51 protein-coding genes (2 of these 51 running past the window's edge) are annotated in these 57,671 nt (G+C 35.8%); 28 read left to right on the top strand and 23 right to left on the bottom strand.

Going from position 1 to position 57,671, the window contains the following annotated elements; all coding sequences use genetic code 11:
* On the bottom strand, nt 1–1,231 hold the start of the coding sequence (locus A8143_RS04290; RefSeq protein ID WP_066756780.1) for an amidohydrolase family protein. It extends 1,817 nt beyond the left edge of the window; the window shows 1,231 of its 3,048 coding nt (coding positions 1–1,231); its start codon is at nt 1,229–1,231; its stop codon lies beyond the left edge, outside the window.
* A gap of 97 nt (nt 1,232–1,328) precedes the next feature.
* Between A8143_RS04290 and A8143_RS04285 the strand changes: the two genes are divergently transcribed.
* Together A8143_RS04285 and hflX are read left to right on the top strand one after the other, a co-directional pair.
* Complete coding sequence (locus A8143_RS04285) at nt 1,329–1,781, top strand: cytochrome B (protein ID WP_066756777.1); 453 nt, start codon at nt 1,329–1,331, stop codon at nt 1,779–1,781.
* Between the two features lie 21 nt (nt 1,782–1,802).
* Nucleotides 1,803–3,002 carry a GTPase HflX gene (hflX, locus tag A8143_RS04280; protein WP_066756774.1) on the top strand — a complete coding sequence of 400 codons (1,200 nt, stop codon included), beginning with the start codon at nt 1,803–1,805 and terminating at the stop codon, nt 3,000–3,002.
* Here the strand turns inward: hflX and gldA are convergent.
* The 3 genes from gldA to A8143_RS04265 all read right to left on the bottom strand — a co-directional run bounded on the left by gldA (nt 2,999) and on the right by A8143_RS04265 (nt 5,224).
* On the bottom strand, nt 2,999–3,901 hold the full coding sequence (gene gldA, locus A8143_RS04275; RefSeq protein ID WP_066756771.1) for a gliding motility-associated ABC transporter ATP-binding subunit GldA: 903 nt from the start codon (nt 3,899–3,901) through the stop codon (nt 2,999–3,001). The two genes, hflX and gldA, sit on opposite strands and share 4 nt — an antisense overlap.
* A gap of 177 nt (nt 3,902–4,078) precedes the next feature.
* On the bottom strand, nt 4,079–4,723 hold the full coding sequence (locus tag A8143_RS04270; protein ID WP_066756768.1) for a MarC family protein: 645 nt from the start codon (nt 4,721–4,723) through the stop codon (nt 4,079–4,081).
* A 135-nt stretch (nt 4,724–4,858) separates the two neighbouring features.
* A complete protein-coding gene (locus tag A8143_RS04265) occupies nt 4,859–5,224 on the bottom strand; it encodes a winged helix-turn-helix transcriptional regulator (protein ID WP_066756765.1) in 366 nt (121 codons plus the stop codon).
* Nucleotides 5,225–5,343: 119 nt separating this feature from the next.
* Between A8143_RS04265 and A8143_RS04260 the strand changes: the two genes are divergently transcribed.
* The 6 genes from A8143_RS04260 to A8143_RS04235 all read left to right on the top strand — a co-directional run bounded on the left by A8143_RS04260 (nt 5,344) and on the right by A8143_RS04235 (nt 12,157).
* A complete protein-coding gene (locus A8143_RS04260; protein ID WP_066756762.1) occupies nt 5,344–6,213 on the top strand; it encodes an SDR family oxidoreductase in 870 nt (289 codons plus the stop codon).
* Between the two features lies 1 nt (nt 6,214).
* Complete coding sequence (gene ygiD, locus A8143_RS04255) at nt 6,215–7,108, top strand: 4,5-DOPA-extradiol-dioxygenase (protein ID WP_066756759.1); 894 nt, start codon at nt 6,215–6,217, stop codon at nt 7,106–7,108.
* A 58-nt stretch (nt 7,109–7,166) separates the two neighbouring features.
* The gene (locus tag A8143_RS04250) at nt 7,167–7,568 is read left to right on the top strand and encodes a hypothetical protein (RefSeq protein ID WP_066756756.1); all 402 of its coding nucleotides are present in this window, start codon (nt 7,167–7,169) and stop codon (nt 7,566–7,568) included.
* Between the two features lie 43 nt (nt 7,569–7,611).
* Complete coding sequence (locus A8143_RS04245; RefSeq protein ID WP_066756753.1) at nt 7,612–8,466, top strand: HAEPLYID family protein; 855 nt, start codon at nt 7,612–7,614, stop codon at nt 8,464–8,466.
* 80 nt (nt 8,467–8,546) lie between these two features.
* The gene (locus A8143_RS04240) at nt 8,547–9,593 is read left to right on the top strand and encodes an alpha/beta fold hydrolase (RefSeq protein WP_066756751.1); all 1,047 of its coding nucleotides are present in this window, start codon (nt 8,547–8,549) and stop codon (nt 9,591–9,593) included.
* Nucleotides 9,594–9,712: 119 nt separating this feature from the next.
* A complete protein-coding gene (locus A8143_RS04235) occupies nt 9,713–12,157 on the top strand; it encodes a TonB-dependent receptor (protein ID WP_083261209.1) in 2,445 nt (814 codons plus the stop codon).
* A gap of 172 nt (nt 12,158–12,329) precedes the next feature.
* Here the strand turns inward: A8143_RS04235 and hutI are convergent, their stop codons facing one another.
* Nucleotides 12,330–13,565 carry an imidazolonepropionase gene (hutI, locus tag A8143_RS04230; RefSeq protein ID WP_066756749.1) on the bottom strand — a complete coding sequence of 412 codons (1,236 nt, stop codon included), beginning with the start codon at nt 13,563–13,565 and terminating at the stop codon, nt 12,330–12,332.
* 264 nt (nt 13,566–13,829) lie between these two features.
* Between hutI and A8143_RS04225 the strand changes: the two genes are divergently transcribed.
* The 3 genes from A8143_RS04225 (at nt 13,830) to A8143_RS04215 (ending at nt 16,387) form a co-directional block, all read left to right on the top strand.
* Entirely contained in the window at nt 13,830–14,294 is a 465-nt protein-coding gene (locus A8143_RS04225; protein WP_139134262.1) for a hypothetical protein, read from the top strand.
* Between the two features lie 29 nt (nt 14,295–14,323).
* On the top strand, nt 14,324–14,911 hold the full coding sequence (locus A8143_RS04220) for a penicillin-binding protein activator LpoB (protein ID WP_066756744.1): 588 nt from the start codon (nt 14,324–14,326) through the stop codon (nt 14,909–14,911).
* Nucleotides 14,912–15,052: 141 nt separating this feature from the next.
* Complete coding sequence (locus tag A8143_RS04215; protein ID WP_066756739.1) at nt 15,053–16,387, top strand: COG3014 family protein; 1,335 nt, start codon at nt 15,053–15,055, stop codon at nt 16,385–16,387.
* A 38-nt stretch (nt 16,388–16,425) separates the two neighbouring features.
* Here the strand turns inward: A8143_RS04215 and A8143_RS04210 are convergent, their stop codons facing one another.
* Nucleotides 16,426–17,481 carry an NAD-dependent epimerase/dehydratase family protein gene (locus tag A8143_RS04210; RefSeq protein ID WP_066756736.1) on the bottom strand — a complete coding sequence of 352 codons (1,056 nt, stop codon included), beginning with the start codon at nt 17,479–17,481 and terminating at the stop codon, nt 16,426–16,428.
* 161 nt (nt 17,482–17,642) lie between these two features.
* On the opposite strand from A8143_RS04210, the gene A8143_RS04205 reads away from it, so the two are divergent.
* Nucleotides 17,643–18,902: a T9SS type A sorting domain-containing protein gene (locus A8143_RS04205; RefSeq protein ID WP_066756733.1), complete on the top strand. Its 1,260-nt coding sequence runs from the start codon at nt 17,643–17,645 to the stop codon at nt 18,900–18,902.
* A 47-nt stretch (nt 18,903–18,949) separates the two neighbouring features.
* On the opposite strand, the gene recJ is transcribed toward A8143_RS04205, so the two are convergent.
* Nucleotides 18,950–20,674 (bottom strand): single-stranded-DNA-specific exonuclease RecJ, encoded by a 1,725-nt coding sequence (recJ, locus tag A8143_RS04200; RefSeq protein WP_066756731.1) that lies wholly within the window; start codon nt 20,672–20,674, stop codon nt 18,950–18,952.
* Nucleotides 20,675–20,788: 114 nt separating this feature from the next.
* Between recJ and A8143_RS04195 the strand changes: the two genes are divergently transcribed.
* Entirely contained in the window at nt 20,789–21,478 is a 690-nt protein-coding gene (locus A8143_RS04195; RefSeq protein WP_066756729.1) for a hypothetical protein, read from the top strand.
* Nucleotides 21,479–21,480: 2 nt separating this feature from the next.
* Here the strand turns inward: A8143_RS04195 and A8143_RS04190 are convergent, their stop codons facing one another.
* From A8143_RS04190 to A8143_RS04170, 5 genes are all read right to left on the bottom strand, one after another.
* Nucleotides 21,481–21,861 carry a DUF7793 family protein gene (locus A8143_RS04190; protein ID WP_066756723.1) on the bottom strand — a complete coding sequence of 127 codons (381 nt, stop codon included), beginning with the start codon at nt 21,859–21,861 and terminating at the stop codon, nt 21,481–21,483.
* Between the two features lie 236 nt (nt 21,862–22,097).
* Nucleotides 22,098–22,475: a DUF7793 family protein gene (locus tag A8143_RS04185; protein ID WP_066756720.1), complete on the bottom strand. Its 378-nt coding sequence runs from the start codon at nt 22,473–22,475 to the stop codon at nt 22,098–22,100.
* Nucleotides 22,476–22,587: 112 nt separating this feature from the next.
* Nucleotides 22,588–23,157, bottom strand: coding sequence for a pentapeptide repeat-containing protein (locus A8143_RS04180; protein WP_066756717.1), 570 nt, complete (start codon nt 23,155–23,157; stop codon nt 22,588–22,590).
* Nucleotides 23,154–24,338 carry a BaiN/RdsA family NAD(P)/FAD-dependent oxidoreductase gene (locus A8143_RS04175; protein WP_066756714.1) on the bottom strand — a complete coding sequence of 395 codons (1,185 nt, stop codon included), beginning with the start codon at nt 24,336–24,338 and terminating at the stop codon, nt 23,154–23,156. Before A8143_RS04175 ends, A8143_RS04180 begins: the two co-directional genes overlap by 4 nt.
* Nucleotides 24,335–24,724 (bottom strand): hypothetical protein, encoded by a 390-nt coding sequence (locus A8143_RS04170; RefSeq protein WP_066756712.1) that lies wholly within the window; start codon nt 24,722–24,724, stop codon nt 24,335–24,337. Before A8143_RS04170 ends, A8143_RS04175 begins: the two co-directional genes overlap by 4 nt.
* Nucleotides 24,725–24,815: 91 nt before the next feature.
* On the opposite strand from A8143_RS04170, the gene A8143_RS04165 reads away from it, so the two are divergent.
* From A8143_RS04165 to A8143_RS04130, 8 genes are all read left to right on the top strand, one after another.
* Nucleotides 24,816–25,610, top strand: coding sequence for a head GIN domain-containing protein (locus tag A8143_RS04165; RefSeq protein ID WP_066756710.1), 795 nt, complete (start codon nt 24,816–24,818; stop codon nt 25,608–25,610).
* A 14-nt stretch (nt 25,611–25,624) separates the two neighbouring features.
* Nucleotides 25,625–26,230, top strand: a complete 606-nt coding sequence (locus tag A8143_RS04160; RefSeq protein ID WP_175437480.1) for an RNA polymerase sigma-70 factor — start codon at nt 25,625–25,627, stop codon at nt 26,228–26,230.
* 23 nt (nt 26,231–26,253) lie between these two features.
* Nucleotides 26,254–27,255 carry a FecR family protein gene (locus tag A8143_RS04155; protein WP_175437479.1) on the top strand — a complete coding sequence of 334 codons (1,002 nt, stop codon included), beginning with the start codon at nt 26,254–26,256 and terminating at the stop codon, nt 27,253–27,255.
* Nucleotides 27,252–29,198, top strand: coding sequence for a carboxypeptidase-like regulatory domain-containing protein (locus A8143_RS04150; RefSeq protein WP_066756704.1), 1,947 nt, complete (start codon nt 27,252–27,254; stop codon nt 29,196–29,198). Before A8143_RS04155 ends, A8143_RS04150 begins: the two co-directional genes overlap by 4 nt.
* Before the next feature lie 77 nt (nt 29,199–29,275).
* Nucleotides 29,276–31,624, top strand: a complete 2,349-nt coding sequence (locus tag A8143_RS04145) for a TonB-dependent receptor (RefSeq protein WP_066756701.1) — start codon at nt 29,276–29,278, stop codon at nt 31,622–31,624.
* A gap of 3 nt (nt 31,625–31,627) precedes the next feature.
* Nucleotides 31,628–32,788 (top strand): hypothetical protein, encoded by a 1,161-nt coding sequence (locus tag A8143_RS04140; protein ID WP_066756698.1) that lies wholly within the window; start codon nt 31,628–31,630, stop codon nt 32,786–32,788.
* A 59-nt stretch (nt 32,789–32,847) separates the two neighbouring features.
* Complete coding sequence (locus tag A8143_RS04135) at nt 32,848–33,405, top strand: hypothetical protein (protein WP_139134260.1); 558 nt, start codon at nt 32,848–32,850, stop codon at nt 33,403–33,405.
* The gene (locus A8143_RS04130; protein ID WP_066756693.1) at nt 33,402–34,247 is read left to right on the top strand and encodes an alpha/beta hydrolase family protein; all 846 of its coding nucleotides are present in this window, start codon (nt 33,402–33,404) and stop codon (nt 34,245–34,247) included. Before A8143_RS04135 ends, A8143_RS04130 begins: the two co-directional genes overlap by 4 nt.
* A 154-nt stretch (nt 34,248–34,401) precedes the next feature.
* Here A8143_RS04130 and A8143_RS04125 read toward each other — a convergent pair whose 3' ends face one another.
* From A8143_RS04125 to A8143_RS04105, 5 genes are all read right to left on the bottom strand, one after another.
* On the bottom strand, nt 34,402–36,894 hold the full coding sequence (locus A8143_RS04125) for a zinc-dependent metalloprotease (RefSeq protein WP_066756690.1): 2,493 nt from the start codon (nt 36,892–36,894) through the stop codon (nt 34,402–34,404).
* Nucleotides 36,895–37,020: 126 nt separating this feature from the next.
* Nucleotides 37,021–37,635, bottom strand: a complete 615-nt coding sequence (locus A8143_RS04120; RefSeq protein ID WP_066756687.1) for a hypothetical protein — start codon at nt 37,633–37,635, stop codon at nt 37,021–37,023.
* Nucleotides 37,628–38,092 carry a nuclear transport factor 2 family protein gene (locus A8143_RS04115; RefSeq protein ID WP_066756685.1) on the bottom strand — a complete coding sequence of 155 codons (465 nt, stop codon included), beginning with the start codon at nt 38,090–38,092 and terminating at the stop codon, nt 37,628–37,630. Before A8143_RS04115 ends, A8143_RS04120 begins: the two co-directional genes overlap by 8 nt.
* A gap of 48 nt (nt 38,093–38,140) precedes the next feature.
* A complete protein-coding gene (locus tag A8143_RS04110) occupies nt 38,141–39,367 on the bottom strand; it encodes a metallophosphoesterase (RefSeq protein ID WP_066756682.1) in 1,227 nt (408 codons plus the stop codon).
* The gene (locus A8143_RS04105; RefSeq protein WP_066756680.1) at nt 39,360–40,604 is read right to left on the bottom strand and encodes a metallophosphoesterase; all 1,245 of its coding nucleotides are present in this window, start codon (nt 40,602–40,604) and stop codon (nt 39,360–39,362) included. The genes A8143_RS04110 and A8143_RS04105 overlap by 8 nt, the downstream gene beginning before the upstream one ends.
* Nucleotides 40,605–40,784: 180 nt before the next feature.
* Here A8143_RS04105 and A8143_RS04100 point away from each other — a divergent pair, with 180 nt between their 5' ends.
* Nucleotides 40,785–41,426, top strand: coding sequence for a hypothetical protein (locus A8143_RS04100; protein ID WP_066756677.1), 642 nt, complete (start codon nt 40,785–40,787; stop codon nt 41,424–41,426).
* Between the two features lie 17 nt (nt 41,427–41,443).
* Here A8143_RS04100 and polA read toward each other — a convergent pair whose 3' ends face one another.
* The 4 genes from polA to dnaG form a co-directional block, all read right to left on the bottom strand.
* Nucleotides 41,444–44,245 carry a DNA polymerase I gene (gene polA / locus A8143_RS04095; RefSeq protein ID WP_066756675.1) on the bottom strand — a complete coding sequence of 934 codons (2,802 nt, stop codon included), beginning with the start codon at nt 44,243–44,245 and terminating at the stop codon, nt 41,444–41,446.
* Nucleotides 44,246–44,262: 17 nt separating this feature from the next.
* Entirely contained in the window at nt 44,263–45,816 is a 1,554-nt protein-coding gene (locus tag A8143_RS04090) for an FMN-binding glutamate synthase family protein (protein WP_066756672.1), read from the bottom strand.
* A gap of 103 nt (nt 45,817–45,919) precedes the next feature.
* A complete protein-coding gene (locus tag A8143_RS04085) occupies nt 45,920–47,104 on the bottom strand; it encodes a mechanosensitive ion channel family protein (protein ID WP_066756669.1) in 1,185 nt (394 codons plus the stop codon).
* 3 nt (nt 47,105–47,107) lie between these two features.
* Complete coding sequence (gene dnaG, locus A8143_RS04080) at nt 47,108–49,186, bottom strand: DNA primase (RefSeq protein ID WP_066756666.1); 2,079 nt, start codon at nt 49,184–49,186, stop codon at nt 47,108–47,110.
* A gap of 126 nt (nt 49,187–49,312) precedes the next feature.
* Here dnaG and A8143_RS04075 point away from each other — a divergent pair, with 126 nt between their 5' ends.
* The gene (locus tag A8143_RS04075; protein ID WP_175437478.1) at nt 49,313–49,936 is read left to right on the top strand and encodes a SprT-like domain-containing protein; all 624 of its coding nucleotides are present in this window, start codon (nt 49,313–49,315) and stop codon (nt 49,934–49,936) included.
* A 4-nt stretch (nt 49,937–49,940) separates the two neighbouring features.
* The gene (locus tag A8143_RS04070) at nt 49,941–51,029 is read left to right on the top strand and encodes a mannose-1-phosphate guanylyltransferase (RefSeq protein WP_066756664.1); all 1,089 of its coding nucleotides are present in this window, start codon (nt 49,941–49,943) and stop codon (nt 51,027–51,029) included.
* 31 nt (nt 51,030–51,060) lie between these two features.
* Here A8143_RS04070 and sppA read toward each other — a convergent pair whose 3' ends face one another.
* A complete protein-coding gene (sppA, locus tag A8143_RS04065; RefSeq protein WP_083261206.1) occupies nt 51,061–52,857 on the bottom strand; it encodes a signal peptide peptidase SppA in 1,797 nt (598 codons plus the stop codon).
* A 160-nt stretch (nt 52,858–53,017) separates the two neighbouring features.
* Here sppA and A8143_RS04060 point away from each other — a divergent pair, with 160 nt between their 5' ends.
* Both A8143_RS04060 and A8143_RS04055 read left to right on the top strand, forming a co-directional pair.
* On the top strand, nt 53,018–54,133 hold the full coding sequence (locus A8143_RS04060) for a glycosyltransferase (RefSeq protein WP_066756661.1): 1,116 nt from the start codon (nt 53,018–53,020) through the stop codon (nt 54,131–54,133).
* Nucleotides 54,094–55,269, top strand: a complete 1,176-nt coding sequence (locus A8143_RS04055; RefSeq protein ID WP_066756658.1) for a glycosyltransferase — start codon at nt 54,094–54,096, stop codon at nt 55,267–55,269. Before A8143_RS04060 ends, A8143_RS04055 begins: the two co-directional genes overlap by 40 nt.
* Nucleotides 55,270–55,318: 49 nt before the next feature.
* On the opposite strand, the gene A8143_RS04050 is transcribed toward A8143_RS04055, so the two are convergent.
* Complete coding sequence (locus tag A8143_RS04050) at nt 55,319–56,761, bottom strand: aldehyde dehydrogenase (RefSeq protein WP_066756655.1); 1,443 nt, start codon at nt 56,759–56,761, stop codon at nt 55,319–55,321.
* Nucleotides 56,762–56,970: 209 nt separating this feature from the next.
* On the opposite strand from A8143_RS04050, the gene A8143_RS04045 reads away from it, so the two are divergent.
* Both A8143_RS04045 and gatA read left to right on the top strand, forming a co-directional pair.
* Nucleotides 56,971–57,159, top strand: coding sequence for a Sec-independent protein translocase subunit TatA/TatB (locus A8143_RS04045; RefSeq protein WP_066756652.1), 189 nt, complete (start codon nt 56,971–56,973; stop codon nt 57,157–57,159).
* Nucleotides 57,160–57,167: 8 nt separating this feature from the next.
* On the top strand, nt 57,168–57,671 hold the beginning of the coding sequence (gene gatA / locus A8143_RS04040) for an Asp-tRNA(Asn)/Glu-tRNA(Gln) amidotransferase subunit GatA (protein WP_066756649.1). Its footprint extends 915 nt past the window's final position; the window shows 504 of its 1,419 coding nt (coding positions 1–504); the start codon lies at nt 57,168–57,170; its stop codon lies beyond the right edge, outside the window.

Genomic DNA, 57,671 nt, shown 5'->3' with positions numbered 1-57,671 from the left:
TTTCTCCATCTAAAAACAAGTCTCCTTTAACAATTAAAAAATTTGCCAACTTGCCTTCCTCTAACGTTCCAACCTCTTTTTGAATTCCTAAAAAACTTGCGGGATTTATGGTTAACGCCTCTAAAGCGGCTTTTTTAGAAAGACCTTTTTTAATGGATAACCGTATATTTTTCAAAAAATCCTCTTTCTTTTTTAAACCATAACTAGTAAAAGCGAAAGGAATCTTGTTTTTATGTAAAATGTATGGGTTATAAGGTTTCATTTCCCATTCCTTTAATTGTGCCAATGAAACGAATCTTGCTAGATATGGATCTGTGACATCAAAAGGTTCAGGAAAATTAACCGGTACAATAAGTTTTGCATTCATTGCTTTAATAGCCTCTATTCGCTCAAATGAATCTCCGCCTCCTTTAACGATAAAGTCTAACCCAAACTCGTTAGCCAACTTATAGGCGCGAAGGATTTCTAGTTTATCAAACGTCTCAAATATTTGAGGTAGCTCAAGATTCTCCAACCCTTTTACCAGCGAAACATTTTCTTTTAAACCATCTTGTTCGGCATACCAAAGTGCATCATAAAAAAACTGTCGGATTAAAGCGATTATTCCCATTTGCGACGACGGATAAGTTTGTTTAGACATTCCTTTAGCGAATGAATAATGGTTAGCAACTCTTGATTTTATAACTTCACCCTCTTCATCTTCATTTCCAAGTCCCACTAAAACACTAGTTCCACGTAAAATTCCATCTTTTTGATGGGTATTTATAATTCCTATTCCTTGTTTTAAATAAGTAGCTTTCTCTTTTATTCTTTCTGGATCAAAGAATTCAACAGCATCTATCTCCGGATGAATCGCTTGATTCCAATAATAAGGTCCTTTTTTCAACGAATACAATTGTGGACTATTTCCCTCCTTGTTAAATTTATGTAGTTGCACTCCTTCGGCCGAGTACATATCTATGAATCCTGGATAAATTGTAAAACCTTTCAAATCAATCCTAATAGCTTCTTTTGGGGGAATAACGGCCAAACCAAGTTTAAGAATTTTATCTCCTTGGACCACCATCGTGCCCCGTTCAATTACCTCGTTTGGACTTACAATAATTTTAGCGTTAGTAAAGGCAATTAATTGATGAGCATTAGCTACATCATTTTTAGGTTCAATTTCTTGTGCGTTTAGCAAGGTGCACAGGAGGATAGAAAAACAACCCAAAAAAATTGATTTCAACATAAGTAATTCAATTTTAGTTCATGTTCAGTATAAATTTAAGATTCAACCTCATCATGTTATCGGATTAAACCTTAAATTTGTCCAAAAATAAGGATTTATGGATACATTTGGACGCATTCTTCAAAGCTCGCACTCCGGTTGGCGATGGATTGTTTTAGTTTTATTAATTACTGCTGTAGTAAAGGCGCATTTAGGATGGAAACAAAACAAAAATTTCAAACCATCTGATAAGAAGTTAGCATTGTTTGCTATGATTGCTTTTCATATTCAATTTTTATTTGGTTGGGTATTGTATTTCTTTAGTCCAAAGGTGGCATTCATAGCTGAAACCATGAGTATTAAGATATTACGTTTCTTCACGGTTGAACATTCATTAATCATGACAATTGCAATGGTATTGATTACGATTGGTCATTCAAAATCAAAAAAGAAAGAAACTGACACCCAAAAATTTAGAATGATTGCTATTTTCTATACATTGGCTCTAATTTTAGTCCTTGCTGGAATTCCATGGCCATTTAGAACAGATTTAGCAGCAGGTTGGTTTTAATTTAAATCGAGAGAGGGATATATGTCGACAGGATTTTCGCACATAGAGTCAAAAGCTGAGCATGCAGTATTAATAGGCGTTATTACTGGTGATCAAACGGATGAATTAGCAAAAGAGTACATTGACGAATTAGCGTTTTTAGCTGAGACTTCTGGTGCTGAAACTAAACGTAAATTTTTACAACGGGTTGATCGTCCGAATTCCAAAACCTATATTGGATCAGGAAAAATAAAAGAAATTAAGGAGTATATTGATGCCAATGAAGTTGATGTTGCCATTTTCGATGACGAACTTTCTCCTTCTCAGCTCAGAAATATCGAGCGTGCTTTTGAAATTAAAGTATTGGATAGAAACAACCTCATTTTAGATATTTTTGCAAGTCGAGCTCGAACAGCACATGCCAAAACTCAAGTCGAATTAGCGCAATATCAATACCTACTTCCAAGATTAACCGGCATGTGGACGCACTTGGACAGAACAAAAGGGGGGATTGGTATGCGTGGCCCTGGTGAAACACAAATTGAGACCGATCGACGTATTATTAAAGAAAAGATTTCATTACTTAAGGATAAACTAAAGAAGATTGACAAACAAATGGCCGTGCAACGCGGTAACCGTGGTCAATTGGTTCGGGCTGCCTTAGTTGGTTATACAAATGTCGGTAAATCAACAATTATGAACCTCTTGAGTAAATCAGAAGTATTTGCAGAAAACAAACTATTTGCGACATTGGACACTACCGTTCGTAAAGTTGTGATTGACAACCTCCCATTCTTAATGTCTGACACTGTTGGATTTATTCGCAAACTACCTCATCAATTAATTGAATCATTCAAATCAACCTTGGACGAAGTAAGAGAGGCCGATATTTTGATTCACGTCGTTGATATTTCGCACCCCAATTTTGAGGAACAGTATGAAGTTGTGAATGAAACGATTTCAGAAATTGACGATGAAAAAAAGAAAAAGCCGCATATCGTAGTTTTTAACAAAGTTGATGCTTACAATCCGAAACCTGATGAGATCGGCTTTCACCCCGATGGTAAAAAGTTTGCTTTGGCCGAATTAAAGAAAACTTGGATGGCTAAACTAAATGCTGACGATTGTATTTTTATCTCTGCGCAAGAAAAAATAAATATAGAGGAATTTAAACAAGTACTATATGATGAGGCAAAAGCGATTTTTCAAATCCGCTACCCATACCATAATTTCTTGTATTAATTTTGAGTCAATTCTTTAAAAACTTCTTCCATTGATTTTTCTTCAATGGACATCGCTAGAATTAGAAGACTTTCTCGCTGTGCAAATTTTGCAATCTCTGGACGTACATCTCCTGCACCTAGAAACACCCATTTATTGTCATCTACTTGCTTGACGCTTTTAACACCTGGTATTTGACGCAATTGGTTTCGCGAGCAATTTTTATCAAACTCTACCAAAATAGTTTGCTTTTCCACATCTTTTTGCTGAATCTCTTTTGCTGAATTATCCGCTACAATTGTACCTTCTTTAATAATGATTACACGGTCACATATAGCTTCAACTTCTTGCATAATATGCGTGGATAACATCACCGTTTTTGTCTTACCTATTTCAATAATTAACTTTCGAATATCAACCAATTGATTTGGATCAAGACCGCTTGTTGGTTCATCTAGAATCAAAACTTCTGGATCATGAATAATAGCTTGTGCTAATCCAACACGTTGACGGTAACCTTTAGATAATGCTCCAATTTTTTTATTTTGCTCTTTCTCTAATCCTACCTTTTTTATCATTTCCTGAACACGCTCTTTGCGGTTAGGTATTTTGTAAATGCCTGCTACAAATGACAAATATTCTTTCACATACATATCCAGGTAAAGCGGATTATGTTCTGGTAAATAACCCACTTTTTTACGAACTTCAATGGAATGCTCCTCCACATCGAGACCGCATACTTTTACCGTTCCAGCAGATTTAGGAATAAAACAGGTGATTATTTTCATCATGGTAGACTTACCTGCACCATTCGGACCTAAAAACCCAATTATTTCACCTGAATTAACTTTGAATGAAACATCGTTTAATGCGGCTTGCTCACCGTAATATTTGAAAACATTCTTTACTTCTATCGACACTTTTCCTGAATTTCTTGTTAATTACGAATAAAAAATAACACTTTTCTTTATTCCCTACGAAAGTAACGGATTTTCCACCATTTGATTACAAGTACCTGTTAAAAAATTCAAATTGAAAACGGGAAACCACCTCTTCTATTTATATTCTCAACCTGTTATAAACTTCAAGTTTCTGTGCTAAGATTGTACGAACGACATTGAAATGGCATCAACAATTGCTGCAACTGCACTAATAATGTATTCAACACCGATGGCTATCACGATAAACCCTATAATTCTTGATAAGGCATTAATCCCTGAAGCTCCAAGGACCTTAACAATCATAAAAGCACTTTTTAAAACCAAGTAAATCACGGCAGCAGTAAAAGCTATTGCTCCTAATATCAGTATCCTGTCGGTAAACCCGATATAAGATTCATGATAAGTTATCAGCAATGAAATCGTACCAGGCCCTGCAAGCATCGGAATTGCCAAAGGGGTCAAAGAGACTTCTGAACGGTTAAAAGCATCATCCTTTTCTCGTTTTTTCATGCCCTTGTGCTCCGTAAACTTACCGGTTAACAAGGCAAAACCGGAAGACGTAATTATCAAACCACCGGCAATTTTTAAGGCGGATAAACTAATTCCAAAAAAAGCTAGTATATATTTGCCCACGAAAAAAGAAAGGACAAGGATGACTAGCACATTAAATGCCGTCCAAAACGCAACTCCCGAACGTTCTTTTTTAGTGTTTTCCGTTGTTAACCCAACGAAAATGGGTACCGTACCTAGCGGGTTTATTACCGAAAAAAGTGCGGCAAATGTAAATACGAAAAGTTCCATTTTTTTGCCGCAAAGTTGAGTATTTAATTCTGAGTATTTTTCAGGCTTTTGGTTAAGCTACCGTTATTTTGAATCCCTATAAAACACTTTATTTTAATAACTTTTTTTTAATCTAAATATCAAAAAAAACGAACATCAATTCAATTTCTCAACAACAGTTTTTCGATGCTCTATTCCCCATTCAACCATTGCATCCAAAACTTTTACAATGTTTTTTCCCGAAGTAGTCAATTCATATTCGATTCGAATGGGTGTTGTATCATAAACATTTCGTTTTACAACACCATTCATTTCCAAATCTTTTAATTCTTTCGAAAGCATACGAGGGGTGATTTTTTCAATGTTCGCTTGGATATCTTTAAATCGATTTTTACCGTATAATAGGGATGCCAAGATCGGCATTTTCCATTTTCCATTCATTACATTTAAGGTGTCATTTATGGCCAAAACAAATTGTTTCGGACATTGCTTCACATCTTCTATTTCACTTAAAACACTCATTATCTATCAATTAACAACTTACTATACTAAAGTATATCAATATTCAATGTACATTAACTATACTTTATATATCAAATCTAGTAATTTTGCTTTAATAATAGATAATAAAAAATAAAAATATGATTTTAATAACAGGAGCGACAGGACATTATGGTATGGAAGCCATTAAGAGTCTAATTCATAAAGGAGCGAATCCTACCCAAATTATTGGTCTAGTGAGAAACCAAAATAAATCTGAAGAATTAAGGGATTTAGGTATCGTTATTAGAGAAGGTAATTACGATAACATTCAAACACTTAAGGATGCTTTTATCGGCGTAGAAAAACTATTATTTGTTTCTGGAAGCGAGGTTGAAACTAGAGAAAGTCAACACAAAAATATTGTCGACGCAGCCAAATCTTCAGGTGTAGAACATATTATTTACACCTCTTTCATTCGTAATACTCCAGCGAGTACTTCTGCCATTTCTTTTCTACAAAATACACATGAAAAAACGGAGAAGTGGATTATGGAAAGCGGTATTACATACACTATCTTACAAAATTCACTTTACTTAGATATGTTACCGATTTTTATAGGTGAAAACTTAAAGGAAAGTGGTGTGATAATTCAACCTGCAGCAAACGGCAAAGTGAGTGCAGTTTTACGCTCAGAACTTGCCGAAGCAGCCGCAGAAATCATTCATTCAAAAGGACATGAAAATAAAGTATATTCATTGACTAATAACCAGGCCGTTTCATATCAAGATATTGCCGAAGCTATAAGTCAGGCAAATGATCAAGAAATTCGTTATATTTCAACGAGTCCTGATGAATATCGTTCAGAAATGGAAAAACATAATGTGCCAACTGATTATATCAACCTAATTTCCTCATTTTCGCAAGCACAAGCGAAAGGTGAATTAGAGGTAATAGATGGTACACTTGAAAAGTTACTCAAAAGACAACCAACACCTACAACAGAATACTTATCTCAAGTTTATGCTTAACATGAATAGAAAAGATTTTTTGAAAATTGCAGGTATCGGAGCTTTGTCCGTACCTGCAATTGCTTCGATACAGAAACTTAATGAACTCTCTAAATCATTTAGTAGCACATCATTAATGCCTGTTTTGTTCTTAGGTCATGGTTCACCAATGAATGGTATAGAGGATAACGAGTTTGTTCAATCCTTTAAAAAAATTGGGAAACGGATGGAGAAACCTAACGCAATATTAGTTGTTTCAGCACATTGGGAAACGAATGGTACGTATGTGACTGCAATGGAAAACCCACGAACCATTCATGATTTTGGAGGATTTCCCAAAGCTCTATATGAAGTAAAGTATCCAGCACCAGGACATCCAGAATTAGCTAAAGAAATTCAAGAATTAATTCAACCAAAAGGTACCGTATTATTAGACGATCATGAATGGGGACTTGATCACGGTAGTTGGACGGTTGTAAAACACCTTTACCCTAACGCAGACATACCGGTAATACAAATGAGTATAGACCGCAATTTGAGTCCGCTAGATCACTATCAATTGGCACAGCAACTAAGTGCTCTCAGAAAAAAAGGCGTTCTGCTGGTTGGCAGCGGAAATAATGTACACAATCTCCGCAGAATCGCTTGGGACAAAATGAATGATTATTACGGTTTTGATTGGGCTTTGGAAGCTAATTCAAAGATGAAAAAATGGATCAAAGAAGAAAATCATCAGCCTTTAATAAACTTCAGAAAACAAGGCGTAGCATTCGATTTATCCATTCCAACAACCGAACATTATATTCCACTTTTATACATATTAGGTGCACAAAACAAGGGCGAATCAATCGAAATTTTTAACGACAAGCCTCTAGGTGGTTCTTTAACCATGACTAGTGTTGCCATAGGGTTATAATTGATTAGATTAACATAATTTTAATCCTTTACATCCCTTTAATCCTTATTTTTGACGCGTGTTAGAAAGGATTAGAAATAACATTTTCATACGTCTCACTTGGGGAATACTGGGGTTGTACCTGCTCAATACTAGTGTTGATTTTGAAGATCTAAATCCCGAATATATCGCTGAAGATTTAACCATTAATGATCAAGAAAGTATCTTAGAAATAATCTTAGAAAAAATACTTGGATACGAAAACGCTATACACGAATACGACGACTATGATTCTGACGAATCTAAAAAACAAAGCTCGGTCAAGTTTGAAATTAAAATAAACTCAGGTAATAACATCCCAATTTGTTTGACTGGTAAACGTGTCTGTGACCATTATTACTATTTAGATAGTCACCTGTCTAAGGGCCATTATAAACTGCATACTCCTCCTCCAGAAATTGATTTGTTTTTAGAATACTAATCTCTTGATAAAAGGGAATAATTCATTAAAATAAATCAATAACATGAAATTAAAATGCTTTTTTATACTAGCTATTCAAGGGCTAGCTACTTGTGCTTTGGCGCAACCTGAAAAGACAAAAAATGAGCGTCTTTTCATTCAAAACAATGAAAACAACAATAAACCCAGTAAGGTTTTGCATGCTGAACCCCTATACATCGACTTAATCCGTGACTTAGGTGCCAGAAAAGGTGAAAAAGAATGGAACGTTGGCTTGGGTTTAACAGACAACTATAAATATGATGCTTACGAAGCCTTAATCGAATATGAATGGGCACCCATTAATCGTATTGGACTTGAAGTTGAACTCCCGTTTACATTTTATTCACCCAGTCAATTTGAACAGAAAGATTCTATTCCAGGTCACCGTTTAAATAGTTTAAAATTAGCCGGTCAATGGTCCTTTTTTGTTAATGAGACAATTGCAACCTCTATGGCTTTAGGTTATATACATGAGTTTGAACTCCCCCAATTTAAGGCGTACCATTCCTTTGATATAACAGGCAATGTATACAATCCTTTTTTTGTAATCGCCAAAAGGTGGGGAACAAATTTTCACACGTTATTGTATACTGGACCTCAACTAATTCACCACTTCGATCATAAGACCATTTCAATGGACTATCAAATAAATTCGAATATCCATTATATGATCAACGGAACTAAAAATTTTATGGGGGTTGAATTCAATAAAACTTTCCATGAGAATGATTTTGACATGACCATACGACCACAGTTACGTTTAGGAATTGCTGATAATTTACTCATTGGAATTATTACTGGAATTCCTATTAAAAGGGAAAACGAACGTTTAAGTGGTTTTATAAGACTTATTTGGGAGCCTAAACACCACAAATAAAAAAGAAGTAAAATGTAACATATTGTGGGATTAAACTGTAAAAATAACTAAATTAAACCCGTGTCTTAAAATCCCACAATATGTTCATTTATAAAGCACATCACCAAGCACTTCGAGTTTTAGCTTGTTTCTTATTTATTTTTGGTAATGTATCTTACGCCCAATATCAGTCCATTGACGAAGTTGTAACGCATTATTCATTGACCACAAAAAAAGATACTGTTGATTTTATAATACTGACCCCTGATGTTTCCGATAAAAAACCTATTTTCCTTTGGTGTCAAGGTTCACAACCAATACCACTATTTGTCGATGCAGGCGAAAATGGCTATTATTTATTGGGTGGAGGGGCAACCAATTTTATCACTTCTGAACTCATCCAAAAATATCATGTCGTTGTTATTTCGATGCCCAAAACACCTTTAATAGCAAAACGCAACCAATTGAATTCTAATTATGCATTTATCCCTGACACAACAGCACCGCATACATACTCGAGTGATTTTTTAGCTGCGGATTATTTAGACAACTATGTCATGCGCGCAAATATGGTTTTGGACTTTTTACATCGTCAAAAGTGGGTGGATGACAAAAAAGTAATTGTTGCTGGCCATTCTCAAGGTGCCAAGGTCGCGACAAAAGTGGCTTCGTTCAACCCTAGCGTAACCCAATTAGGTTTATTTTCCCCGAACCCTATGGGCAGAATTGATCAATACATTCGTTCGGCCAGGTTAGATGCTCAACTTGGTAAAATTTCATGGGCCGAAGCAGATTCGATCATGAATTCGACTTATGATTATTATGCTAAAACAAATCTTAGAGATAGTCTAATAAACAATCCAACTCTTAAAACATGGAAAAGTTTTAACGAGACGTTTTATGATGATTGGTTAGAGTTAGATATTCCAATTTATATTGCTTATGGAACAGCAGACCGATCAGCCGATCTATGCGACATTGTTCCTATTCTATTTTTAGATGCCAACAAATCCAACCTCACATTAAAAAGATATCTCAATTTAGAACATAACTTTTTTGAGGTAAAAGAGGACGGACAAACCAATTACGAAAAAGAACATTGGAATGAAGTAATAGCAGAATTTAATTCATGGTTACATCAAAAATAGCCTGAATTAGACCACACTAATTCTAAGATTAAAAAATACCATAAAAGTGGTATTCTTTAGACCGAATCTAAATAAGATCTTTGCGCCACGAAACAAAAAAAAATAAAGCGTTTAGATTAATGAAGAAGGCAATCATATTAATCGGTCTAAGTATTTGTATTACAACACAAATACTTGCTCAAACCGGAGCAGTAAAAGGAAAAATTTGGCAATCAGATAGCACAACCTCGATAGCAGGTGTAACTGTGTTTTTAGAATCAATGCCGCAAATTACATCGTCAAATGGAAGTGGATATTTTGAATTGAAGGATGTTCCTACAGGTAAATACACACTAATTACTTCAAATATTGGGCATCTCACTGAAAAAAAACAAATTGAGATTAAACCTGATGTTACCACCGAGATAAGCTTATACTTAAAAGAGGCCATTTCAATGTTAACCCCGGTTACAGTTATGACTGGCGGCGATGTCGGAATCCAAGAAATTCCAGGTTCAGTTTACTATTTATCACCGAAGGAAATTGAAAAATTTAGCTACACTGATGTCAATAGAACTTTGAGGACAGTTCCAGGAGTCAACTTGCAAGAAGAAGATGGCTTTGGACTACGTCCGAATATTGGATTGAGAGGGACAGGTGTCGAAAGAAGCTCTAAAATAACCGTAATGGAAGATGGTATTTTGATGGCACCTGCTCCATATGCTGCACCCGCGGCCTATTATTTTCCTACAATTGGTAGAATGCAAGCTGTTGAAATTTTAAAAGGAAGTAGCCAAATTAAATATGGCCCTTACACAACTGGTGGAGCAATTAATTTAATCTCTTCTCAGATTCCTAACGAATTTTCTGGTAAAATTAACCTTTTAGGAGGTAGCTTTGGAGGCAGAAATTTACACGCTGTTGTTGGAAATTCGCATAAGAATTTTGCATACATGGTTGAAACTTTTCAACATGGTTCAGACGGTTTTAAAGAACTTGATGGTGGGGGAAATACTGGATTTAACAAACAAGATTATCTTGCTAAATTTAGACTAAATACGGATTCCGATGCCCGCTTCTACCAAGCTTTGACGTTTAAAATTGGACAAGCAACTGAAACTTCTGACCAAACTTATCTAGGCCTTAGTCAAGCAGATTTTGACACTAATCCTTATCGACTTTATGCTGGTTCGCAAATGGACCAGATGAATACAGAACAAACGCAATATGCGCTTTCTCATTTAATAAAATTTTCTAAAAATTTACAAATAAACACTTCGGTTTATCGCTCTGATTTTAAACGAAACTGGTACAAATTAGATAAAGTAAGAGATACCGCTGGCAATGCAGTGGGTATTAGCTCAATACTCGATAACCCTTCTGAATATGCTGAGCTGTTTGATGTAGTACGTGGTGGTACTAGCATAAACGATGATGCTTTGTACGTAAAAGCAAATAACCGATCGTACTATGCTCAAGGTGTTCAAACCAATATTGACTACACTTTTAAGACAGGCAAATTAACTCATAATCTTAACCTTGGAGTTCGTTTACATCAAGACCAAATCGATAGATTTCAATGGGCTGATGAATATGCGATGAATAACGGAGTTATGCAATTAACGAATGCAGGTGAAGCAGGAACAGAAAGTAACCGTGTGGAAACAGCAGACGCATTAGCGGCATTTTTACAATATCAATTAAAAATAAAGAAATTTACGATTACGCCTGGTTTGCGATATGAAAACATAAAAATTGCTCGAGAAGATTATGGCAAAAATGACCCAAACAGAACAGGTTCAGATTTAAAAGAACGATCAAATCAAGTAGAGGTATTTATTCCAGGAGTGGGAATAGATTATCGATTTAACAAATACCTGAGTTCTTTTGCCGGTGTCCATAAAGGATTCTCTCCTCCTGGCTCTACAGAAGGTGCTTTACCAGAAGAAAGTATTAACTACGAACTAGGATCTCGATATCGTAAAAATGCCTTTAACGGACAGTTAGTGCTCTTCTTTAATGATTATAGCAATTTGCTTGGAGCCGATTTAGCAGCTGCAGGCGGGAGTGGCTCTACTGATTTATTCAATGGTGGAGCGGTTGAAACAAAAGGAATTGAGTTTCAATTTGGATATGATTTACTCGCTTCATTTGCCGAAAGTAAATTCGCACTACCTTTAAACCTTTCGTATACCTATACCGATGCCAAATTTCGAAATAGCTTCGAAAGTGCGTTTGATGGTTGGGGAGATGTGGAAGCAGGAGATGAATTCCCATATTTAGCACATCATCAATTAGCAATTGTTCTAGGCCTACAACATGCTAAATTTGGATTAAATATAAGTGGAAGATATATGGATGAAATGAGAACTTCACCAGGGCAAGGTGAAATTATAGATACAGAAAAAACTGATGCCTACTTCATCCTTGATGCGAGTGCAAATTACCAACTCCACAAGAATTTTCAACTTTTTGCAAATGCCACTAACTTAACCAATCAAGTTTATGTCGTTTCCAGACGACCAGCTGGCTTAAGACCAGGAATGCCATTTGCGTTTAACTTAGGAATTAAAGCTCGTTTTTAACGAGCTTTTTTTTGGTCAAATAAAACGTGGTAAAGAATAGCCAAAGGAAATAAAAGAATTAACAGCTGAATACCTTTAAACTCAAATTTTTCCTGCAATTTCAATAAGACATAAAGCTCTAACAAGAGCGTTGATAATCCAATTGCGGCACAAATTTTTAGAACAGTTTTCACTAAAAAATTAATGTTTCTTCGACACAATTTTCTCCGAATGAATAGGGGATATAATTTAATGTAGGAATTTCTTTTGTTAAGATAATATTGGCCTTTTTACCCAAAGTTATACTTCCAAGTTCATTTTCTAATTCCATAGCGCACGCTCCATTTATGGTGATTGCATTAAGTGCTTCATGGGGTGTTAAGCGCATTTTAATACAAGCTAAGGAAGCCACAAATTGTAGGTTCCCACTTGGAGTTGAACCAGGATTATAGTCAGAAGCCAAAGCAACTGCAATATTATTTTCTACCATTTTTTTAACCGGTGAAAAGGGAATGTTGAGGAAAAAGGAACAACTTGGTAATGCGGTTGCTATCGTAGAAGATTCTTTTAACGCCTGTATATCATCATCTGACAGCTCTTCTAAATGATCGACAGAAACTGCACCGTTATCTACACCGATCTTAACACCTCCCATCACAGAAAATTGATTAACATGAATTTTTGGTTTTAGTCCTGCCGCGACACCAGCCTTTAAAATTCGTTCTAACTGATCGGCTGTGAAATAATTTCTTTCGCAAAAAACATCAATATAGTCAGCCAATCCCTCGGAAACAATCTGCGGTAACATCTCATTGATGATTAAATCAACATACGCCTCCTTATTTTCTTTGTACTCTTCTGGAAAAGCATGTGCACCTAAAAAGGTTGATTTAATTGTCATTTTTGACGCTTCTTTCAATCGTTTTATAACCCTTAACATTTTTAATTCTGCATCAACACTTAAACCATAGCCACTTTTAATTTCTATTGCTCCCGTGCCCAATGAACGAACAAGTTCCAACCTTCTATATGCTGATTCAAACAATTCGTCCTCTGACATTTTGCTCAATTTTCGTGCAGAATTCAAAATACCACCTCCTTTTTTACCGATTTCTTCATAAGTCAAGCCTTTAATACGGTCGACAAACTCTTCCTCTCGCGTTGCGGCAAAAACAATATGGGTATGCGAATCACAAAAAGCTGGCATTACAGATTTCCCTTCTGCATCAATCACTTTCAAATCATTCCAGTCAACAATCCCTGCCAAATCTGACATTGAACCATATGCAGCAATTCTCCCATCTTCTATCGCTAAAAAAGCGTCTGATATCATTTGAAAAGATCCAAAATCTTGTCCTCTCAAAGGACCTTGAACATCTTCTAAAATTCCACCTAAATTTTTAATGTTTTTGATTAAAATTTTTTCCATTCTTTTTATTAATTTTAATGGGAGTTTGCAATTAATTTACTGAACAAAAATAAGTATTTCAAGAGGATTAAATGGATTCAAAATAATTGATTTATTATTCGATTCGTTGAAAGTGTTATAGGATTGTTAAGAACAATTAGCTAAATCTTTTAGAATCTAAACCGATTAAGTTGAGAAACTTCGATTTTTGGCACACGGTTTGCAATACCCAGTGTGAGTTTAAATAATATTAAACCGAATTTAAAAAGAACTAAAACGAAAGTTATGAATACAATTGGTTATTTACTTGGAGCGTTATTGATAGCGGGTTCGTTAAACGGATCAGCTCAGAACGGAACGCCTGATCAAAATCCTAATCATGAACGAGCAGCTCAACGGTATGTTGAACAAGCAAATGATTTAACGACAACGCAAAGCACTACCATTCAAGACACATACAAAGCATATGACTGGAGAGAAGCAAAGGCTGAGGCGAAACAAGAACGTATTGACCGTCGATATGAATTACGTAAGTTAAAATATCAATCTCGTTATTATAACCGAGGATATTATAATCCGTACCGAAGAAATTATGGATACTATAATAACCCACACTGGTACAATAATGGTTATTACAATAATGGTTTTTATAATGGCGGCTACTATAATGGTGGTTATTTTGGAAACAACTGCGGAACATTATTAAACGGAGCCGCATTAGGATTAGGAATTTATAACCTGTTTAATTAAATAGAATACAGAACGCAAAAAAAGGAAAAATGAAACGAATTAGTTTAAATATAGTATTGGTAGCATTATTTGCTGTAGGATTACAGAGTTGTTTTAGGAGTGTATCTCGGGTTGATCCAGAAGAGCAGATAGATATAAGTGGTAAGTGGAATGATGTAGACTCAAGAATGACCGCAGACGCCATGATAGAACAGGTTTTGGGAGAAATTTGGCTGAAAAAACACATGAGTGATAAAGGCGAAAAGCCGGTTGTAATTGTTGGATTTGTGAAGAATAAGAGTCATGAGCATATCGATGCTGAGACCTTCATGAAAGATATCGAAAAATCCTTCATTACATCTCAAAAAGTAAGATTAGTTCAAGGCGGTGAAAAAAGAGAAGCAATACGTGGAGAACGCGCCGATCAACAAGATAACGCATCTGTATCTACCATGAAAAAATGGGGATTAGAAATTGGCGCAGACTACATGATGCAAGGTTCAATTAATTCGATAGTTGATGCGCTTGATCGTAAAAAAGTGGTCTATTACCAAATTGATCTAGAATTAACCAATATTCAAACCAACGAAATTGTTTGGATCGGTGACAAAAAAATCAAAAAATTCGTTAAAAACTAAACGAGCAATCTAAAAAATAATAAGTAAGCAAAATTTATATTGGGTGGTCGTGTGCACGATCACTCAGTGTAAATTTAAATGAAATAACCCCAAACCTCATCTGGTAATTTATACGGTATCACCATCAATCTAATTAAAACCATGTTTACCAAAACAATCAAATATTGTCTATATGTATTGGTGCTTGGAGTTGTGCTTTCAGGTTGTGGAACCTATTACCACAAAACCAATAGAACGGAGAACGCTTTATTGAATGGAAACTATGAAAAAGCAGAAGAACTTACCGTTTCCAATAAATTTCTCAGTCGTAAAAGAAATCGTTTATTATACTTTTTGGAGCTCGGTAAAATTCAGCACTTGAATGGCGAATACGAAGCAAGTAATCTGAGTTTAAATGCTGCGGACGACATGATGGACGATTACCGCAACATCTTTGAAATGGCTGTTGGTGTTACAGTTAACCCTTCCATACAACCATATCAGGCCGAACCGCACGAACAAATCCTTGTTCACTACTATAAGGCACTTAACTATATGCAACTGGGCAATATCGAAGAAGCAATAGTTGAGGCAAGAAGAATAGATTTAAGTCAAAGTAAGAATGATGATTTGATAAATTCCAAAGAAAAAAAGTACGGTAAGGATCCTTTTGGTATGATGTTAATGGGGATGATTTATGAAGCCGATAACGACTTTAACAATGCTTTCATCGCATACCGAAATGCAAAAAAAATCTATGAGGAAAATAAATCAGGAGCCTTTTTGACGCAAAATCCATATAGCCTAGAGGATGATTTAGTTAGAACTGCTTCTTACGCAGGAATGAATTATAATTCTTCACGGGAAATAGTACGCCATCCTAACGGAGAAGCTATTATTTTTTGGGAAAACGGCATAGCCCCTATAAAAGAGCAAAAGGATTTGTTTTTTACGCTAAATAAAGCTGATGGTAAATTTTATTTTCAATCGGACAATATTTTTGTTCCCGTAGACTATGACTTTGAAAAAAACGATGAAGATTTTAAACCGTCTGACATAGGAATTATTCGACTGGCATGGTCTTATTATGTTCAACGCCCTACCCGAATTGCCACGGCCTCCATTTCTCACAACAATAAAAAGATGGCATTTAATCTAATTGAAGATGTCAGCGCCATTGCTTTTCAGGTAGAAAAAGATAATTATTTAAAAAACCTTAGTAAACATTTACTTCGATTAACCTTAAAAAAGATAAGTGAACTATCACTTTCTGAACAAAATGAATATGCTGGTTTAGCCCTCAACATTGCCAACGCTGCAACAGAAAAAGCAGACACAAGAAATTGGCAAAGTTTACCAAGCCAGATACATTATGTTCGTGTTCCTTTAGAAAAGGGGAATAACGAAATTGTGATAACCACAAGTACAGGTGAAAAAAAAGTATTTCAGATCCAGGGTAACGGAAACACCGTATTTCGAAATTTTGTAACCTACTAAAAAGTCCACCCGCGAATGTGGTGGACTTTTCTGTATATTTAACGTTGCTTAATTTCTCCCGCTTCTATCAATTGCTCAAAAAAAGCCGTTACTGTTTCTTTCAACGGGCGATAATTCATATTTAATTCTTTTCGACTTTTAGAATTATCAGCTTTCCATGGATACCCAATATTATTGGCCACCATCTTGCGTGGCAAACCTTGTGACGGGCCTGCTAACCACACCAAAAACTTTGGTAATTTCCTTGAAGGTAAGGGGTAATTAGGAAATGCTTCACGCAAATATCCTCCTAACTCCAAAAAACTAGTATCTGCAGCAGATATGATATGCCGCCCCTTAGCTTCTGGCATAAAACCAGCATTATAATGAGCGATTGCTAAATCCCGTACATCGACAGCCCCAATTTCGTAATGAGGAGCTCCCATCTTAAAATCTCCATTTCCCATTTGCTTCATGATATCAAACGATTCGGAGGTCGCATGTGGATTTATTCCTGGACCAAGTACAAATGAAGGGTTAATGGTAACCAAATCCCATTGATTTTGCTCATTAGCAATTTTCCAAGCCTCTTTTTCAGCAACTGTTTTAGAGTAAGAATAAGGTTGATGACTTAAATTTGAAGTCGTGTTCCATACGTCTTCGGTTAGTGTATTATTTGGTAAGTTTTGTAAATCTTTGGCATCACCATAAATAGCGGCACAACTACTCGTCACTACCACACGTTTAACTGTTCCAGATTTCGTTGCTGCATTTAACACATTTCTTGTTCCCTTTAAGGCTGGATCTACCAAATCCTTTTGCGGATCGGCAACATTTAAAGAAAATGGCGAAGCCGTATGATAAACTAGTTCGCATCCTTTTACTGCTTCATCAAAAGAACCCTCATCTAATAAATCTGCTTTAAAATACTTAATCGTTCCTTTTGATTGTTCCGCTATTTTATCAAGGTATTTTGTTTTTTCTTTATTGTCGGGTGAACGAACGGCGGCATGTACAGTATGTCCTTCATCAAGTAATTTCTCAACTAAACGTCCTGCAACGTACCCTGTTGCTCCAGTAACCATTACAGGTTTTGATTGATCTATATTAACCATTTTACTTTTTTTTTAAATGAGACGTATAACTATCTTAATTATTTCAATAAACTAAGAATAAATTGAATTTCACACAAATTATAGGCAACCAAATGGAAACGACAAACATCTTATATATAGAAATTAGAAACGAGATATTTCGCGACTCAAAAAATTAACTTATGAATTTTAAACACCCCCTTTCTATAGGCTTATTATGCCTATGTTTTTCAAGCTTTAGTCAAATTTGTGATGATTTTACTTCCGAACCATGGCCAAGTGAAGCAACTTATGGATCTACCGATACGGTTGGATTTACCCAAGATGGCTCTCAACCCATAATTGTTGGAGACGCCTCGTCAGCAGATTTTTATGGAACAGAAGATGTACCAGGAATATATGTGATTGAAAATTCAATAAAATTTGAATTCGATAACACTTATCAAACTGCTAGTTTCGAGCGTTACGGTTGGACAGGCGATGGAACAGAAGAAGGTTTTTCCGTAAATGGATCGGACACCATCTATTTTGATTCAGATTTTCCCGTTACAATAGACGGAATTACGATTAGTATGGAAGATTCTCCTTCTGATTTTGGCTTCTGGGACATCAATTTTGTCCATTTTACTGGAAACCTAGAATCTATAAATTTTATTGGTGTTGAATTTGGCATAACCGAATTATGTGTTGAACATTTTACACCTTTAGATGACGATTGTGATGATTTCACTGATGAAGATGAATTCCCTTATGGCCATTACACCGCAATGGATACAGTAGGGTTTACGCAAGATAGTGAGTTCCCAATTCGGTTAACTGGTGAATGGTTAGGTGCCGACTATGGTGCTGGAGTAAATACTGAGTTTCCCGAAGGAATTTACATTGTAGGTGGTTCAATTTTGTTTGAATTAGATGGATCTGATCAAACTGTGACTATTGAAAGTTATTCTTGGATTGGCGCAGGAATTGAAGAAGGTTTAATTGTGAATGAATCCGATACTATTTTTCTTGGAGAAACTTTCCCTCTAGAGGTCGACGGTATTACGATTGATTTGGACATGAGTGCTCCTGCATATGACTCTTGGGACACTTATTATCTAACCTTTTCCGGAGAACTTGACCAAATTATATTGGGAGGAATCGAATACGGTGTGAAAAACTTTTGTATTGAGTCGGATGCTGGAATTGGGATTGATGCAGAAGAAAAATTAGACCTGCAACTTTATCCAAACCCTGCTAGTGATTTTATAACAATTGAAGCCGGTCAAGAATTGACGACGGTTAAGATTTATAACCTTGCTGGTAAACTGATTTATCACGAAGAAAAAATCGCAAAAAACAAGTTAAAAATTAATACTGGTCAATTTGAACAGGGATTATACTTCATTCAAATTGAGTATAAAGAAGGTACCGCTAAAACAACCAAGTTTGTGAAAAACTAGTCCTTTTTCTTTCATGACTTGACCTCGTCATATTTGGCGAGGTCTTTTTATTTAATAAAGCGAATATCTTTTACCACTAACTGCAGATTACTGTAACCATTCCAATGATTCTCTTCTAGCGTATAAACGAGGTCAAAAGGTTCATTGATTATTCGACTGGCATAATCACCAAAACCAAAACCAATTCCTCCAATTCTTATATCAGGATACTCTTTTTGATAGACAGATAATTTGAGGTGATTATCTTTTAAAAGTCTTGATTCTCCGGTGTCATGCACATTTCTACTCACAAAAACTGGCATCATATTATCCGGACCAAATGGCGCTAATTGTTTTAAAATACGATAGAACTTTGGAATGCCTCCAAGTTGGTTTTCAAAAATATCTCTAAAATCAATTTCAACATCAATCTCAATTTCTGGAGTTAACATTTTTGGACTTAATCGTTCTTCTGCAACCTGATTAAAGCGCAGTTTAAATGCAGGAATATTTTCAATAGGTAATGTCAGTCCTGCGGCGAAATAATGACCTCCAAATTGCGAAACTAGATCGCTGCACGCTTCTATTGCATCATGAATGTTGAAGCCAGGAATGCTCCGTGCAGAACCGACAGCAACACCATTCGATTCGGTTAAAACCAATGTCGGTTTATAGTGCGTTTCAATTAAACGAGATGCCACAATTCCAACAACACCTTTATGCCATTTTTCATTAAAAACCACAGTAGATTTGGCATTCATCAACCAATTATCTCGTTCGATTATCTGTAATGCCTCTGCCGTTATTTCACGATCAAGTCCTTTCCTAGTTTGATTGTGTTGATTAATTAAATTACTCACATCTTCAACTTCATCAAACTTTTCCGCGAGCAATAATTCAACCGCTTGTGTACCCGACTCAATTCTGCCCGCTGCATTTATTCGAGGTGCAATTGTAAAGACGACATCTCTAATCGTTAAATCATCTTTTTTATTAGCCAATTCTAAAATCCGTTGAAAACCAATTCTTGGATTTGTATTAATGCGGCGTAAACCGAAATAAGCGAGCACTCGATTCTCACCTGACATTGAAACTATATCTGCTCCTATACTCACAACAACAAGATCCAATAAATTTTCAATGGTATCGAACGAATTTCCCGCTAACTGATTTAGCGCCTGAACTAACTTAAAACCAACTCCACAACCCGAAAGTTCTTTAAACGGATAAGTGCATCCTTTTTGCTTAGGATTTAAAATGATTGCTTTCGGCAATTCATTTCCCGGTAAATGATGATCGCACACAATAAAATCAATTCCATTTTCAGCGGCATATTCAATCTCGTTAATCGCCTTAATTCCGCAATCTAAGGCAATTACAAGTGAAAAACTATTATCAATGGCGAAATCGACTCCAGTTCTTGATATCCCATAACCTTCTTTGTATCGGTCTGGAATATAATAACCTACTTGCTCATATTCTCGAACAAGGTAAGAATACATTAAAGCGACGGCTGTAGTACCGTCAACATCATAATCTCCGTAAATTAAAATATTCTCCTGATTTACAATAGCTTCTTCAATACGCTCTACCGCTTCTTTCATCCCTTTCATTAAAAAAGGGTCATGTAAATCTGACAATTCAGGTCTGAAGAATTTTTTTGCTGTTTGAAAATTTTTAATGTTCCGTTGACCGAGAATATTGGCAATAGGTCTAGATACTCCAACCTCTTCTATTAATCGAACAATATCATCCTGTTCAGGATGCTTTTTAATGACCCATCTTTTTTCCATGTTACTTTTTATAATAATTGGTTTATAAATCGGGGTCGAACAATAAAGGTAAGGCAAAAATTAGTTTCTTACTTCATTCAACCTAAATTTTAGCTAATTTTAAAATTAAAAAGGATGACAAAAATACTTTCTTTTCTCTTAATTCTTAGCATTTGTCTTTCTGTACAATCGGAAGATGATGAATATTACTCGGTCTACTTTAACCTCAACCATGCTCATTCTATTCAATTGGTTAAGCAAGTTGACAAAATTTATCATAGCACTTTCGAATTACAAGAATCAGAAAACAACCAACTTAGGGCGGCTGCTGGAGATCAATTGATTATTGATGATTCGGGTATTTATATCGCAAAAAACAAACTATTATCTATTTCAAGAACTGAGATTAGAGAAAACTCACAATACAACCTTCGCAACGGCTATTTACATGGTGTTTTAGATAATGACTCTGTAATGGTTGCTTTAGACGGAGAACAATATTACTTTTTAATACCAAGTAAATCCTACCTTTTTGAAGCAGAAAATAACAGGCAAGAATTATATAAAGGGTTCCAAACAGGGGAATATTTAATTTTTCAGAAAGAATCGAATCATTATTATTCTATGGTGAAACTCTCCATCAAAAGTGGTACAGTTGAACTTTCTGAATTAGATTTTGATCAAAACAACTTCGATTTTCGATCGGTCACTAATACGCTAGAAAAGGTGAATGAAGAACTCGTTTATTATCTTTCTCCGAATGAAGAAGAATGGCGTAAAATTTTAACCAATTGTATGGTCTACGACACTTATATTAAGCCTTAAATTTATAGTCCTTCCTTTATTTTTTTAAGCCACGCTTTTGCTTTGTCTTCGTTGGTAAATAGACGAATAGGAATTAGTTTTCGTTTTTGCTTAAGCACGTGACGCGCCACTATTCGTTGACCAAGTGAATGGATAATTATTGCTTCGGCTTTTATTTTACCATGCCCAATATCACGTGTACATGCCTCGCGTGCTTCTTTATTAGGAATTGTTTTATCACCGACATGAATTAAGCTAAATACATCATTTCCCTTAACCAAGCGTAAGGAAGCTAATTGTACTTGCCGATAATCGTACAAACCAAATTCTTGATCTGTATTGACATTAATATAAAGGATGTCATCGTCTAAAAGGGAGACGGTTGACTTTTCACATTTAATCATTCAAACGTAATTTCATATCATTTTTCATCAATCAAAACAATGGTAAAACCATCAATATGAGGTCGTTAAAAAATCAAAGTGATAGGATAATGTATTTAGAGCCCTTACTTTTGAATTTAATCGCACCTATGCTGGGCGAATGAAAACTTTACAGTTTCAGTTATATCTCTACGAATATAAAAAATCTGTCGATATAAAGGAGATATTTATCGACAAAAATGGCCGAAAAAACGGAATTACTTGAACTGTTTCACCCAAGATTTTGCGCCATCTAATTCAGAAAACATTTGGAACTGTTTCAATCTTGTGAGTGGACGAAAGTGATGCCTCACAATGACATTTTGCGCCAAATCACTAACAACTACACCAATAGCGGAAACAAGCTCTTTACTTACCAGTTGTACATAGCGTTGACACGCCTTTTTGGAGATAGAGCTCGACTCATTGAAAAACAGTATTACTTTAAAGCGTAATTCTTTTTCAATCTGCCTAACCAGGTCTTCGAGATCTTCAATGTGATGGAGTTGTACCTCCGCTTCAGGATAAACATGAAAGAGAATAGTTTCCTGTTCAATTATACTCATAAAACCTACGTCACACCGCGAAATAGTCATCTTTACCTTTTTTTTGTAAAAATAACTGGCTCTAGACTAACGAATTAATATTATAGATATAGACGCATTTTTATTCGACGAACGAATATTCACAGAATAAACACGAACTTAATTACTCAATTTTTATCCCAAAATCCATTAACAACCCCATCACCTCTTCTTTTGAAAAAATCGCCCCTTTCATTTTATTTTGAGATGGATTTATGCGGTAATTTGTTGCATTTCGAAAATCGACTTTATTTAAATTTGTATTGGAAAATATCGTCTCTTGTAAATTGGCCCCTTGAAAATTTGACTTTTCAAGATTTGCCTCTGAAAAATCACAGCCCAAAAGACTTGAATTTAAAAAAGAAGTGTTTTTTAAACTTAATCCATAAAAAATTGAATAATCCAATTTTACGTGATTAAACTTCATACTCATCCTAAAGGTATTCAATTGTTCGAAATTCAACCCCATCATTTTACATTCATTAAACACAACCGTTCTGAATGCCGTTTCATTTAAATTAGCACCTGAAAAATCACATGAATTAAATTCGCACTCTTCAAAATTCACCTCTATGAAATTAAGGTTAGAGAAACTACAATTACTGAAACTACAATCCTCGTATAACGCATTTCGCATTATCTCACTATCGAATTCTTCATTTTCAAACTGTTCTTGATAATATGTTTTATTCATTTTTTATTTAAAATATCATTTGCAGCTGCCATACCACTCGAAAAACAACCTTGTAATAAAAATCCACCGGTTGGTGCATCCCAATTTAGCATTTCACCAACCACATAATGTTTTGGGTGTTTAAGCAGTTCAAAACTGTGGTTAATCTCTTGTAAGCTTATGCCTCCAACAGTTGAAATGGCCTCCTCAACTGGCCTTAAGCTTTGAACTGGAACCTCAAAATGTTTCAATTTTTCAATCAATCTATGAGGATTTAAATATTCCTCCTTTGAACTAAATTCTTTAATCAACTTCAAGGCTGCTTTTGAAAGTTTGAATATAAAACCATAATTTTTTGGTAAGACCTTTCTTTCTTGTATTCGTCCTTCTAAATCTCTTAATGTATTGGATGGCTTAAAGTCGATAATCAACGTGCTCCCACCTTGTTCTAACTCTGTTCTTATAGCATTGCTTAAGGGATATAATGCATTACCCTCTACCCCATAATTAGTAATCAACAATTCACCTTTAACCTTTTCCTTATCACCAACCGAACAAGCAATGTTTTTTAAAGGAAAACCTTGAAACTTTGCTTTAAACTCCTCTGTAAAATCAATATTTACACCTGCGTTAGAAGGACTAAACGGAAGTGTTCTTATCCCTAATTGATCGAAATACTGGAGCCAAAGGTCATTGCTCCCAGTCTTTGACCAAGAACCTCCACCTAAACCATAAATATAATAGTCGGCCTGATGTTCTAAAACAACTTCTCCCTCTTTCACCAAAGGAAGTCCTTCATCGGAAAATCCAACAAGCGGAGTGTCGGTTTTAATGATAACATGATTTTTTTTGAGTTCGCTTATTATAGTATCTAAAACTTGAACAGGCTTTATTCCTTTCATTGGAAAAACACGTCCACTGGTTCCTATAAAAGTCGATATTCCTAAATTGTCTAACCAAATTCTTAAATCGTTTGACCCAAACTGAAGTAAAGCATTTTTAAGAGCTCGGTGCTGCGTGTAATTTTTTATTAAATCTTCTTGGTCTTTGGCATTGGTAAGATTAAACCCTCCATTTCCTGCCACCAAAAATTTTCGTCCAACCCGTTTACCACGTTCATAAATAACGACTTCATGATTACGCGATAATTGAATTGCTGCGATCAAGCAAGCCGGTCCACCACCGAAAAGAGCTATTTTCATTCCGTTTCACTTTGTTTTCCACGTTCAAACCAAATTTCACCGGAAATATAGCCATCTTCCCAAGTTAAAAATCGGAAAACTGTACCAAGTTCATTATCCTCAAATTCTGACCATTCAGCATCAAACGCCAGATCTTTTTGCCAGGTATGTGCCACAACTAATTTAAAAAATGGATCCTCCAAGGTAGAGATACAAACCGCAACAACCATCCTGTTTTCATCATTGGTTTGCTCAACCCTTAAAACCTCAAAATCCTCCATTTGAGAGAAATAATAATATATATCTTCTTTCATGGCTGTTAAATCTTCATTAAATGAAGGATGATATTCAGCCGATATTTCCGCTATTTTTTCGTTTATAGTCATCTTCAATTCAAAGTTAAGCATTTAATTATTTGTTTTTTTTTAGGAAATTTGAAAATAAAATAGGGGTAAGTTTGATGTCAGGTGTCTTATCGTAAATGCAAAACAAGTTAAAATGAAAAATTTAAATTTTGGACTATTATTTCTTGCCTTATTATTAGGAACAGTATCGTGTAAAAAAGGGGGGATATTTTGTCATAAAGCCAATGGGAATACAGTAACGGAAAAAAGAGATGCCAATGGATTTAATGCGGTCAGTTTGTCCATTGACGCCAATGTAGAAATTACCCAAAGTGAATCGTACAGTGTTAGAATTACAGCTAGCGATAATTTACTCAAAATTTTAGAGACAAAAGTGAAAGGAAACACCCTTAAAATTGGATTTAAAAACAACAAATGCGTAAAAGGTAACTACACCATCAATATTGCGATTCAAATGCCCAAGTTGGAAGAATTAAAAGTTTCTGGAAGTGGCGATATCACAGTTAAAGAAAATTTCGAAAGTTCGGCCTTAGCAATAAACATAAGTGGTAGCGGTGATATAAGTGTACCAAACAAACTTATTGCCAATCAGTTAAAAATGAATATTAGTGGAAGTGGTGATATTAAAATGGATAGTATTGAAACAAATAGCTTGGACTGTGATATTTCTGGATCAGGATCGATTGATTTGACTGGTTTAGGAATTGCGAATTCGGAAGACCTAAAAATTACTGGTTCTGGTGATTTATTTTTATATGATTTTCCGGTTAACAACTCGGATATTAACATTTCTGGTTCAGGCACTTGTCATGTAAATGTATTAGAATCCTTAGCGGCTAAAATTTCGGGGAGTGGTGATATCATTTATAAGGGAAATCCTACGATTAATCAAAACATTTCAGGTTCAGGATCGGTAAGACCGTACTAAGAAAAATAGTTACTTTGCAACATAAAGAGCTGAATGCGTTATGTGAAACGTATTCAGCTCCAATTTTATTTGGTTTGAAAGATTCAATTGCATTTAATTTAACCACCTTCGAGAACTTGTTCAAGTCGCATTATAGCGAGTTATGCGCTTATGCAAATAGTTTTTTAAATGATATAGAGGCTGCAGAAGAAACCGTTCAGGCCCTCTTTGTGAAGCTCTGGGAAAATCGATCTTCTGTAGGTTTTGATCGCTCACCTAGAGCCTACCTTTACAGCGCGACAAAAAACGCTTGCTTCAATCAACTCAGACATTTGAAAGTAAAAGAAGCCTATAAAATTCATAATCAAGAGGAGATGGAGCACAGTCAGTTTAACATAGAAGATGATTTGCAAGCGCAAGAATTGGAGATAAAAATTCGGAAAGCAATTGACCGTTTACCTGAGGGTCGAAGAAAAATTTTTATTCTCAGTCGATTCGAAGGCAAAAAGTACAAAGAGATTGCGGAACAATTGAAAATATCAATTAAAACTGTAGAAAATCAAATGGGTAGTGCCTTAAAACTATTAAAAGAGGATTTAGCAGAATATCTAACCATCTTCTTTATAATGATGATGACCTAGTTTTATTAATTGAAGAAATGGGAATGAATGAAAATATAATATATGATGAAGCGCTGATTACAGCGTACATTGCCGGTGAGTTGGACGAGAATACTGCGAACAAAGTCAGCATTTGGATTAAGCAAGATGTAAAAAACGAAGCATTCTACAATGCTGTACTAAAAACATGGAACCTAACTGGAAGCATTAAACCTAAACCTGTTGTAGTAAACACCACCGTAGCCTGGCAAAAAGTACGGTCAACAATTGACAAGAATGAAGAGCATATAATTCCTATTGCGACTTACAGAAAAACATTTTTACGAATTGCTGCAGTAATCATTGGTCTTCTAGGCATTTTTGGAGTAATTCAGCTTTTTGCTCCTGCTACAACAATTGAAAAAATGGCGAATGAACAAATTTTAATTGACCAGCTCGAAGACGGTTCAATCGTCACTCTAAACAAAAACTCAATCTTAACTTACCCTAAAACTTTTGCAAAAAACGAACGACGAGTTGAATTACGCGGGGAGGCTTTTTTCGATATTGAAAAAAACACGCAACAACCGTTTATTATTGATTTACCATCCGAAGCGTATGTAAAAGTTCTTGGAACTTCTTTTAACGTTAAAGCCGAAGACAATGATAGCTTAATGGAAGTATTTGTTAAAACAGGCCGTGTTGAATTTGGCATGAAAGGAAATAATATCATTCTATCTCCTGGAGAAAAAGGACAACTAAACCGACTTACAGGTGAAGTTAAAAAGATGAAATCTACATCGCATTTAGAGACGTATTGGTTAACGGGTGAATTAAAGTTTCAAGAATCTCCTCTTACTGAAGTCGTAGCAGTATTGAATAATGTTTTTCCCGAATCAGTAATTTCCTTAAACTGTCCGAATGCAGAAGCGATGTTAATCACTTCCCCACATCAAAAAGGAGAAAATTTAGATGACATTTTAAATGTTGTGGCCTCGGTTCATAACCTTAAAATTGAAAAGAGAAGTGAAAATTCAACTGTTTATTACGTCATCAATTGCCCATGAATAAAAGAGTTCTGACTTTCCTCCTCTTTTTACTTACCATTACAAATTCTTATGGTAGTAGTCTCCTCGACCGCATAATCACGGTTGAAATTAAAAACACACCCATTAAAACGATACTCGGTCATATTGAAAACCGAGCCGAAGTTAAATTCTCCTATAATCCTTCTGTTATTGATATCGAAAAACGTGTTAGTCTTTCAATCAAAGAAAAAACAGTGGCTTACGGTTTATCATTGATTTTTAATCATACTGTAAGGTTTAAAGCCGTTGCGAACCATATTGTATTATTAAAAAATGAAAATGAAACCGAATTAAAAGAGCGAAAAAAGTCGAATAACACCGTTACATTTAAAGGTCAAGTGATTGATGCTTCTACTGGAAAGCCCCTTCCTCACGCCAGCATTTACGACGTCGAAGCAAAACTCGCCAGCTCATCCAATAGCAATGGATTTTATGAACTCACAATTTCTAATCCCGAACGCAATAGAAGTTTATACTTTAGTAAAAAAGGTTATCACAAAAAAATTATTGTTCTAGACGCCACTTCAAAAAATGAAATAATTAAAAACATCCGTCTCGAACGAAAAGAAAATGTGGAAAAAATTGCCCCCCTTTCCATCGAACCAATTTATCGACCAATTGAAGAACGGGCAATCTCAGGAGGTTTAGTTTCTCAAGAAACATATCGCCATACTGAAAACCTTAAAGAAATAAAGGAAACACGCATTGCTCAAATCTCTTTTGTGCCAGCCATAAGCATTGGGTCCAACCTTTCCTCAAATGGATTAATTACGAATAATTTGTCCCTGAATATTCTCGCCGGGTATTCAAATGGTACTGCAGGTGTAGAAATTGGCGGTATTTTAAACATGGTCAATGGAAATGCCAAGTGGGTCCAGTTAGCTGGTATGAGCAATTTGGTGGGAGGAAGTTATGAAGGAATTCAAGTTGGAGGAATATTAAACTCCGTAAGAGGCTCGCTAAAAGGTGTTCAAGTTGGAGGAATCGCAAATATGGTTGGAGGTGATTTTATTGGGGTACAAATTGGTGGAATTACCAATCTAACTCATAAAGATTTTGCGGGGGTTCAAGTGAGTGGAATTAGTTCTATTTCTAGAGGAGACGTATATGGAATTCAAGTGAGTGGAATTTTTTCAGGAGCCAAATGCGGCTTTACAGGCATACAGCTTTCAGGAATTGGATCCATGAGTGATTCGTTGACGAATGGACTTCAATTATCAGGTATTTATAATACATCTTTAGGCAGATTTAATGGTGTACAAATTGCTGGGATAAGTAATCATAGTGTTAAAGGAAATAGTTTTTTACAATTGGCTGGAATTGGTAATATAACTCGAAAAAACGTTGGTCTTCAGCTAGGAGGCATCTTTAACTATGCGCGTGTAAATAATGGATTACAAGTTGGCTTGTTAAATTTTAGTAATGAAAACAACGGACTGTCATTGGGTCTATTTAATTATGTCCATAATGGTTATCACAAAATAGAAGTATACAATACGGAGTCTTTTCATTTGAACCTTGGTGTAAAAACAGGTACAAAACGCTTTTATAACACATACCATTTTGGCGTTTTGTTCGAAAAACAACGTCTCTATTCCGGTGGTTTGGGTTTCGGAACGCATTTTGATTTAAGAGAGAATTGGGGCAGTTCAGTTGACTTAATAGGTTTACTTGTTTTTAAAAATGACCCCACAACATTTGAATTCAATAATCTCTATAAATTAGATTTTACGGTAGAATACGGACCAAAAGAATGGATTACTTTCTTTGCCGGACCTTCAGTTAATTTAAGTGTCATGCAATTTTTAAGTGATGAAGGTGATTATCCACAGTACCTAAATGTGACTGAGTTCGTACAAGCAGAAGAATATTGGGGATCATACCAAGGTTGGATTGGCTGGAAAATTGGGATTAGAATCTAATCGAAAAAAAAACTAACCACTTGATAGGGGTGTAATTTGCTTTAAGTGTCACACCAATGTAACACAAATAGCAAAAAATGAAAACCTTAAACACCTTCTTCCTCTTTTGTTTTCTTTTATCAAATTGGTGCTTTGGCCAAGATAATTTCCATCAAACAGTTCGCGGTCAATTATTAGATGCCGATACTAAAACCCCGATTATAGGAGCTACAATTCTTATCCCAGATTCGAACCCATTGCTCGGTGCTAAATCAAATTTAAATGGGGAATTTAAAATTGAAAATGTACCTGTTGGACGAACACCATTTCGAATCACTGCATCTGGTTATCTCGATATTAATTTGCCAAGTATACTTGTAGAATCGGGGAAAGAAAAAATCCTCAATCTTGAAATGACTGGCGACATCAACATTTTAAATAAGGTTGAAATCACCGCAAATTCAAACCCACTCGAAGTCGCGAATAAAATGGCTACTGTCAGTGCAAAAGCTTTTAGTGTTGAAGAAACCAATCGTTATGCAGGTTCTTTAAATGATCCTGCTAGAATGGTTTCAGGGTTTGCAGGCGTAACAGGTGATGCAGAAGGAAATAATGATATTGTTGTTCGTGGCAATTCACCTCGTGGTGTGTTGTGGCGTTTAGAGGGGATTGATATTCCAAATCCGAATCATTTTTCAGATAATGGCGCCACTGGTGGACCAGTAAATGCGTTAAACGGGGCTGTTTTAGCAAATTCAGACTTTTTTTCAGGCGCATTTGCTCCTGAATATGGCAATGCTTTATCGGGTGTTTTTGATGTTAAGATGCGTCAAGGAAACAACGAAAAAAGAGAATATTCCTTTTCGGCCGGGGTAATTGGAATTGATGCCACAATCGAAGGTCCATTTTCAGAAGGTTATCGTGGCTCATACATGGCAAATTACCGCTATTCTTCCATTGCCTTATTGGATAAAGTAGGAATACTCGATTTCAACGGAATTCCTATTTATCAAGATGGCGCTTTTAAAATTCATTTACCAACCAAAAAAGGAGGAACATTTAGTTTAATCGGATTTGGTGGAAAAAGTGCAATTGACGAAACAGATCAAGATGACGAAACCGAAGAAATATATGGGAAATACAACTTCCGTGCATCAGTCGGTATGTTAGGTCTAAAACATATTTATTTACTTTCTCCCAAGCTCTATATCAAGTCATACCTAGCAGCAACCTCATCCTATAATGGCGGAGAAGGATATTTTAATACCAAGAATGAAAAACTGGTCCTTTCTGAACGAGAAGGATTTACAGACAATCAAATTAAAAGTCAATCTATTTTAAACTATAAATACAACGCTAAACATATTTTTCAAGTTGGTGCAACCTTCTCTAATCTCCGGTACAACTATTTTTACGAAGAGGATTATGATGATCAAAACGGTATTCTCACACCTCAAAAAAAAGCAAAAGGAGATGCGAACCTCCTTCAAGCTTTTATGAGTTGGAAATATAGAGCAACCAATCAACTTTCATTTGTTTCTGGATTACATTACACTCATTTTTACTTGAATAACAATAAAAACATTGAACCTCGCCTTGGCTTAAAATGGCAATTGACACCGCGCCAAAATTTTTCCTTAGGTATTGGAATGCATAGTAAGGTTGAAGCTGTTTCTGTTTACCTAGATCAAAATTTAACCAGCGATTTTTCGATACAACCACAGAATAAAAACCTCGACTTTTCAAAAAGCAGTCATTTCGTTCTTGGATATGGAATTCGAATAAATGAACATTTATTCCTCAGATCTGAAATCTACTATCAGCATTTATTTGACGTTCCAATCTCTCAAGATACCGCCATCAACTTCAGCATGATTAACAGTGCCTCCGGCATACCCAATATGGCTTTAATAAATGACGGTACAGGCAATAACTATGGTATTGAATTAACGGTAGAAAGACCTTTTGAAAATAATTTTTATTACCTCTTAACAGGATCAATCTATAAATCAGAATATAGTTTAGATCAGCAAAACTATCAACCCTCTCGTTATGATGCAAATTATGCCCTAAACTTCTTGCTTGGTAAAGAATTCAATTTAGGTGCTGCTAGCAATAAAACACTAGGCATTAATACTAAAATATCAGTGATTGGTGGAAATCGATACACTCCAATCGACTTGAATGCTTCGCAAGAGGTCGGATATACGGTACTTGATGAGAATCAAATCTTTGGTAAAAAAGGGGAAGATATTTTCTTCATCAACCTAGGTTTAACCTATAGGTGTGATATGAAAAGAGCCAGTCACTCTTTTAAAATAGATATCCAAAACCTCACAAATAATCAAGCAGTTGTGAGTGAATATTTCAATGGTAGAACAAACCAAATTGAATATAACACGCAACTTTCACTCATTCCAAACTTAATTTACACCATTAAATTTTAAACAATGAAAACACTATTTTTAATCATTACATCATTCACTTTTTTAACGGCTTTTTCACAAGAAAAAGACAGCATTATGAGACGACCGGTACAAGTGTCTTTCTTTTATCCGTTGGGATCAAATGGAATTAATTCCCCTAAGTATTCAAATTATATCTCTTTAAATATGCTCTATGGAATTAATGGAGGTGTTGATGGATTTGAATTAGGGGGATTAGTAAACGTGAACAATGGAAACGTGAATGGAATGCAAATAGGAGGAATTGCAAATGTGACGAAAGGACATGCAAATGGCTTAATAATTAGTGGAATTACAAACCTCGCGAGTGATTCTAGTAATACGATGTCATTTGCAGGTATCTCGAATATTTATAACGCAAACGCCTTAGGTATGCAATTCGCAGGCATATCCAATTCAGTAAACGGTACTTTTCTGGGAGGGCAATTTGCAGGAATCACCAATGCTGCAAACGGTGATTTAAATGGTGCTCAAGTCGCGGGAATATCAAATTTCAGTAATGGTAACCTCATGGGACTTCAAATTGCGGGAATATCGAACCTTTCAAATGGTAATGTAAATGGCGGCCAAATAGGCTTAGTAAATGTGGCTAAGAACATTAGTGGTTTTCAATTAGGTTTAATAAATTTAGCAGAATCTTATGAAAAAGGCATTCCGATTGGCTTAATCAACATCGTGAAAAAGGGGTTTCACGCAATAGAAATATCAGGAACTGAAGCAATTTATGCGAATCTAGCCTTAAAATTAGGCGTAAATCAATTTTATGGCATTTACCGAGCGGGTTATTTTTCAAACGGATCAGAACAATCAATGTCCTATGGGCTGGGATTTGGAAGTATGCTTTCGTTGACTGAAAAAGCCTATGTTTCCGCAGACCTAACTGCTAATCAGATTTATACTTCTATACATCATCCAGAACTCAACTTATTATCTCGAATCGACCTTGCTTTCCGCTATGAATTCACAAAAACGATTGGCTTATTCGCAGGACCTTCCTTTAACGTATTTATCTCTGAAAACCCTTTAGATGGACAAAGTTCAGCACTTGAACCTCCTTATTATTTATATGAAGAGAGTTGGTGGAATAATCAAGGTAAAACATCAATTTGGATTGGTGGGAATTTAGGTCTCAGTGTGCGTTTTTAGATAAAATTTCTAATTGACTGCTATAAACAGCTATAATTCAATATTTTTACACAAAAAAAATGAATCATATTCTACCATTCATCCTTTTACTTCTTTTCTTTCTCTCATCTTTGTCCTGTTACAGTCAAAATGAGGAACAAGAAAAGAATTTCAGAAGTTTAAACTTGGCTGTTCAACCCATTTCAATTTTCAAACCATACGACAAGACCGTTTTTAGTAAAAATTTAGTTATTCCAATTTCAATAACTTATCGGTTGTCAAAAAATCTACCCAAAACATTGTACTATGATTTTGGTCTTCAATATTATCAATCGTATAATTATCTGGAGCATGAAAAATCAAATTATATGGCGCCCACAGCGTTTGTCGGAATGGGCTTTAAATATGCGCTAGAAAAGTTTACCTTTTTAGGAGGGGTTTCCGTTATGACCAGTCGGGTATTCGATCGAGTTGAAGGTGTTAATTATATAAAACAGCTAAATTATTGGTCGTTTAACGGAGTGCTAAATGTTGAAGGTAGTTATCTAATTTCAACGCGTACAAGAGTACATCTAGGAGCATTGGTTTCACTTAAAAAACAAGCTGGTTTGTCAATCGGAATTTCGTATCAATTATGAGAAATAGGTTCATTGTAATATTAAGTCTTTTTATTTTTTCATGTCAAAAAGAAGACAGTTCATTTATCTATAAGGCGCAATTCGCAAAAGAAGGAGCTTTTGAAGTTGAAATATTTGATGTTGAAACAGACAGCGATGTACCTTACTTAATTGTAGCTCCTAAAGATATTGAAGAACCCCTTCCGGTAGTGGTCTGGGGAAATGGTACAGATGCCGAGCCAAAGGAGTATACGGAATTATTTAAACACATTGCTAGTCATGGGTTTTTGGTTATTGACACCTATTCGGTTACCACGGGAACAGGGCAGGAAATTAGCGATGCAATTGATATGATTTTTAAAGAAACGGTTGATACTGCATCCCTTTTATACCATTATGCTGACACCAATTTTCTTGCAGTCGCAGGACATTCGCAAGGTTCTACAGGAGTTATTAATAGTTATACTAACTTTCATCAGCAAGCGCGAATTAAAACCATAGTTTCCATAGCATTACCTGCATTAAAATGGTGCGATCCAGAGGATGTTTATGATGCCGCGAAAATTGAGGTTCCTTTTTTAATTCTTGGAGGCGAGAAAGATTTTATAATTTCTCCAACTGCAACTAACGAGCAAGCTTTTGATTTATTATCTGCAGTTGTGCCTGGATGTATGCTGATTTTACACGATGCAGGCCACCTTGAAATTCAAGGAAATGGAGGGAATTATCGTGGTTTTCTAACCGCTTGGCTACAGTACATATCAACCAATGGAGCTTCGTCAAGAAAAGTATTTGCAACCAAGGACGCAGAAATCTATCAATCTCCATTAATTAAAAGTGTCGGGAGTAAAAACTTGAATTAGTGTAAAAAAACAATAAGTGGGGAAGTTAGGCTAGTTAGCAAAGCTCTGAATTACCAGAACATCTAACAATTGAAAAGTGAGGCTAATAAGTTCGATTTAACACAAAAAAAGAGGAGCTCAATCAACTCCTCTTTTTTTAATTCTCATAATTAGATTACCTCGGATCTAAAATCAATTCTATGCGTGCCAGGGCATCCTCTAAATGAATTTTAGTCATTTTATCTCCTGTTCTTGCCACAGCTGATTTGATTAATTTTTTCAATTCGTTTAATTCGGCGCGAGCAATCGATCGGATATCGGATTGGCTTGCGTCTACATTTGATTCAATTAACCAGGCACGAAGTGCCATTGGAACTTGATCTTGTTCTTCAGTCATTAAGTATGCTAAACGATCGATATAGGCACGTTGCAAGTTTCTACGATATACATCAACCTTTCCACCTTGTTTTAATTCGGTCCAGATACCATCGCGTAAATCATCCATTATTTCCAATAAGGTATAGGCATTTTCACCATTCACCATTTCATTTTCAATTGCTCTGGCCATTCTGCCAAAATCAAGAATTGAATTGAGCGTTCTAACCTGTAATTTTCGCATGCGTTCGATGGCTCCATCAAATTCAATTTTATTAAAAATATCTTGGTCAAGTAACCAGGTTGGTGTTTCAAAAAGTTGAGATCTTAAAAATGCCATTGCATCTTTTTGAAGGTTTTTCGGAACATGTGTATAAACTGCACCTTCTTGATCGTACGTTTTATAATATTCATAGATTCCGCCCACATTGGCAGTTACATGCCCCATATAACGGTTAAACTGTCCTACAACCTGATCATAGATAGCACTTAAATCTTCATAATTTTTACCATCTTCACCAGTCCATTCAATTAGGTTAGGCAAGATTCGTTTTAAATTTTTAATTCCATAATCACTGGCTTTCATTGCGTTGTCACCAAGGTCTTCTGTTTGCGAACTTGGATCAATTGTAATGAATTGTTGTTTACCAAAGCGGTATAAAGGATCACCTGCATGTTCCAGAATCCATTGATCAAGAATTGGTTTTTCATCTTTTGCTGTTTCTGCTTCCGGAATTGGGCGATATCCCCAAGCGATAGAATACTTATCGTAAATTCCGATATCTGGCATCAAAGCCACCCCTTTATCCTCGGGTTGAGCAATATAGTTGAATCGCGCATAATCCATGATAGATGGAGCCGTTCCATATTTCGCTGTGAAAGTCGCCGATCGTAGTGAATCTACTGGATAAGCAACCGAACTTCCCATATTATGCGGCAAACCTAAAGTGTGTCCCACTTCGTGGGCTGATACAAATCGAATCAATCGACCCATAATTTCTTCTTTAAATTCTACCCCGCGCGCATCCTCGTTGATAGCGGCAGTTTGCACGAAGAACCAATTTCTTAAGAGCGTCATCACGTTGTGATACCAGTTAATATCCGATTCAATAATTTCACCGGAACGCGGATCACTTACATGTGGACCATTGGCATTAGGAATAGGAGAAGCAAGGTATCGTACTACAGAATAACGCGCATCTTCAGGGCTCCAATCAGGATCCTCTTCAGGACTTGGAGCATCTTTAGCAATAATTGCATTTTTAAATCCTGCTGCTTCAAAAGCTACTTGCCAATCTTCAATACCTTGTTTTAGATATTTACGCCATTTTTCAGGTGTTGCACGATCGATATAATAAACAATTGGTTTCACCGGTTCAACCAGTTCGCCATTTTTGAATTTTTCCATATCCTCAGGCTTAACCTCTAAACGCCATCTGTCCAAGTAACGGAACGATTCACTTTTTTGTGCTTCCGAACCATAATCAGTTTGAGATGAGGTAAACCAACCAACACGTTGATCAAAATAACGTCTTTTCATCGGCTCTTTCGGCAATAAAATCATTGAATTTGAAATTTCTAATGAAATCGATCCTAAACTAGAATTGGAAGGAGGAGCTGCGGAAGCATAAGTCTTAACATGCCGTGCTTCAACATTAATAGGATAAGACTTTAATGAAGAAATATAAGACCGCTTGCTGTCCATTCGACTTATCTTATAACGTTTACGTGTCCTAGTAGGCAACCCTAATGCAGCGACATCAGACTCAAAGAGCTCAGTTACATCTATCACAACAGAAGACGAATCCTTCCCCAAAGCCTTAATCGGAAACATGTGCATAATTGGTTCAAAATTTGAATTCATTACTGCCTCATGTACAGGTAAAGAATCCGCTGCAAATACCTGATGGGATACTACACGTAATAATATATTATCTTCATTTCTTTGCCAACGTACCACCTGTTCATTTTGCTTTCCACCACCAAACCCCAGTCCGGCAGCAGTTTTAGCAATCCGAGTTACCATCAGCATTTCTCGTTCAAGTAATGAATCGGGAATTTCATAATAGTAAGCATTCTCAACTTTATGAACGTTAAATAATCCCTCATCCGACTCAGCATCCTTAGTAATCACCTTACTATAAGGTTGAATACCCCCTTTCTTTGGTTTGGGAGCTGCTTGCTGCTCTGTTTTTGCTTTCTTTTTACGTTTAAATAATTGCGCATGACCCTCTACTGGAGTTACAAAAAGTAATCCCAAAGCAGCCATCGATAATATGATTTGACGTTTCATAAATAGATTGATTCAAGGTTTGACCTTAATATTACTATTTTTTTCTCAATTGAATTTGAAACATGGTATAAATGCCAGTTTTAAGGTATAAACGGCATTTTAAAAAGGACAGGACAATTTAGTGAATCAGGTATTTAATCCTAATTCAAGCGCTAAAAGTTCGATGGGCCTTGCAATTCTATCATCATTCGCTTCCAATTCATCCACAATTTCAAAGCTTTCAATTCTACTGATTTTATTTCTTTCACCTATCAATGAAGTAAGAAGAATATCAACTGCCACCTCCTCAGTTTCTTCATCTAAATGCTCGGTATTAGCGATTATAATAATTAAATGTACTCGGTCCGCATCTTCCTGCTCTATTAAAAACTTCCATTTTTGAGCATCAACTGTCTGCGTTTCAATCTCAAGATCATATAAATCAAATCGTAATTTACCTGTTGGTTGACGACTATCAAAAAAGGTCCAGTGCGGCAATGAGGGAGCGCTATTAACCAAAGCAGACGTTAAACCTAGTAACTCTGTTTTGTTATTCGGAGAAATTGTGAATGAAAATTTATTCGTCTCCACCTCTTCAATCGTCCATTTTAAAGGACCAAATCCCAATATAAACTGATCTAGTTGATCTATTATTTCTGTGGAATTTTCCGAAGCGCCATGAGACACCAACTCCCTAAAACCACCCTCATTCAACTGAAACCATTCCCAAAAATCTGCTATTTGACTTTTGGTTTTATCCATTGTTTTTTGCTTCAAATTTATCCAGCAGTACTTTCGTGTTTTTATACAGTTGATCTCTAAAAAAACCTGTTCCTCCGAATAACCTCCCTTTCAATCCCATCGCCTGTTTGGCCCATTCTTTACGATTAAAATCATCCACATGCTTGATGATCAACCCATCTTTAAACAAAAAATAAGCATCAACCTCATTCACAACTCTTCTACCTGTTTTGGAAAAAGTATATTTTGCTTGCCAATGCGCTTTTGCTTTTTTTTCATCCGCAGAAATTACCTCAAAATTAACTTCTAAATCTTTTCCATTTTCAATCAGCATTCGCCACATATTTTTTGCGCGATTTCCATGTAAAATTCCAAAGGCTGGATCACTAAAAATAACCTCTTCATGATACAGTGCAACCATCGATTCTGCATCTTTATTTTTAAATGCTTCGTAGAATTTTGTTATTGTTTCTTTCATTGTATGATTCTGCTTTTGCAGCTGCAAATCTAACGTTAATCTGCCTTATTATTTATGATTTAACTCAGATTCTTTTAACCGTAAAACGGTAATTTCAGGCCAAATTCCAAGTCGACCTGGATATCCTAAAAATCCAAAACCTCTATTTATATATAAAAACTGTTTCCCTTCCTGGTATAAACCCGCCCATTTTTTATAGCGAAGTTTAATTGGACTCCATCGAAACTTTCCTATTTCAAAACCCATCTGTGCGCCATGTGTATGACCACTTAGGGTTAAATCAATGTGCGGATACCGTTTAATAACCTCTTCTTCCCAATGCGTTGGGTCATGCGATAACAATATTTTGACATCTGCCTTTAAACCCTTTAATGCTTTTTCTAAATCTCCCACCTTTTTAAAGCCCTTGCCCCAATTTTCTACTCCAATCAACCCTATCTTAGCATTATCGTTTTCTAAATAAACATGCTCATCTAATAATAACCTCCAGCCCATATCCGCATGGACTTGTTTCAATTTATTCAAATTATTAGCTTTCGCTTGTTGGGAAGGCCATTGAACATAATCACCATAATCGTGATTCCCAAGAATTGAAAAAACGCCGTTTGGGGCAGATAATTGTGCAAAAATATTTCTATAATCATTCATTTCATTTGCATCATCGTTAACCAAATCTCCTGTAAAAAAAATAACATCTGCATTTTGTTTTTTTACCAAATCAACCCCTCGTTGAACGGCTCTAGGATTGTAAAAACTACCTGCATGAATATCAGACAATTGGACAATTTTAAAATCTTGAAATGCTTTGGGAAGATGTCGTATTGGAACAACAACTTCATGAATACGATATCGATAAGGCCCTATAATCATGCCCAATAAAAACAATACCGCAGGTAAGATACTTAACGCTGCACCAATCATTAATAACTCGGGTATTCGTTGAAAACTTCCAAACCCGAATAAACCTCGAATAAAACGTTGCAAATCATCTAAGACCAAAAACAGGTCAAATATCAAAACGGAAAATAGATTGATAAAAACAAAGGCAAACAAAAAATTCCTGATAACCTTATTTAATTTATTTCCGAATGAAAAAATAATTCCTAATCCCACGAAAGAAACTCCCATTAACCCATAAAAGAAAATAGCAACAACTAATTGCACCACATCACTTTGCTCTTCTTTCAAAATTGTAATACCAGAAAAGGCATAGAGCTCTAATAGCACTAGAATTCCGATGATAATAAAAGGCAATGACCGACTGCTACTATGCATATCCCTTATTTAAAGTCATAACGGTAATCTCAGGCCAAATTCCAATTCTACCAGGATAACCTAAAAACCCATAACCTCTATTAATGTAGAGGTATTGATTTTCTTTTTGATATAAACCTGCCCATTTATCGTACCTTAAACTGACAGGACTCCATTTAAAGCCACCTGTTTCAACGCCAATTTGGGCACCATGCGTATGCCCACTAAATGTGACATCAATATCTTTGAATGCTTTTGTCACCTCCTCATCCCAATGCGTTGGGTCATGTGACAACAATAATTTGACCGGAGCCTTACAATTTCGTGCTGCTTGAGGTAAATTACCAATTTGATGAAAACCTTTACCCCAATTCTGAACTCCTATTAAACCAATTCGAGCCCCATCTTTTTCGAGGTATTCATGCTCATCTAATAATAAACGCCAACCCAGCTCTTTATGAACTTCTTTCAACCGTTCAAGGTTTGCCGCTTTTTCATGCTCAGAATTCCATCGGTGATAATCACCATAATCATGATTACCAAGCACCGAATAAACACCCATTGGAGCTTTGAGACGCGAAAAAACATCCATATAATCATCCATTTCACTCGCAATATTATTGACTAAATCACCGGTAAAAAAAATCACATCTGGTTGTTGAGCCAACAATAAATCTATCCCTTTATTGACCGCGCTTTTATCATAAAAACTTCCGGCATGAATATCTGAAATTTGAACCACTTTTAACCCATCAAAAACAGCTGGCAAGTTGGGCAAACTTACCGTTGGATGATGTAAAGTGTATTTATAGGGACCAACAAACATACCAATTGGCAAACTGATGGTTGGCACTGCCGCGGCAACCACGCCAGTCTTCAATAAAAACGCTGACCTAGAAATACCTTCTTCTTGTGAGGAAGTTGAACTCGTCCTATGATAACGTTTGCTCACCCATAGCGTTATGCGTCGTAAATCATCAACAACTAAAAACAAAGCCAGGATAAGCTTTGCCAAAAAGTTGAGCATAATAAATCCAAAAAAGAAATTAGTTGCCCAATTAGGTATGCTTCCTCCCCAAATAAACAAAATCGGTAACGAAATACAAGCCATGCCAGTAAGAACCAAAAAGACTGATTTTAACAGATTTTTATGCCATCTTTTGTACCTATCCCACGCCCCCTTTAAACCTTTATACGCATAGTACTCTAGCAACAATAAAATAGCAATTAGAATAATTGGAAATAATACTGATCTCATGAATTTATCAAAATGTAAATTTAATGGAAATATTCCATGCGTTTATTGGACGTATGAAGGTTAATTTTATTTCCTAGTTACGTTAAAAATATTCTAAAACACTTTCATTAAAAAAAAGATTAAGATATTTGTTTTAACAATAAGGCAGGTATATATGCCCAAAAGACTAAAAGTACAAAAATGAAAAAGGCTTATTTATTCGGATTAATGTTATCTATTCTTCTTTTTTCTTGTAATTCGACCCAAGATAAAGAAGCGAACACGGAGGCTTTAAATGAGCAATTAACCAGTTCCACAAATATTAAAGAGGCTTCTAAAAGTTTTGCTCAAGGAGGTGCAACCAATAGTGAAGAATATTTTTCAGGTCTCTTATCGAGTGTAGTTGAAATTGATGTTAAGCTCCGAGAAATTGTTCGTTTAGATGAAACAGATGCTGCTGTAAACAAAATAAACGCTGTTTTGGACACGACTTTGAGTAAAATTGAGCAAGGTAGAAAAGCCATTAAATTATATCAAAATGAAGATTGGCCTAAACGCGCGGAGTTTCACGAAATTACTGAAGAATGGTTTACTGCAGTTGAAGGATTAATCAATAATCACTATCGACAATTAGCAGAGCCTATGTCACGTGATATGAATACGTGGACTGCAGAAGAAATGCAAGCATATGAAGCGTATTTAGACGCCTTTGACCTTTATTTAGACATTGACAATCGTTGGATAGATTTCCAAGACGTTTATGCCGAAGCCAATGAATTTATTTTAGAAGGAACGATAAACGAAGAGGCCATGCTCGAGGAAGAGTTGATCTCAAATGAATAAGATTTGTTAGCGCTAAGTTAATGCGCTAACAACCAATTTTCAGCAAATTTATAATCAACATCTAAAGGAACGGCAAGTGTAACAGCCTTTTCCATTTCGTCTTTTACAAGGTTTTCCATGACTTCTTTTTCGTCGTTCAACACGTCAAATACCAATTCATCATGAACTTGGAGTAGCATCTTTGATTTTAGATTCATTTCAGTCATTTTCTGATGAATATTAATCATCGCAATTTTAATAACATCGGCAGCAGAACCTTGAATTGGTGCATTCACCGCATTACGTTCTGCGAATCCTCGTACAATCGCATTGGCTGAAACAATGTCTTTTAAATATCGACGACGCTTCATAATCGTTTCGACATAGCCATGTTTACGAGCAAATTCAACTTGATCGCTCATAAAATCTTTCATCTTACTGTATTGCTCAAAATAATTATCAATCAATGCTTTCGCCTCTTTCCTGGTGATACCTAGGTTTTGTGCAAGTGTAAATGCCGATTGCCCGTAAATGATTCCAAAATTAACTGCCTTTGCTGCACTTCGCTGCTCACGCGTAACCTCCTCAATATGATCAACATGAAATACTTTCGCTGCTGTTGCGGCGTGAATGTCGAGGTTTGCCCTAAATGAATCAATCATTGCTTGGTCACCAGAAAGTGCCGCAATAATTCTTAATTCTATTTGCGAATAATCTGCGGCCAACAAGGTATACTCATGATTTCTTGCAATAAAAGCCTTTCGAATTTCCCTTCCCTTTTCTGTTCTAATGGGAATATTTTGAAGATTTGGGTTATTCGAGCTTAATCGTCCAGTAGCAGCAACGGTTTGCATATAACTTGTATGTATTCTCCCAGTTTGTTCGTTCACCAATTGCGGCAATGAATCTACATAAGTACTTTTTAGCTTCTTTAAAGAGCGATAATTAAGAATCAATGGGATAATTTCGTGTTTATGCTCCAGTTTGGACAAAACGCTCTCATCAGTTTTGTATTGACCTGTTTTCGTTTTTTTTGCTTTTGGATCTATTTGTAAAACATCGAATAATATTTCGCCTAATTGTTTTGGTGAGTCAAGGTTAAAATCGTGGACCCCTGCTAAATCTTTTATTTTAATTTCCAATTCACCTAAATCTTTACCAAGTTCATCAGAAAAGCGAGCCAATGCAGGAACATCTATATTAATTCCTTCCATTTCCATTTCTTTTAAGACCCTTGCCAGTGGCATTTCAATCTTGTAGAATAGATCTTTAAGGTGACCTTTTTCAATTTCAGGTTGAAAAATTTGCTTTAACTGCCATGTTACATCTGAATCTTCACAAGCATAATCTACTATACTTTCCGCAGGAATATCAGCCATGGTTTTTTGATTCTTTCCCTTTTTCCCAATTAAGGATTCGATGGAAATAGGTTGATAATTCAAATACAATTGAGCTAAATGATCCATTCCATGTTTAGATTCAGGCGTTATTAAATAATGCGCAATCATCGTATCGAATAAGGGACCTTTAATTTCAACCCCATATTTCTCAATTATTTTAAGGTCATATTTAATATTATGGGCAATTTTTTCTATTGCTTCATTCTCAAAAAACGGTTTAAATGCTTGAACTACCTCTACTCTATCCTCCGCCGTACAAGGAACATAAAAGCCCGTTCCAGTTTGGTAAGTAAAACTCATGCCAACAATTTCAGCATCAATAGGGTTGATTCCTGTAGTCTCAGTATCAAAGCAGACTGATTTTTGTTGTAATAGCAAATCCAGCAGTTCTGCTCTTTTTTCAGGTGAAACAACGATTTGATAATCAGGATTTGTATCTGCAATTGTTTTTGCCACTGCACCACTAGCCGCAACTTCTTCGGCTGCTGTTTCAATAGCTGGTCCGCCAAACAAATCCAATTGACCTTCGGCTTTTTGAGTATTTGGTAAAATTAGCTCTTCGCCCAAAACCCTTTTTGCTAAGGTTTTAAACTCCAATTCGGTAAAAATCGCTTTAATTTTTTCCGGATCAGGATCCTCCATAATCAATTTCTCCTCCTCAAATTCTACATCAACATCGAGAATGATTGTCGCTAGTTTTTTAGAATCCAACCCTTGTTGAGCATAAGTAATGACATTTTCTTTTTGTTTTCCTTTTAATTCATCAGCATGTGCAATAAGTTCTTCGACAGAACCGTATTGTTTGATTAGTTTTTTTGCTGTTTTCTCTCCAATGCCAGGTATACCTGGAATGTTATCGGCAGAATCTCCCCATAAACCTAAAATATCAATAACTTGCTCAGGATAGTCCACTTCAAATTTTTCTTTCACCTCATCAACACCCCAAATCTCTACAGGCTTTTTTCCTCGACTGGGTTTATACATGAAAATGTGCTCAGAAACGAGCTGCGCAAAATCCTTATCCGGCGTCATCATATACGTATAAAAACCTTCTTTTTCAGCTTTCTTAGCAATTGTTCCGATAATGTCATCAGCCTCATCACCGGGGCTAATTAAAATAGGAATGTTAAAAGCTTTAACAATCTCTTTAATCGGCTCTATCATCGCTGCAATATCTTCCGGCATTGCTTCACGATGGGCTTTATAATCCTCAAATTCTTCTGCTCGTTTTGTTAAACCTGGAGAATCGAATACAACTGCTAGATGCGTTGGATTTTCTTTATTTAAAACATCCAAAAGAGCATTTGTGAAACCAAATGCTGCGGAGGTATTTTGCCCTTTACTGTTTATTCTTGGATTTTTGATAAATGCGTAATAAGCTCTATAAATGAGTGCAAAGGCATCTAGAAGAAATAATTTTTTTTCGTGTACAGGTGTCATTAATACGTTGAATTTGATTAGTTTAAAATAGGCTTATGTTCGAGCGATTCTCCAATATACTTTTTATAATATCCCCAATTCTTAATAATGTCCGTCATGCATTCCGCATCACCATCTTCTGTCATTCTCATTAAGTTATCGGTTGACAACTCCGAAGGATGATGTGCCCCAGTTGCAGATAACAATTCTAAAAACGCATGAATGGTATTACGATGATAATTGGAGGCTCTTACACTTTTTAAGCCGGGGTCCAACCCTTTCATTAATCGTTTATCTTGTGTAGCGATTCCTACAGGGCAGGTATTTGTATTACAAAGCTGGGCATGAATACAACCTATTGAAAGCATCATCGCCCGAGCTGATTGTGTCAAATCAGCCCCCATGGCAATACTTTTTAAAATACCAAAACCATTGAAGACTTTACCGGAAGCAATTATTTTTAGTTTTTGACGGATACCATGCTTAATTAGTAATCGATCGGCAATCATTAACCCTAAATCTAATGGAGTTCCAACGTAATTCGCAAACTCAAGTGGCGCAGCACCAGTACCTCCTTCAGAACCATCAATTGAAATAAAATCCGGGTAGATATTAGCCTTGGCCATTGCCACACAAATCGCTTCGAACTCCTCTACTTTACCAATACAAAGTTTAAATCCTACCGGTTTTCCTTCGGACAATGTTCTTAATTCAGCGATAAAATGCACAAGTCCATCCGGCCCCTTAAAAGCACTATGACCCGGAGGTGAAAGCACGGTTTCACCAGCAACAACTCCTCTAATATGGGCAATTTCTTCTGTATTTTTTTTACCCGGCAACACCCCTCCATGACCAGGTTTTGCTCCTTGTGAAAGCTTCAATTCTATCATTTTAACTTCAGGACGCAACGCATTTTCTTTGAACTTATCTGCAGAAAAACTTCCGTCTTGATTACGACAACCAAAATAACCTGTCCCAATTTGCCAAACTAAATCTCCGCCATGCAAATGATAAGGAGAAATACCTCCTTCACCTGTATTGTGATAAAAACTTCCCAGTTTTGCACCTTTGTTTAGTGCTTCAACAGCATTTTTTGATAAAGATCCAAAACTCATGGCAGATATATTATACAACGAAGCCGAATAAGGTTGTTTACACTGATCTCCTCCAATTAAAACACGAGGTTCTTCATGCAATAATTCTCCCGGATAAAGCGAATGTGCGATAAACTCGTATCCTTCATCATAAATATTTTCCTCTGTTCCAAAAGGATGTGTTGAACCTAAGTTTTTTGATCGCTGATATATTACTGCTCTTTTATTCTTACTAATCGGCCTACCATCTGTTCTTCGCTCTACAAAATACTGCTGAATCTCAGGAGAAATTGATTCAAGCATATAGCGTAAATTTCCAATGAGTGGGAAGTTTTTACGAATAGCATGTTCTTTCTGAAGAGCATCACTCGTACCAATTAAAATTAACGGACCGAATAACAGGAACAAATAATAGTAATTTGGATTGAATTTAATTCCTAAAAACACTATTGCCGCAGTTATAACGAATGCCGAAATAAAAAATATCGTTCTAACCATAATACTTTACTTTGAATGTCTAAAAATAAAGAGATTTTTAATAAAACTTGAGGAAACTTGACGCTATTCACTATCGCGTCTACTTTAAATTGTTGTAATTAGACTAATCACCTTCAACATTCTTCATATATACTGTTCGTTGCGGATAAGGAATTTCAATTTTTTCTTCCCGCAATCTTCGATCTATTTCAAAGCGAATATCGCTTCTAATTAACTCAAAATAAAGCTCATGTTTTGCCCAAAAAACTAAATCCATTTCCAATCCATCACTACCAAAATTCAACAATCTAACGATTGGTTTTCTCACTTTACTCACTTTTGGATGAGTATTTGCTGAAGCAATGAGTATTTCTTTTACTTTTTCAGTATCAACACCATAATGAAAACAGATTGGAATTGTAAACCTTGTAAATTCCGTTCCAGAGTTCCAATCTACCACACTTTCCTGAGTTAACTTAGAATTTGGAATGACGAGAATTTTCTCATCTCTCGTGAGCACTTTAGAGGTTCGGAGGTTGATTTGAACAACTTTGGCAACAAAACTTTCTCGATTATTCAACTGTGCAATTTCTAGTATATCGCCTACTTTAATTGACCCTTCAATAAGCAACATAATTCCGGACAAATAATCTTGAAATATTTGTTGTAACCCCAGTCCTATTGCCACTACAAATAATGCACCCGCCGTCATAAACAGGTCCAAATTCATTCCCATGCTACGCATAAAGATGATAAATGAAATGGCATAGATTATATACTTCGCAAGCTGAACATAAATATATTCCGTCCCTGTATCAATATCTTTATTGTTTTTACGAACGGCTTTGAGTAAAAAAACTTTTAGAAAATTGACCGTTAAACGGGTAATGAATATAATCGCCGCAATCAGAAACAAATGGTAAACAGCAATATGAAAAGACTTTATCCGTACAAATTCATAAGCCAAAATATGTGATAAATCCAACTGAGGATTATTGAGTTTTAAGCTTAAAAAACAAATGTAGATTGCTAAAAGATAAATCAATTGTTTTGTCAAGCGCCAAATAGCGATTTCTTTTCCTTCTATTTTTAATTGTTTTTCTGTAAGATGTAGCGCCTTAAAATATCGCTTAATGTATTTTATAAAGATTTTTGCAGCGAGATAGATCGCGAAAAACATAATTATGTTTAAAGGCGATAAAGCAAAAACTAATTCTCCTGGAGTCACCTCTATTTCATTTTCAAAAATAGGATCATCGTACCATTCAATAATGGGATATAAAAGAAAGGATTTAATTAATTGCCACATGACTTATATAATTGTTCGACCAAGTTTATCTGATAAAACGAGTTTTACCTTATCCAACTTTCTTTGTTCCTTTAATAAGGAGATAATCTCTTCTACGGATGACTCCGCGTCTTGTTCGTTTAAAGCATGAATTTTGGCTTGAATCTCGGCTATTTTTTGACGAACATAAGCACTTTTGTAAGAATAAATTGACTCCATTACAGCGCGGTCAAGCTTATCAACTTCAGTATTTATTCTTACTTTTTGCGTTTGCCAATTCCCACTTAATTCGTACTTAACCGCTAATAAATTAGCTGCTGTTTTACTTACTTCAATATCTTGGTGATTAACAAAATGATCAGACTTATACATAACGTTTTCAGTAAGCCCTTCTCGGTACTCCGATAAAATTTGATTAAATATTTTGTCCTGCATTTCAATTTGATCCTTTTCAAGTTCATGCACAACGAGTTCAAGAACACTTACCTCAACATCTTCCACTGATTCATTTCCTTCTTCATCATATTCAACGTTCGTTGCCCCTATACTGTATAAACCATAATTAAGGATGATGCGAATTAGATCGAGTTCAAAAAAATACAAGTCACTTTGAAGTGTTGGTGCAACGGCCTTTTCAATCTCCTCCAACATTTCAGGCGGCATCATCGCCTCGATTGGTATTTCGTAGTCTAAGTCTGGCGGAGCTGAAGTATTTTTAGGCTGCTGTTTGAGTGGGGTCTGAACATTTCTCGATTCTGTTCTAACCTTACGCTCTGCTAACTTCTTTTTTTCAGCAAGTTTCTTTGTTCGCGCCTTATTTACTTCTTGAATTATTGTTTGCTCCTCAATACTAAATATTGTCGCACATTCTCTACTATAAACTTGTCTTTTAATCGCATCGTCTATCACTGCAATTGAGCCAACAATATCGTTAATAAGTTGCGCTTTTTTTATAGGATCATTACCGGCATCTTTTAAGAGAATATCCGATTTGAAAACGATAAAATCTTTCGAATTTTCATCGATATACCCCTTTAACTCTTCAGTCGTTGATTTTTTAGCAAAAGAGTCAGGGTCTTCACCATCTGGAAAAAGTACAACTTTCACATTCAAGCCTTCGGAAAGAATCATATCAATTCCTCTGAACGAAGCCTTTATTCCTGCCGCATCGCCATCATATAGAATGGTAACATTTTCAGAATATCGCTTTATAAGCTTAATTTGATCCGTTGTTAACGAAGTTCCAGAGGAAGAAACCACATTTTCTACCCCTGATTGATACAAAGAAATTACATCCGTGTACCCTTCAACCAAAAAGCAATTATCATATTTAATGATGGCACTTTTAGCAAAGTACAGACCGTAGAGAATTTTACTCTTATTGTACAATTCACTTTCTGGTGAATTGAAGTATTTTGCAATTTTTTTGTCTGACTTTAACGTTCTGCCCCCAAACCCAAGAACTTTTCCAGCAATACTATGGATTGGAAACATGACGCGACCTCGATAAAAATCAAATGCCCTACCATCTTTTACCTTCGTTAAACCGGCTTTCTCGAGATATTCCAGTTTATAATTCTTGTCTAAAGCAACTTGCGTAAATCCTTTTGACTCGTCTAAGCAATAACCCAACTGGAATTTTTCAATGATATCTTCTCGAAACCCACGTTCTATAAAATAGGACAACCCTATTGACTTTCCTTCAGGATGTTTATGTAAGTTATCGCTAAAAGTATCCCGAGCAAATTCATTGATTATACTAATATTTTCTCGGATGGAGGTTTGCGCAATTTCTTCAGGCGTTTTTTGCCTGTCCTCCTTAATTTCAATATTGTATTTGTTGGCCAGCCATTTAAGTGCTTCAACATAATTGAAGTGCTCAGCCTCCATTAAAAAAGAAACGACATTCCCTCCTTTAGACGTACTGAAACATTTCCAAATTTGCTTAGCTGGCGAAACCATAAAAGATGGCGTTCTTTCATCTACAAAAGGACTTTTTCCTTTGTAGTTAGATCCGGCTTTTTTTAGTTGCACAAATTCGCCAATCACCTCCTCAACTCGGGCAGTTTGAAATATTTCATCGATGGTTTCCTTTGGTATCATTCTATCAGCTGTCTCCTAAATATACAAAGTTAAATAAAAGTCGCTGTGAACTTATTTTTAGTGGCACCAAAATTATTGGTTAGCGAAAACAGTTGAAATACTTTATTTTTGCAAAAAAGAAACAATTTGGATAAATCTGCACGAATAGAGGCTTTTGCTCAAGAATTAGAACGATTTTTACCGACCGGCTCCAGTCGATACATTGCCTCGTTCATCATTGAACATGTTGTTCATTTCACCGTAAGTAAAAAACGTAAAACTAAACTTGGGGATTATCGTCATCCATTCAGAGGGCAACCCCATCGCATCTCAGTGAATGGAGATTTAAATCAATACGCTTTTTTAATTACCACACTCCATGAGATGGCGCATCTAACTACCTACAATAAATATAAAAATCGAGTAAAACCACATGGTTTAGAGTGGAAAAAGGAGTTTCAAAATATTGCAGCACCGATTTTAAGTGAAATTGAGTTGCCCGATGACATTAGACAAGCTTTAACTAATTATTTAAAAAATGCGAAAGCATCATCTTGCACAGACGATAGACTATATCGTGTTTTAAAGCGTTATGATAAATCCACATTACCTACACTTGAAACACTAAAATTTGGCGCTCATTTTAAACTTAACGGTAAAATTTACGTTAAAGGTAAGAAGCTGCGAACGAGATTTGAATGCCAAGATGTATCTTCGCAAAAATTTTATCGTGTTTTGGGATTGGCGGAGGTTGAACATATAGAAAATTAAATAAATGAATAATAATTTTGCCATCATAATGGCGGGGGGAATTGGAAGTCGATTCTGGCCAATGAGCCAAGAAACTCACCCCAAACAGTTTTTAGATGTATTAGGTATTGGTAAAACGCTCATACAAATGACACATGAGCGTCTTCAAAAATTAGTGCCAGACAGTCAAATATATGTCGTTACAAATGCAAAGTATGCGGATTTAGTTAAAGCGCAAATTGGCCTACCTGATGGTCAAATTTTAACCGAACCCATGCGAAAAAATACAGCTGCCTGTATTGCCTATGCTTCTCATAAAATTTATAATTTAAACCCCAATGCAAACCTAATCGTTGCTCCCTCTGACCACCTTATTATGAAGGAGGATCGATTTGTTGATATTGTAAATGTAGCATTAAAAAAAGCCGCTGACGGAGAGCATTTAGTAACCCTCGGTATAAAACCATCTCGCCCAGATACTGGTTATGGTTATATACAATTTGAAGATGGTCGGGACATCCTAATGGGTGAAGTTAGAAAAGTAAGGCAGTTTACCGAAAAACCGAACCGTGAATTAGCAGAAATCTTTTTGAAAAGTGGAGACTATTATTGGAATTCAGGCATTTTTATTTGGAAAGCAGCAACAATTATTGAATCCTTACAGAAGTTTAAACCAAAACTGAACGAGTTATTCACTACAAAAGGTAATGACTACAATACATCGGCGGAACAAGACTTTATTGACGATGCTTTTTATAAATGCGAAGACATTTCAATTGATTTTGCAGTACTTGAAAATGCTAAAAATGTTTTTGTAGTATTAGCCAATTTTGGTTGGTCTGATTTAGGTACATGGGGCAGTTTATATACCCATTTAGAAACTGATGTTGAAGGCAATGCAGTGATCGGCAATAAAGTTCATTTATTTGAAAGCGAAAACTGTATTGTGAATATACCAAACGGTAAAATGGCTGTGTTACAAGGCTTGAATGACTATATCGTTGTAGAAGCTCACGACATTCTTATGGTGGTAAAGAAAGACCATGAGCAACGAATTAAAGGATACCTCAACGAAGTCAAGAAAAAAGACCCTGATTATTTCAAGTTAAAATAAATGAAGAGACTGCTTTGTTAAGCGGTCTTTTTTATTCTACCCATAACATATAAGGCATTCTCGCTTGATAGGTTGATGCTTTACTCAAACCTCTAATGGCTTGATACACCCCTTTTAACTGACTTTCAAGTGGGGTCACTTCACGCGCCTGCATTCCTTGTCCTTCTTCTAAATTTTCTAAAAACTGAAAGAATTGATTTTCTTCACCAAGCGGTATGTATTTTATAGCCACCTTATCTTCAGTGATTCCCGCTTCATCAGCTGCATAAGCAATTGCATCATGTAGACCTCCAAATTCATCCACTAAACCTAATTCAATCGCATCTTTTCCGGCCCAAACTCTACCTTGACCAATACTGTCAACAGCCGCCTTAGTCATATTTCTTCCTGCAGCAACCTTGGAAATAAAATCATCATAAATATCATCAACCCCTTCTTGAATGATTGCTAACTCATCTTCTTCCAATCGTTTATTTAGAGAAATCACACTGTGCGCATTCGTTTGAACACGATCAAACGTTATCCCCATCTTATTTTTAAATAAGTCGCCTGTATAAGGAATCATGCCAAAAACACCTATCGAACCAGTAATTGTAGTTGGCTGCGCAAAAATTCGATTAGCTTCGCATGCAATATAATAACCACCTGACGCAGCTAAATCCCCCATCGAAACAATAACTGGTTTAAGTTTTTTCGTTTCTTTAACCTCTCGCCAAATAATATCACTAGCTAGCGCTGACCCTCCTGGTGAATTCACTCTTAAGACCACTGCTTTTATTTTGTCATCAATACGTGCTTCTCTAATTTGCTCAGACAATCTCGTTCCTCCTATTTGATTTTTATCTCCTCTTCCATCTACGATTTCTCCTTCAGCAAAAATCACGGCGATATTCTTATCGTCAAGTTTGGTTAATGTATGTGCTTCTTTTGTCTTTTTAAGGGCATATTTTTGAAACGATAACAATTGAAGTGAATCTTCATTAACCTTTACCTTTTCTGCTAGATTTTGTAATACTTCATCATAATATTTTACAGCGTCTGCCATTTTATAAGTTACGGCATCTGATGATTTACGAATTAAAACACTGTCCGCCACTTTATTTAAATAACCTTCCTTTAAATTTCTTGACGCCCCAACAGCTTTTGTCATTTCTCCCCAAAGTGCATCTAAGTATTTTTGAACCTGTTCACGATTTGCATCACTCATTTTCTCATTAATAAATGGTTCAACAGCACTTTTAAATTTATTGTTCGATCCACGAATAATCTGTACATCTACTTCCAATTTGTCTAATGCTCCTTTAAAAAACATCAATTCAGCGCCTAATCCTAAAAAATCAATCATACCGCTTGGAAAAACATACAACTCTTCAGCGACACTACTTAAATAATAAGCTTTACTACTGTAGTTTTCGTGATAAGCAACAATGAATTTACCACTCTCTTGAAAATCTTCTAAAGCAGCACGAATTTCTTGGACAGTTGCAAGTCCTGCGCTCACATTATCACAGTTTAAAAAAATCCCCTTTATATTCTCATCCGCTTTTGCAATCTCAATGCCACTTAAAACTTCCTTTAAACCGAATTGCTTTTCCAATTGAAAACTTGTTGGACTAAAGTCTGCGTACGTGTAATCCCCAATCGTTCCATTGAGCTCCATATGCAATACTGTATTTTCTTTTACCGTTAACTTACTCGCACTGAACATCGATTCTGCACTTGATATCATTGCACTAACAATGAGAAAAAATATAATCAACAATAAAATTCCCGCAGATACTGTTGCGATTAAACTGGCCCAAAAAGTTTTCCAAAAAGTCATATTCATAAAGTGGTAAATGAAGTTTATATCTCGTTATCAAATTTAAACAAGTTTCATGGATAATTCGCGTTAATTTATTTCAACGGTAAATTTCTAACGGATAAAAGGTTCAATTGCCCGATGAAATACTATTTTGGGATATTGTTCGTTTTCTTACTTTTGTCAAATGGCCAAAAAAAAACAAATTATTGTTTCTGTAACAAACGATTTATTCACTGATCAACGGGTGCGGAAAGTTTGTGAATTCTTGGTCGAACAAAATTACGAGGTTACGCTAGTAGGAAGAAAGTTAAAACAAAGTAAACCCTTGTTGAAAACACCCTATAAAACAAAACGATTTCCGCTTTGGTTTACGAAAGGCGCCCTATTCTATGCAAATTATAATCTTCGCCTATTTTTTTATTTGCTGTTTCACCGGGCAGATGTATTACTTTCGAATGATCTTGATACATTGCTAGCGAACTATTGCGCAAAAAAATTGAAACGCAAGTGTAAATTAGTCTATGATTCGCATGAGTATTTTACCCAAGTTCCCGAATTAGTAACACGACCTAAAATACAAAAAATTTGGACCAAAATAGAGCGTTTTACCGTGCCAAAAGTGGATGAAATGTATACGGTAAATGAATCCATCGCGAAAGCCTACCGAGCTGCTTATAACCGGAAAGTAAAAGTCGTTAGAAATATAAGTGATTTTAAAGGCTTGAAAGAAATTAAGACAAGGAAGGAGCTCAACCTACCAGAAGATAAATTTATTATTATTTTACAAGGAGCTGGCATCAATATTGATCGTGGAGGCGAGGAGATGATTGAAGCAATGAAACACCTAACAGGAGTGATGCTAATCTTTGTGGGTGATGGAGATGTAATTCCAACCTTGAAAAATCAAGTTAAAAAAAATCAGTTATCTGAAACCGTTCGTTTTTATGGCAAACGTCCATATGCTGAACTCATGAACTTTACAATGGTTTCAGACCTAGGATTATCCTTGGATAAAGACACAAATGTAAATTATCGTTTTTCCTTACCCAATAAAATATTTGATTATATCCATGCGGGCATTCCTTTATTAGTATCAGATTTGGTTGAAGTTAAAAATATTGTAGAGACTTACGAGGTGGGCTATGTTCTAAAGTCTCACCAACCGGAAGAAATTGCTCATAAAATTGAAGGAATTATGTCCGATAAAAAACGATTACAATCTTGTAAAGAGAATACCATCAAAGCCGCTAAACAACTTAATTGGCAACAAGAAAAACAAGTTTTAAAAACCATATTTTGACAGATCAAAAATTCCATATTATTGCATTTGACGTTCCCTACCCTCCTAACTATGGAGGGATTGTTGATGTTTATTACAAGCTAAAGACCTTGCATCAAGTTGGGGGAAAAATCATATACCATTGTTTTTATTACGATGGTCATAATCCGCCTCATGAAGAACTGAAAAAATACTGTGAAGAAATTCATTACTACCCCCGAAAAAAGAGAATTTGGAAACTTCTTTTTTCACGCCTTCCATACGTTATTGCAAGCAGAGATAATAAAGCCATTTTAAAAAGGTTGCTCAAAGATGACTACCCTATACTTTTTGACGGAATACAGACGTGTTATTGGATGAATAACAGAAGATTAAAGAATAGAAAAAAGATCTTTAGGGCGAATAATATCGAGCATGCTTACTATGCTGGGCTGGCATTGTGGGAGCAATCCAAAATAAAAAAAATATACTTTAAGTTAGAAGCAAAAAAGTTAGCTCGTTTTGAATCTAATTTAAAAGATGTAAACGGGATACTCTGTGTTGCAAAAATGGATATCCCGCACTTTGAAACTTACGCAAAAACCCATCATATACCTCCCTTTTTTCATAGTATTGGGAAGATTGAGCACCTACAGGAGCATACCATTAAACAAGTCCTTTTTCAAGGCAACCTATCCGTAAAAGAAAATGAACATGCTGCACTCTTTATTTTAAAAGAGGTGGCCCCACTTACAGAAATTCCCATTGTCATCGCAGGCAAAAACCCTTCATCGATATTAAGTGAAGCAATAGAAAAAGCGAATCTACCCCATGTAAAGTTAATTGACACGCCATCATTGGAAGAAATGGATGATCTCATTAAAAATTCGCGGATAAATTTATTAATGACCTTCCAACAAACGGGTATCAAACTTAAATTATTACATGCTTTAGAATCTGGTAGGCATATCATCATCAACGATAAAATGGATGATTCAGGAATTTTTACCGCAATGTGTCACACTGAAAACACTCCGCATGACATTGCAAGTCGGATTAATCAACTCATTAACATACCGTTTACATCCGAGTTAAAACACGAAAGAGACCTTAAATTTGCTGAGTATTATAACAATGAGCAAAACGCAAAAAACATCTTGTCCATAATTCATGATTAATTTTTAGTTTGATGCTCCACAAATGGAACTCATCAAATAATCACTTCCCTTAGTGTTGAATATAAACGTTCTTCGGTTCGGTAAAAAAATGTAACGCTTCAAATCCACCTTCACGTCCTACACCTGAATTTTTAACACCGCCGAACGGAGTTCTCAAATCTCTAACGAGCCATGAATTTATCCAAACAATACCAGCCTCAATTTCTTCCGCCATTCGGTGAGCGCGTCTCAAATTTTCTGTCCAAATAGTCGATGATAATCCATATTGAGTAGAATTGGCCATCATCAACACTTCTTCTTCACTGTCGAAAGGAGTTAATGTAACAACTGGTCCAAAAATTTCTTCTTGATTGGTTCGGCAATCATAGGCTAAGCCTTCAATTATAGTTGGGCGCATGTAATAACCTTTACTGTATTCACCTTCTAAAAAAACTTGTTCACCACCGGTTAAAACATCACCACCTTCTTCCTTAGCTAAATCAACATAAGACAATACTTTCTCTAAATGCGATTTTGAAACCAAAGCTCCCAATTTAGCCTCAGGATCGGACGGGTATGACACTTTTGACTTTGAGACTTTCTCTATAAAAGCTTTTTTGAACTTCTCATAAATAGGTCGTTCTATGAAGATCCTTGATCCGCACAAGCAAATTTGACCTTGATTGGCAAATGAAGATCGAATTGTTGTTGAAAGTGCTTTATCGAAATCACAATCAGCAAATATGATATTTGGATTTTTTCCACCTAATTCTAAAGACAGTTTTTTAAACATTGGAGCTGCAATTTTTGCAATAGTAGCCCCAGTTGCTGTTCCTCCCGTAAATGAAATGGCCTTTATTTTTGGATCTCTGGAGATGGCATCTCCAACCTTTTGTCCTAATCCATGAACAATATTAAATACCCCTTTTGGCAATCCGACTTCTGCACAAACTTCTGAGAGCATAAAAGCGGTCATCGGTGTGATTTCAGAAGGTTTAGCAACGACACAGTTTCCTGCTGCGAGAGCCGGTGCAATCTTCCATGTGAATAAGTAAAGGGGTAAATTCCATGGTGAAATACAACCAACGACACCAATTGGTTTTCGCAAGGTATAGTTGACACCCATCCCTTCCATAGCATGTGACTCGGAGGCATAATGTAAAATAGCTGTAGCAAAAAATTTAAGATTGCTCACTGCTCGTGGTATATCAACATGACTAGCAAGGGAAACCGGCTTTCCATTGTCTAGCGATTCAGCCGCTGCAAATTCGGCTAATCTATCCTGAATTCTATTGGCAATTTTTATCATAAAATCTGACCGCTCCTGTTTCGGCATTTTAGACCAAATTGGAAAAGCAGCCTCAGCACCAGCAACCGCCGCGTCGATATCAGATTTGTCAGAGTCGGGTATTTGGGCATATACTTTTCCTCGAGAAGGATCATAATTATCCAAATACTTACCGGATTTTGGCGCAATCATTTCGCCATTTATATAGTTTTTTATAGTTATCATTTGCGTCAACTTATCATCTTAAAGTTCCCAAAAATAAGGATTATTATTCGATTATTTCTACCACTAAATGACCGGTCATGATTGAGTAAGCTACCTGCTGTTGTTGAAGTATTAAGGCGATTTGTTGATATCGGAAAAAACTCCTTTTACAATCTTTAAATTTATAGCTTATATTTCGTACCTTTGCATTTGTTCTAAACAAACGAAAAATGGAAAATGTAGTATACGCAGGTTGGGTTGGACCTTGGCAAATTGCTTTAATTGTTCTTGCTATTTTACTTCTTTTTGGAGGAAAAAAACTTCCAGAATTGATGAAAGGAATGGGTAAAGGAATTAAAGGATTTAAAGATGAAATGAACGGAGCTGGGGATGAATCTAAAGATAAAATTGAAGAATAAAATTCGCTATGTACAATTCATTTGCGGAAATTAAATCTGCTTTGAGTCAAGGCGATTCGGTTGAAAATATTACAACTTATTATTTAGATCGAATCAAAAGCCATGAACACCTTAATATTTTTTTAGAAGTTTTTTCGGAGGAAGCGCTTAGCCAGGCTAGAGTCATTGACGAAAAAATTAATGCTGGAACGGCGGGGAAGCTTGCCGGTATGGTGATTGGTTTAAAAGACAATCTCGCTTTTAAAGGCCATCGAGTATCCGCTGCCTCCAAAATATTAGACGGTTTTGAATCATTATATACCGCTACTGCGGTTGAGCGATTAATTGCTGAGGACGCTATCATAATAGGACGATTGAATTGTGATGAATTCGCGATGGGCAGTTCTAATGAAAACTCAGCTTTTGGCCCAGTTAAAAACCCGCATAATGAAAAAATGGTACCTGGTGGTTCATCAGGCGGTTCATCGGCAGCAATTGCTGCAAATCTATGTACAGTTAGTTTAGGTTCTGAT

The organism is Crocinitomix algicola (assembly GCF_001661595.2).
Taxonomy (GTDB): domain Bacteria; phylum Bacteroidota; class Bacteroidia; order Flavobacteriales_D; family Crocinitomicaceae; genus Crocinitomix; species Crocinitomix algicola.
Note: the sequence above shows the minus strand (reverse complement) of the source record. Positions and strands in the feature narration are given on the sequence as shown.

Excerpts from the sequence above, each read along its gene's own strand:
- A8143_RS04285 (WP_066756777.1), top strand. The coding sequence starts at position 1,329 with ATGGATACATTTGGACGCATTCTTCAAAGCTCGCACTCCGGTTGGCGA.
- hflX (WP_066756774.1), top strand. The coding sequence starts at position 1,803 with ATGTCGACAGGATTTTCGCACATAGAGTCAAAAGCTGAGCATGCAGTA.
- A8143_RS04270 (WP_066756768.1), bottom strand. The coding sequence starts at position 4,723 with ATGGAACTTTTCGTATTTACATTTGCCGCACTTTTTTCGGTAATAAAC.
- A8143_RS04265 (WP_066756765.1), bottom strand. The coding sequence starts at position 5,224 with ATGAGTGTTTTAAGTGAAATAGAAGATGTGAAGCAATGTCCGAAACAA.
- A8143_RS04260 (WP_066756762.1), top strand. The coding sequence starts at position 5,344 with ATGATTTTAATAACAGGAGCGACAGGACATTATGGTATGGAAGCCATT.
- ygiD (WP_066756759.1), top strand. The coding sequence starts at position 6,215 with ATGAATAGAAAAGATTTTTTGAAAATTGCAGGTATCGGAGCTTTGTCC.
- A8143_RS04245 (WP_066756753.1), top strand. The coding sequence starts at position 7,612 with ATGAAATTAAAATGCTTTTTTATACTAGCTATTCAAGGGCTAGCTACT.
- A8143_RS04240 (WP_066756751.1), top strand. The coding sequence starts at position 8,547 with ATGTTCATTTATAAAGCACATCACCAAGCACTTCGAGTTTTAGCTTGT.
- A8143_RS04235 (WP_083261209.1), top strand. The coding sequence starts at position 9,713 with ATGAAGAAGGCAATCATATTAATCGGTCTAAGTATTTGTATTACAACA.
- hutI (WP_066756749.1), bottom strand. The coding sequence starts at position 13,565 with ATGGAAAAAATTTTAATCAAAAACATTAAAAATTTAGGTGGAATTTTA.
- A8143_RS04225 (WP_139134262.1), top strand. The coding sequence starts at position 13,830 with ATGAATACAATTGGTTATTTACTTGGAGCGTTATTGATAGCGGGTTCG.
- A8143_RS04220 (WP_066756744.1), top strand. The coding sequence starts at position 14,324 with ATGAAACGAATTAGTTTAAATATAGTATTGGTAGCATTATTTGCTGTA.
- A8143_RS04215 (WP_066756739.1), top strand. The coding sequence starts at position 15,053 with ATGTTTACCAAAACAATCAAATATTGTCTATATGTATTGGTGCTTGGA.
- A8143_RS04210 (WP_066756736.1), bottom strand. The coding sequence starts at position 17,481 with ATGGTTAATATAGATCAATCAAAACCTGTAATGGTTACTGGAGCAACA.
- A8143_RS04205 (WP_066756733.1), top strand. The coding sequence starts at position 17,643 with ATGAATTTTAAACACCCCCTTTCTATAGGCTTATTATGCCTATGTTTT.
- recJ (WP_066756731.1), bottom strand. The coding sequence starts at position 20,674 with ATGGAAAAAAGATGGGTCATTAAAAAGCATCCTGAACAGGATGATATT.
- A8143_RS04195 (WP_066756729.1), top strand. The coding sequence starts at position 20,789 with ATGACAAAAATACTTTCTTTTCTCTTAATTCTTAGCATTTGTCTTTCT.
- A8143_RS04190 (WP_066756723.1), bottom strand. The coding sequence starts at position 21,861 with ATGATTAAATGTGAAAAGTCAACCGTCTCCCTTTTAGACGATGACATC.
- A8143_RS04185 (WP_066756720.1), bottom strand. The coding sequence starts at position 22,475 with ATGACTATTTCGCGGTGTGACGTAGGTTTTATGAGTATAATTGAACAG.
- A8143_RS04180 (WP_066756717.1), bottom strand. The coding sequence starts at position 23,157 with ATGAATAAAACATATTATCAAGAACAGTTTGAAAATGAAGAATTCGAT.
- A8143_RS04175 (WP_066756714.1), bottom strand. The coding sequence starts at position 24,338 with ATGAAAATAGCTCTTTTCGGTGGTGGACCGGCTTGCTTGATCGCAGCA.
- A8143_RS04170 (WP_066756712.1), bottom strand. The coding sequence starts at position 24,724 with ATGCTTAACTTTGAATTGAAGATGACTATAAACGAAAAAATAGCGGAA.
- A8143_RS04165 (WP_066756710.1), top strand. The coding sequence starts at position 24,816 with ATGAAAAATTTAAATTTTGGACTATTATTTCTTGCCTTATTATTAGGA.
- A8143_RS04155 (WP_175437479.1), top strand. The coding sequence starts at position 26,254 with ATGAATGAAAATATAATATATGATGAAGCGCTGATTACAGCGTACATT.
- A8143_RS04150 (WP_066756704.1), top strand. The coding sequence starts at position 27,252 with ATGAATAAAAGAGTTCTGACTTTCCTCCTCTTTTTACTTACCATTACA.
- A8143_RS04145 (WP_066756701.1), top strand. The coding sequence starts at position 29,276 with ATGAAAACCTTAAACACCTTCTTCCTCTTTTGTTTTCTTTTATCAAAT.
- A8143_RS04140 (WP_066756698.1), top strand. The coding sequence starts at position 31,628 with ATGAAAACACTATTTTTAATCATTACATCATTCACTTTTTTAACGGCT.
- A8143_RS04135 (WP_139134260.1), top strand. The coding sequence starts at position 32,848 with ATGAATCATATTCTACCATTCATCCTTTTACTTCTTTTCTTTCTCTCA.
- A8143_RS04130 (WP_066756693.1), top strand. The coding sequence starts at position 33,402 with ATGAGAAATAGGTTCATTGTAATATTAAGTCTTTTTATTTTTTCATGT.
- A8143_RS04125 (WP_066756690.1), bottom strand. The coding sequence starts at position 36,894 with ATGAAACGTCAAATCATATTATCGATGGCTGCTTTGGGATTACTTTTT.
- A8143_RS04120 (WP_066756687.1), bottom strand. The coding sequence starts at position 37,635 with ATGGATAAAACCAAAAGTCAAATAGCAGATTTTTGGGAATGGTTTCAG.
- A8143_RS04115 (WP_066756685.1), bottom strand. The coding sequence starts at position 38,092 with ATGAAAGAAACAATAACAAAATTCTACGAAGCATTTAAAAATAAAGAT.
- A8143_RS04110 (WP_066756682.1), bottom strand. The coding sequence starts at position 39,367 with ATGCATAGTAGCAGTCGGTCATTGCCTTTTATTATCATCGGAATTCTA.
- A8143_RS04105 (WP_066756680.1), bottom strand. The coding sequence starts at position 40,604 with ATGAGATCAGTATTATTTCCAATTATTCTAATTGCTATTTTATTGTTG.
- A8143_RS04100 (WP_066756677.1), top strand. The coding sequence starts at position 40,785 with ATGAAAAAGGCTTATTTATTCGGATTAATGTTATCTATTCTTCTTTTT.
- polA (WP_066756675.1), bottom strand. The coding sequence starts at position 44,245 with ATGACACCTGTACACGAAAAAAAATTATTTCTTCTAGATGCCTTTGCA.
- A8143_RS04090 (WP_066756672.1), bottom strand. The coding sequence starts at position 45,816 with ATGGTTAGAACGATATTTTTTATTTCGGCATTCGTTATAACTGCGGCA.
- A8143_RS04085 (WP_066756669.1), bottom strand. The coding sequence starts at position 47,104 with ATGTGGCAATTAATTAAATCCTTTCTTTTATATCCCATTATTGAATGG.
- dnaG (WP_066756666.1), bottom strand. The coding sequence starts at position 49,186 with ATGATACCAAAGGAAACCATCGATGAAATATTTCAAACTGCCCGAGTT.
- A8143_RS04070 (WP_066756664.1), top strand. The coding sequence starts at position 49,941 with ATGAATAATAATTTTGCCATCATAATGGCGGGGGGAATTGGAAGTCGA.
- sppA (WP_083261206.1), bottom strand. The coding sequence starts at position 52,857 with ATGAATATGACTTTTTGGAAAACTTTTTGGGCCAGTTTAATCGCAACA.
- A8143_RS04060 (WP_066756661.1), top strand. The coding sequence starts at position 53,018 with ATGGCCAAAAAAAAACAAATTATTGTTTCTGTAACAAACGATTTATTC.
- A8143_RS04050 (WP_066756655.1), bottom strand. The coding sequence starts at position 56,761 with ATGATAACTATAAAAAACTATATAAATGGCGAAATGATTGCGCCAAAA.
- A8143_RS04045 (WP_066756652.1), top strand. The coding sequence starts at position 56,971 with ATGGAAAATGTAGTATACGCAGGTTGGGTTGGACCTTGGCAAATTGCT.